Here is a 54,862-nt window from a genome sequence, read left to right as displayed (position 1 = left end):
GATGCAGTTGGTGGAGGATTTAGATAGGGTGGAGGTGAAGGCGATGCGAGATGGATATGGCGAGGTGTTGTTGGAGTTGGGTAAAGATGAGCGTATGTGGGTAGTAGTGGCGGATTTGATGGAGAGTACTAGAGTCAAGGATTTTGCCAAGCATTATCCAGACAGATTTGTGGAGATGGGAATAGCGGAGCAGAATATGATGGGGGTGGCGGCGGGAATGGCTTTGGAAGGAAAGATTCCTTTTGTAAATTCGTTTGCGTGTTTTTCACCAGGAAGAAACTATGATCAGTTACGGGTGAGTGTTTGTGTAGGAAAAGCGAATGTCAAAGTGGTGGGAGGACATGCCGGGGCGGGCAATGGTGAGGATGGAGCCAATCAACAAAGCTTTGAGGATGTGGGTATGGTCCGGTCGTTACCAAATCTGGTGGTGGTGTCACCGGCAGATTATGAACAGGTTAAAAGGGCGACAAGGGCAATAGTAGTACATGAGGGGCCGGTGTATATGCGGATGACTGCTCCAGCAAGGCCAGTGGTAACAAGCAAGATGACTCCTTTTGTGTTAGGTAAAGCTCAGGTATTAAGAAGAGGGGGAGAGGTGGGGTTGATTGTGAGCGGAGCAATGGTGTATGAGGGATTACGAGCGGCTGAGGAGTTGTCGGGCAAGGTGGATGTCGAGGTGATTAATATTCATACAATTAAACCGATAGACGAGAGTGAGATTATTCGGGTGGCACAGAAATGCAAACGAGTAGTGGTGGCGGAGGAGCATCAGATTATTGGTGGTTTGGGGAGCGCGGTGGCAGAGGTATTAGTTAAGGAAGGTGTGGGGGTGAAAATGAGAATGGTGGGGATGAGTGATGTGTTTGGAGAGAGTGGTAAGCCGGAGGAGTTATTAGTAAAGTATGGAATGAGTAAAGAGGTTATAATCAAGGCGATTAGAGAATTAGTTGGAAAATAATATGAGTGTTTTTGAAAGAGATGGAAGGGTGATGTTGTTAGCTTATGATCAAGGATTTGAGCATGGTCCGATTGATTTTAATGGGAAGAATGTGGATCCTTCTTATATCATGGAGATCGCGGAGAGCGGGTTTTTTACAGGAGTAATTTTTCAGGAAGGAGTGGCGGCAAAATATTATGATCAAAAAAAGGCAAAAGTGCCGTTGGTAGTGAAGTTGAATGGAGCGAGTTCATATAGTAAGGGAAAGGAGCCATATAGTCCACAATTATGCACAGTGAAAAAGGCGATTGAGTTGGGGGCAAAGGGAGTGGGATATACCATTTATGTTGGTAGTGAGCATGAAGGGGAGATGATGCGTGAGTTTAGTCTAATTGAGGATGAGGCGCATAAAGCTGGTTTAGCGGTGATTGCTTGGATGTATCCTAGGGGAAGTAAGGTGGTGGGTAAGGAGCATGACAAAGAGACGGTGGCATATGCGGCAAGACTGGGAATGGAGCTTAATGCTGATTATGTTAAAACATATTACACTGGTGATGAGGAAAGTTTTAAGTGGGTGGTTAAATCTGCTGGTAAGACGGGGGTGTTGGCGCAAGGAGGAGGAAAGATTGGATGGGAAAGACTTGAGAGTGAGGTAAGGGGTATTATGGCGGCGGGGGCTAAGGGATTGGCGATCGGTAGAAACGTGTGGCAAGCCGAGAGGCCGGTTGAGGTGGCAGAGAAGTTGGGTAAACTGGTGTTTACCAGTTGATGGGTTGATGTCCATTGAGGAGGAGATAGGTGTTAGTTTGGGAGAAGGGTTTACTGCCAAAAAAACCCGCATGGGCAGAGAGGGGTGATGGATGAGTTGACTCAATAACTAAATGGCGTTGGCGATCGATGTTGGCACCTTTTTTGCGGGCGTAAGCACCCCAAAGAATAAAGACGAGACCGGTTTTTTGTTGATTGAGGACCTTAATTACAGCGTCAGTAAATTGTTCCCAACCTTTGTTTTGATGGGAGCCGGCTTGGTGGGCCCTGACAGTGAGAGTGGCATTAAGTAAAAGAATGCCTTGTTTGGTCCAATGAGTGAGATCACCTGAGGTGTTGGTAATATGGCCGATGTCGCTTTTTATCTCTTTGTAGATATTCTGGAGTGAGGGTGGCGGAGGAGTAGGGGGGAGAACTGAGAAACAGAGGCCGTGGGCTTGGTTGGGGCCGTGATAGGGGTCTTGGCCTAAAATAACAACCTTGACTTGGTTAAATGGAGTGGAGTTAAAAGCATTAAAGATGAATTTTGGGGGTGGATAGACGGTGGTGGAGATATATTCTTTTTTGACAAACTCAGTAAGTTTTTTGAAGTAGGGTTGGTTAAATTCTGTTTGGAGAACCTTTTTCCAGGAGGGTTCGATGCGGACATTCATTGAGGGTATGTTAACATGGGTCTATGTATGATGTGGTTAGTTTTGGGTCAGTAGTACTTGATGTGACAATTAGATCGAGTGAGTTTAGGGTGATGAAGGGTCACCAGATAGCTGGTGGGGTGGGTTTGTGTCAGGTATATGGTGGAAAAACTGAGGTTGATGGGATCAATGTTGATGTGGGAGGAGGAGGAACCAATTCGGCGGTGAGCTTTATAAAGAAGGGGTTGAAGGCGGGTGCGGTGGTGAAGTTGGGAGATGATGAAATTGGAGGGATGATTAAACGAGCATTGGAAAAATATAACTTGGGAAGTGAGTTAATGGTCGAGGAAAAGGGGGGAGAGTCGGCTTTGTCGGTGATATTGGTGGATAAGGAGGGGGGGAGGTCAATACTGACTTATCGAGGAGTAAGTAAGGAGTTGTTATCAAGAGAGATTGATTGGGAAAAGGTGAAGGGGTCAAAATGGTTTTATGTGTCCAGTTTGGGTGGCAAGATGAGTTTGCTTGAGGATATTGTGGCGTTTGCTAATAAGCAGGAGATAAAGGTAGCGTTTAATCCAGGAAAGGCGGAGCTGAAAGATAAGAGTAGGTTGGAGAGAGTGTTGGGTAAGATAGATGTGTTGTTGTTGAATAGATTGGAACTGGCTGGATTATTGGGAGTTAGTTTTGATGATGATGTTGAGCTGATGAAAGGAGCTGGTCGGTTAGCGAGTCGAGGGTTGGTAGTCATGACAGAGGGTAAAAAGGGGTCGGTTGCGTTTGATGGAGAGATAAGGGTTCGGGCAGGAGCGTATAGAGTTAAGAGTGTAGATGATACGGGAGCAGGTGATGCATTTGGTAGTGGTTTTGTATATGGAAGGATCAAGGGTTGGAGTTTGGCGGATAGCTTGAAAGCTGGGGCGGCGAATGGAGCAAGTGAGGTGATGAAAATAGGAGTTAAGGAAGGATTATTGAGTGAGAGTGAGTTAGACAAGTGGATGAAGAAAGAATTGAGATTAGTTGAGGAAAAAGTGAGAACATAGGTTATATTAGTTAGGGATCATTATTAATGAGTATATTTAGAATTGGAATATGAAGGTTTTTGTAACACAGAAATTGGCGGGGGATTTTGTTGATAGGCTGGCTGAGAAATATGAGGTTGTTGTTTGGCCGGGAAGAGAGATTTCAAGAAAAGATTTGTTAAGAAAGGTTAGAGGAGTGGACGCGATCTTATCATTGTTAACAGAGAGAATTGATGCTGAAGTAATGGAGAAGGCGGGAGAGAATTTGAAAATAATAAGTAACTGTGCGGTTGGTTTTGATAACGTAGAGGTGAGTGAGGCAACTAGACGAGGAATAGTGGTAACAAATACACCAGCGGCGTTATCAGAGTCAGTGGCTGAGCATGCAATAGCATTAATGTTGACGGTGATGAGAAGGATTGTGGAAGGAGACAAGTATGTAAGGTCAGGTAAGTTTAAGGGTTGGGAGCCTGATTTGATGGTGGGTATGACAGTGAGACGAAAGGTGTTGGGAGTAGTGGGTATGGGGAGGATAGGTGAATGGACGGCTAGGTTGGGCTATGGGCTGGGGATGAAGGTGATATATTATTCCAGATCAAGAAGTGTTGATGTCGAGAAGGAGTGTAAGGGTGAGTACAAAGAGAAACTGGATGAGTTACTCAAGGAGGCGGATGTGATTAGTCTTAACGTGCCATTGAATAAAGAGACTGAAGGAATGATAGGTAAAAGGGAATTAATGATGATGAAAAAGACGGCGGTGTTGATTAATACAGCTCGTGGGGCGGTTGTAAAAGAGAATGAGTTGATAGAGATGTTAAAGGAGGGGAGGATCGCTGGTGCTGGTTTGGATGTGTTTGAGGATGAGAGTAGAGTTAATACTGGACTATTTAAACTTGATAATGTGGTATTAACACCACATATTGCATCAGCAACTAATGAAGCAAGAGAGTTAATGGCGGAGATGGCGGTGAACAATATACTTAGAACTCTGGCTGGTGAAGAGCCAGAAGGTTTGGTAAATGAAGAGGTTTGGTGTAGGGCAAGGGTACACAAGTGTTAGAGTGGGTTAGAATGGATATATGGCAGAGGAAAAAGAGACAACGGGTAGACAGTTAAAGATTAGGGGAATGAATGAAGAGGATGCTGGGGAAGATAGAGAGGCAAAGAAGGAGAGCAAGGAGAATGAGAGCAAAGTTTGGGTGCTGGTGATATTGGCAGTGAGTGTGTTGATCAGTTTGTTGTTTTCTTTAAAGGCAGGAGGGGCCAGTTGGTGGGGGAGGTTGGTTAGTCGAGAAGGGAGGAGTGAGACGAGTCGGTCTGTTGAGGTAGAGTCAGTGAGAGAGGGAGGGGTTGGTTGGTTTGGTCCTGCGGTGTACGAACTGGATTAAGAGTATTTAATCTGAGGAGGCGTTATCGTTTTGATCTAAAGAAGATTGGGCTAAAGGTGAGGATGTGTTCTTTTCAAGAGCTTGGTTGATTTGTTCGGTGGTACAGGAAATAGTGGGCTGGGTGCCTTGGATGAAGGTTTCTAACCTAGTTGAGGGGCAAGCAGAACAGGTAAGAGTGTTGGTGAGAGTGCAAATGGGAACCTTGACAATGTTGGATGGGGTGGGGAAGGTAGTTGGAACGGTGTTTTTAAGGATTTGTGAGGTAATTTGACTCCAGATGGGTGAGGCTCCGGTGATGCCTGAAGCAATGCGACTCATGGGTGAGTTATCGTTGTTGCCAACCCAGGTAGCAACTAGGAGTTCAGGTGTATAGCCAATGGTCCAGTTGTCACGCAGATCATTGCTAGTACCGGTTTTAACGGCGACTTGGTAATCAGGGATGTGGAGAACTGAACGAGAGCCAAATGCAGGAGTTCTGGCTTGGTTGTCAGAGAGTATGTCGGAGATTAAATAAGCGGTTTCTGGTGAGATGACTTGATGTGGTTGGCAGTTGGTATTTGTAGTGGCAGCTTGAACAGTGAAGGTGGATTGATTGGTATCGGTTTGGGGTAGGTTGCAGAGATTGAATTTAAGAGGTTGACCGGAGGAGTCTTTGATGGAGAGGATGGGATTAAGGGGTACGTGAACACCTAAATTGGCGAAGGTACCGTAGACTTCAGCCATGTCGGTCATTTTGACCTCATTACTTCCCAGGGTAAGAGAAAGGCCGTAGCGAGCAGGGTTGTCCCAGGTGGTGATACCCATTTGTGATGCTAATCTGGCCATTTGGATAACCCCGTTTCTATTTAGGAGCTTGATGGCTGGAACATTATATGATGAGGCAAGAGCGGTTCTGAGCGTAACGGCTCCGTGGAAACGTCCGTCATAGTTGTTGGGAGTGTAGGGTTTGGATCCGGGGAGATTAAAGGTTATGGGAGTGTCGTGGATAATGGTTGAGGGAGTCAGTCCGGTTTCAAAAGCAAGAGCATAGTTGATAGGCTTAATGGCTGAGCCTGGTTGGCGAAGACTGGTAGTTAGGTTTACCTGACCATCGTGAGCAATATCAAAGTAGTCTTTTGATCCAATCATAGCTAGGATTTCGCCGGAAGGAGGGTTGGTGATAAGTACGGCTCCGTTGTTGACATGGAGATTTTTAAGTTGATCAAGCTCTTGATTGAGGATGGATTGGGCAAGGTTTTGGATATCTAGGTCTAGAGTGGTGTGGACTTGGAGACCTCCGTGGGTGACAAGTTCTTCGCCGAAGTATGAGACGAGGAGGTCTTTGATATACATGACGAAATGAGGAGCAAGAATACTGGTTTGGGGTGGGGCGAAAGTAAGGGGGGTATTAAGCGCGTCTTGATATTGTTGAAGGGTAATATACTCATCTTCAAGCATGCGATCTAGTACTTGGATTTGACGTTGCTTGGCGAGTTCTGGGTGGGCACCAAAAGGTGAGTAGCGAGTGGGTGATTGCGGTAGGCCAGCAAGTAGGGCTGACTCGGCTAGATTTAGATCTGAGACATTTTTGGCAAAGTATTGTTGAGCGGCTTCCTGAATCCCATATGCTGGGCCACCGTAGCCAACTTGGTTGAAGTACATCTGGAGAATCTGGTCTTTACTGAAGATCAGTTCGGTGTGAATAGCAAGAATAACTTCTTTGATTTTGCGTTGTAGGGTTTTTTCGTTTGTAAGTAAGGTATTTTTAATGAGTTGTTGGGTGATGGTGGAACCGCCCTGGATCTCTTGAGTAGTAAGGTTTCTTTGAATGGCACGGATTATGCCTTTTAGCGAAAGGCCTTGATGAGAGTAGAAGTGCTTGTCTTCAATAGCGATGGTGGCTTGGCGAGTATGGAGGGGGATATCTTCCAGAGAGACTAGAGTGCGTTTTTCTTGGTCATATATCTTGTAAAGAAGTCGACCGTGTCGATCAAAGATTTGGGTAGTTAGTTCCGGCTGTAGATTTGAAAGTTTTCGTGGCGAGGGTAGATCTTTAAGAATCCAGTAATAAAGAAAGGTGGAGATGAAAATAAGCGTGAGGACGGAGAGATTGAGGAGAGATGGGCGTAGTTTTATGCGAGGCGAAGGGAGTTTGGGAAAGTGGGGTGGTTGTAAATGGGGTAATTGAGGAATTGAGAATTGGATGGGGTGATGAGTTTTTTGAGAAAAATGAAGCTTCAGATTAGGCAGGTGTGGAAGACCAATCTTTGGTATAGATGGTTTGGAAAGACGGGGTAAGCTTACGTGTTTAAAGAGGTTTAAAATTGCAGGAGGGAGGTTGAGGGTGGCACGACCGATTAAACCAAGTAAGTTGAGAGTTTGGGTGATTGTAAAGTTGGAGAAGAGGATGAGGAGGAGAAGAATGTTGAAAACAGGACGACCAAGATATTTGAGGAATTGAGTGACTCGATTTATAGGATTGTGATTGATTGGCAGCTTATTTTTGTGTTGCTTGTTTGATAGATGATTTAGGGTATTAAAGTATTTTGTGATTTTATGGGTGAGTTGGTATAGAGATCTGTTTATCAATGACCCCTGTCCGGTGTGGCGCATTGGGACAATTTTAGCAAGGTTAGGGGATGAAAATAAAGAGAGAAAATATTAGAGATGATGTGTTTTGATCTCTTTTGATTGGTTATTTGAGAAATTTGTGTTGAAGAAGCTGCCATAGTTGTGGCCAGTGTCCATCATATCCAAGAGCCCAGATAGCGATTCCGGCAATATTGCTTTGGTTGACCAGATCATATTTTAGAGAAAGGGAATGTTCGTCTTCGTAGTGGATTTGTTGGATATTGCCTTCAGTGTCGGTGTAGGTAATCCAAGGAGTAAGGGTGGTGTCGTTCCAGTGAGTTGAGAGGCCGAGAATAGCTGATCTGTCTTCTTGGTTTGATGATGTTAGGAGTTCCTGGATGCGTTTATAAGTGGCTGTGGCACCGGTTTTTTGATAGGTGTTGCTTAAGAACTCAGACGTGGTGGTTTGCCATTGATAGCCGTAGTAAGGAACTCCAAGAATAATTTTTTCAGCAGGGATTATTTTGGAAAAGTCGGCGATAGTTTGGGCTACGTCATATTCGAGACAAGTCGATTGGTCTGATGATGATTCTGAGCATGCCCCTCTTAATGGGGCGACGGGTCCGGCTTGGGATGAGGATGAGCGGAAGAAGTCGTAGGCCATAATAATAACGTAGTCAATGTGAGGAGTGATGCTGGCGTAATCCCAAATTCGGTTTTTAACGGCTGAGTCTGCGAAAACATCTATACTAACTTCACAGCCAGGACGCGTTTGTTTGCAGACAGAGCTTAATTGTTTTACAAGAAGAGAAAAGTTATTTTTAGTTTGAGTGTCTGGAGTGCCAACATATTCGAAATCAATATTGATCCCGTCAAAGTTTTTTTGATCAAGAATCTCCATGGTTGAGTCGATGACCTGTTGGCGGTGATCGGGATTATTGACAAGTGACTCAATTAGTTTTTGGGTCATGGCTCGCATGACAATGATAGTCTTACCTCGGGCGGATTTGGTTGAACGGAAAACCTGATTGGCTTGGCTTGAGTTGAGTTGATTCCAACCTGGTTCAAGGGTGTTGTCATCACTGATTTTGTGGATAGTTCCGTCTGGGTTGTAGTCTAGACCAAAATAGGCGACATGGGTGAGTAGGTGATAGTTGAAATTGTCGGATTCATTCATGTTCCAGAAAGGTAGAAAGCCGTAGATGATTTTTTCTGGATGTTTTGGGTTAATTCCTAATATATCGGCGACTGGATTAGCAATTTGGGCTAGTGGTGAGAGAAGGGGTGGAGGAGTGGAGCGAGTTAGATAGATGATACCGGCAAGAATGAAGGCTGTGAGAGAGAGAATGACAAGGATGATAGGGCCAATATGAACACGAGAAGGTTTTGGAGATGGTGATGGGGGAGTGATTTCCATGGTGATAATTGTACCTTGTAGAAAAAAGACACCCCTGGGCGGGTAGGCACAGGGGTGTTGTTCTTACTGTTCCGGGTTAGTCGTTCACAACGACTGCTGGAGAAGAAGGGGACTGAGCCTCGTCGGGTTCCAGGTCTCCTAGTGGTTCACCTTGATCAAGGATTCGGTTAAACAGCTCCCATGCCGCATCCGGATCATCTGGAGCAAGGTGTTCTAGCTCTTGGGATGACATGTTGGAGTAATCAATCGTTGACATGCCGTTTTCTCCTGTAAAGCAGAAAGAACGATGGGGATAGTTTAGGGGAGTGGAGGATAAATGTCAATATTATGGGTTCGTTTGTGGTTAGTTTATGGGTGGTTGAGTGGTATTGATCCAGGAGGTGGGAGTGATGTTTTTAGCTTTGAAGAGATCGTAGTTGATGATGAAGGTGGGGTAGGAGATTTTGCCCGTGGGAATTTGTTCATCGGGATTGTCAGGGTTGGGCTTGGTTTCTTGGGGATAGGCGCAGTCAAGGCAGAATTCTTGAGTGAAGGGGTCTGAGACAACGGTGTGTTCTTCAAGATTGAGGTCAATAACCTCTTCGCCTGGAAGAAGGGGTTGGTTGGTGTCCCGCCTGATCCAGATTTGCTTGCGAGTGGGTAAAGTGGTGGAGGGGAGAGGGAGGTGATCTTTAATGAAGATTTCGTTTCGGGTGTCACAAGGGGCGTCGGGAGAGGCAAGCAGACCAGTTAGGGTACAGACTTGGGCATCGGCGATACCTTGGGGGCGAGTGGGAAAGCGGTCTTTTTCGTCTTTTAGGACAAAACGCATGATATCGTTCCAGATGGGCGAGGCGCCGGTAACACCTGAGGCAACGTAGCTCATGGAGGTGTTATCGTTGTTGCCGACCCAGGTGGTGACGAGATAGTCGGGAGTAAAGCCAATGGTCCAGTTGTCACGTAGATCGTTGGTGGTTCCGGTTTTGACGGAGACAGTATGTCCAGGAATGACGAGCTCGCTGCTTGATCCAAAGGCGCCAACCCTGGCATTGTTGTCGAGGAGGATATGGGAGATGATGTAGGCTACTTCTTCAGGGAGGACGGTGGTAACCTGAGTTTCGGGAATGGTGATGTTAAGAGTTTGGTTGCCGGGTTTTTTGCCAAGTAAGCGATCAAAGAAACTGGAATAGGGTGAGGCAATTCCCAGATCAACGGAGGTGGTTTGAGTGGTTGGGTTGTTGGATGAGCGTGGTTTGCTCCAGAAATCATCCCAGTTGAGGGGCGAGGTTGAGGCGAGGTCGGCGATGGTTTCAAGATTGGTTTCTTCAAGAACTTGTCCGGTATATGTTTCAACTTTTAGAATTGGATTAAGGGGTACTTTGACGCCCGAGTTGGCGAAGACGCCGAAGGCGACTGCCATGTCAATCATGCGGACTTCTCCACCGCCTAGAGTGAGTGAGAGACCAAAGCGATCGGGATTGTCCCAGCCAGTGATGCCCATGGCTGAGGCAGTGGCGATCATAGCGTCAAGACCGTTGAGGGCAAGTTGTTTAACTGCAGGGATGTTGTAGGAGTTACCAAGAGCGAAGCGCATTTGGGTCGGCCCGTGCCAGGTGTTGTCATAGTTTTTTGGGCAATATGCTTTTTGGCCAGACTGAGTGAAACAAGTGGGTATATCAAGATACATGGTGGAGGTTGGCCAACCCTTAAGGAGTCCGACGGCGTAATTGAGGGGTTTGATTGAGGATCCTGGTTGGCGGTAACGGAGGGTGATATTGACAGCTCCGTCATGTTCTTTGTCGAAGTAGTCTCTTGAGCCGATCATAGCAAGCACTTCTCCGGTTTTTGGCTTGGTGACTAGGGCGGCTCCATTACCGACCTTGAGACGTTCTAACTTGTCAACTTCGGCTGATAGGGAGGCTTGGGCGTATTCTTGCAGATTAAGGTCTAGGGTAGTGGTAACTCTAAGTCCACCAAGGTTGACTAAATCTTCGCCGTAGCGGTCGACGAGAAGGTCTTTGATCCAAAGGACGAAGTGGGGAGCTTTGATGGTTGATTTAACGCTGGCATAATTTAGTGATTCATTCTTGGCAGTCTCGAGTTCTTCTGAGGTGATATATCCATCTTCGTGGAGACGGCGAAGGACTTGTTCTTGGCGTTGTTTGGCTAGTTCGGGGTGAGCACCAAAGGGCGAGTAACGGGTGGGGGCTTGGGGAAGTCCGGCAAGTAGGGTGGCTTCTGCAAGAGTGAGGTCTTTGGCTGATTTATTGAAGTATTGACGGGCTGCTGTTTCGATGCCGTAAGCAGTGCCACCGTAGGGTACGTTGTTGAGGTACATCTCTAGAATTTGGTCTTTGGAGTAGATAATTTCGGTGAGAATGGCAAGAGCTGCCTCTTTGATTTTACGTGAGATGGTGCGGGACGGATCATTAAGCAGAGCAGTTTTGACCAATTGTTGAGTGATGGTGGATCCGCCTTCGAGACGCTGGCCAGTGAGGGTTTTGAAAGCGGCTCGGGCAATGCCTCTTAAGTCCAGGCCATGGTGGGAGTAGAAGTTTTTGTCTTCGATGGAGATGGTAGCTTGGGTGAGATGATCGGGTAAGTCTTTGATGGAGACTGGAGTACGGTTTTGGTCGGTGTAAATCTCGTAGAGAAGTTGGCCATGGCGATCAAGAATTTGAGTTGATACGGGAGCAGGACGTTTGGATAGAGAAGTGGGATTGGGGACATCTTTAAAGAGGATAAAGCCAATTGTGAAGAGTAAGGTAGCTATCAGAATACTGATGATTATTATGTGTTTACGCTGGAGGTGGGGGAGATGGAGTTGAGGATGAGGAAGCCGGAGGCGTGATAGGGAAAGAAAATGAGACAACTTTATCTTTCGAGATTGCTTGGTTTTTGGTGTCGGAGAGGGAGGGGTAGTTTTTTTTGATCGAGATTTTGAAGCCATGGGGACATTATATAGTTTGATGGATTGATAATGGAGGGGTCATGTTATTATGGGGGGTATGTTTAAAGAGCAAGATTGGTTTGAGTACTTAGAGCCGACAATGCGTGATTTGGTTGAGGAGGCTTATTATTTGCTCGACCGTGAAGAGATGGGCGCTGAAGAGCTGGTGGATTATTCGTTTGTGGTTTTTCCGATGGCGAAAGCATATGAAGGTTTTGTGAAGAAGTTCTTGCATAATATTGGCTTAATCAGTGAGAAAACTTACCTGAGTAAGCACTTTAGAATTGGGAGAAGTTTGAACCCGAGTTTGCCGGCTAAGTATAGGAATGGTTGGTGGTTGTTTGATGATTTACAAAGGATGTGTGAAAAAACAGATGATGCTGAGTATAAGAAGTTTCCTAGATTAATGTGGAAGGCGTGGAGAGAAGGAAGAAACATGATTTTTCATTATTTTGCTGGTAGAGAGAGGCTAGTTAGTCTGGAGGAGGCGCGAAAGTTGGTGGATGGTTTTCGAGAAGTAATGGAAATGTCTGTAAAGTGCCGGGTCATGCTCAAGTCGCCTAAAGATTGACCCTGTTGGTTTAGGCGTTCTAGAATGGTTGAAGATGAGAAGTAAGAAGGATGGGAGTTTTTTGAAGGTGTTGATGTATTACGTCTATTTGTTGGCAGCTTGGGGTTTGTTTAGATTGTTGATAAGATTGCCGGAGGTAATTGAGGAGCTGTGGTTTAAGCCAGTGGTGTGGATGTTACCTTTGTGGTGGCTGTGGTCAAGGGAAAAGAGGAGAGTCAATCTGTTTAAAGGATCTGTTAAAGGAGCGTTAGTTTGGGGAATGTCTTTAGGTTTGCTATATGGTTTGGTGGCGTGGTTGGCTGGTTGGAGTAAGTATGGAGAGATAAAACTGGATGGTGAGGCGATGGGGTGGTTGGATGTAGTGGGAATAGGATTGGTGACGGCAGTTACTGAGGAGGTAGTTTTTTCGGGTTATTTGTTGCAGAAGATTAAGGGTTTTGTGGTAAGTGAATGGGTGGCTATTACTCTTACCGGATTGGGTTTTGCTTTGTTACATTTACCAATTGCGATATTCGTATATGGGTATGGTGGCGGGGAGATGTTGGGTTTTTTGGTAGTTATTATGTTGATGGCAATGGGTAATTATTGGGTGATGATGAGAACAAGAAACGTGATTGCGCCGATACTGAGTCATTGGTGGTGGGGGGTGGCGATTTATATGTTTGGTTAACCAGGAAAGCTTTACAAAACTTGAGAGTGGGTGTTAGGATGATGGCCAAGCTATGTATCAATTGACAAAAAAACTGGGTCGGGATATTGCTAAACAGGTTGAGAGTAACTTTGAAGAGCAATCTAAGTTATTAGCGGAGTTGGTAAGGGCAAAGAGTGTTAATCCTGGAGATGGGGCAATGAGAAGCGCGCAGGTTGAGGTTAAGGTAGCCAAGTTGATTAGAGGTAAGTTTCGTGATTGGGGGTTGCGGCCAAGGTATTTGAGGGCCAGAAGTGGTAGACCAAATTTGGTGACTACTTGGGGTCCGGCAAGATCAAGAAAAAGTATCTTGTTGGTTGGACATATGGATACGGGTGGGGTTGGAAGCGAGTTGATTAATACACCATTTTCTGGAATTGTTAGAGACGGAAGGTTGTATGGAGTAGGAGCTTTGGACATGAAGGCAACATTGTCGGCTTATATGTTTGCGTATAAGGCATTGGCTGATTTAGGGGTTAGATTGGATGGGAAGTTGAGAATGGCGTTTGTAGCTGATGGTATGGGGGAGGGGGCGAGTAAGATTGGTTTGGCATATTTGATTAATAAGGGGATTAAAGCTAAGGCGGCAATATTGGGTAAACCAGGAACTGATAAGATTGCTATTGGACACAGAGGTGGTTATAGGTTTTTACTCAAGACTTATGGAGAAGCGGTAAATACAGGGAGAAGGGCGTGGGAAAGAGGCAAGAAAGGAAAGAATGCCATATTACAAATGGATAGGGTGATGAGAGTTTTGTCTGGTTTTGATCTTCCTTTCAAGCCGGCTAGGGCTTTTCCAGGAAGGTTGCCGGTGTTCACTTTTCCAACAAAAATTAAAGGTGGAACAAGTGTTAATGTTGTACCTGACAAGTGTGAGGCGTGGGGGGATGTTAGATTAATGCCTGGGAATACGGATGTGCAGGTTCGTTTATGGATCGAGGACCGGTTGTCTGGATTGACTGATTTGGAGTGGGATCTGGAGGATTTATTGTTTGTGCCATCGATGGAGATTGAGAGAAGTGAGGGGTTGGTACAGGTGCTGGCTGAGCAGGCTAAGGAAGTGTTGGGTAAACAACCTAAACTTGAAGGGTGTGGGCCCTGGAACGATGCTTGGATGTTAACAAGTAGAGATGTCCCTTGTATTGCTGGTTTTGGTCCAGATGGGGGTGAGGGAGCGGAAGGTGAGTGGGTTGACTTAGAGAGTTTAAGGAAAGTGACTGAGATTTATGCAAGGACCATATTGGAGTATTTGGGAGAGAGAAAGGTAGGGGTTAAGTAGTAGAGCTTGTGTAATTGGAGTAGAATGGAGGGAGAATGAAATTGTTGAGGTTAATGGCGGTGGTGATGGCTGTGTTAATACTGGGTGTGTCCATGGTGAGAGCTCGAGAGGAGACTGTGAGCGTGAGTGAACCAGGAGTTGGCATGGGAGTCAGCGAGATGATTGAGGAGGGTGAGGTGATGTATGAGTTGCCCTATCCAGGGTTATTGCCCGGGCATTATTTGTATCCTCTTAAAATGATGAGGGATAGGGTGGTTGAGTGGTTGACTTTTGATCGTGGTAAGAAAATAGAGTTAATGGTTTTGTATGCCGACAAGAGAATGGCTGCTGCTAAGGTGCTGTTGGAGAGAGGGGAGGAGGATTTAGGAGTGGAAACTGGTTTGAAAGCAATGATGTATCAAGAAAGGGCAATATCGATGATAGAGGAAATTAAAGTTGAGGGGGAGAATGTGGGGGTTTGGGCTAATAGTTTAGAGCGAGGAACAGCTAAGTATAGGGAGACTTGGCGTGGTTTAGTAGAAAAGGTGAGCGAGAAAACGAGACCGAGAATGGATGAGTATAAGGATAGAGCCAATGAACATAACAAGAGATTGCAGAGAGTCTTGGAGAGAGAGTAGTGTTTATAGGTTTAAGAATTAGTGGTTTCAATTGGAAAAAAGAAAGGGTTGTTGTCTGGATTAAACGGTACATTTTATAGGAATGAGTAAGAGGTGGTGGTGTTGTTATTGGTTGTTTTTACGCAGTGGTGGTGGGATTTGAGCTTTGGGACTGATTAGAGTAATTTATGCGGTATTTGAGCTGGGTGATATGTTTTGGTATATATGGATAGGGTTGACAGGTTAACGGTAGTGTTTTAGGGTATTTCTTGCCACTATGGGTGGTGCTTGCGAATATGAATTTGAATTAAAGAATATGCGGTGTCCGTATTGCGGAAATGAGAATTCAACAGTGTTGGAAAGCCGGTCTACAGGTGACAGTGGAGAGGTGAGGCGGAGACGAGAGTGTTTGAAATGTAAAAAGCGGTTTACTACTTATGAGAAGGTAGGAAATATTGATTTAAAGGTGGAGAAACGTTCGGGTGAGTTAGAAGAATTTAGTCGGGATAAGTTGGAAAGAGGGATACAGAAGGCGTGTTGGAAAAGAGGAATAAGTGAGGAAGAGATCGAGAGTGTGGTTGATGAGATCGAGATGAAGCTATTGAATCGAAAATCGACCACGGTAAAGAGCACGGATATTGGTAAGTTAGTGCTAACGAGGCTTAGAAAGATTGACGGTGTGGCTTATTTAAGATTTGCTAGTGTGTATCTGGATGTGGATAATTTAAGGGATTTTAAGGCGGTGATGGAGGAGTTGGAGATTAAAAAAGCTAATTAGTATTTATTTTGTTAAAAAAATGGCAGTTTCAGCAACAATTTACGAGATTAAAAAAGAAGAAAAAGAAAAAGAGAGAGAAGGAGATGATATTGAGTATAGGAAAGTAAAACAAGAGATGAAGGATTACGGGGAGGTGATGAAACTAGTTTCTGCTAAGGCGGGAGATAGGCCAGAATTACCGGATGATTTACCAGTCGGACAGTGGTCTGAGCAAGCACTGAAGGTTTTAAGAGAAAGATACTTGGATAAAGATGCTCAAGGTGAGGTGAAAGAGACGCCGGAGGAGATGGTGTGGAGAGTGGCTTTCGCGATTGCGAGTGCTGAAGTGGTTTGGGGGGCTGATAGGAAAGCAGTAATTGAGCTAGCTAAAAGTTATTACAAACTAATGGTGTCGCTTAAGTTTTTACCTAACTCACCAACTCTAATGAATGCGGGTAAGGGTAACGGATTGCAGTATTCGGCTTGTTTTGTGTTGCCAGTGGAGGATTCTTTGGTTGGTATATTTGATGCAATTAAATGGCAGGCAATTATTCATCAGAGCGGAGGAGGCACTGGTTTTGGGTTTAGTAGGTTGAGACCGCAGGGAGCGTTTGTGAAAACCTCGAGAGGGGTTGCCAGCGGTCCTGTGTCGTTTATGAAGATATTTGACGCGGCAACACAGCAAGTCAAGCAAGGTGGAACAAGAAGAGGGGCTAATATGGGAATGCTTAGAGTGGATCACCCAGATATTAAAGAGTTTATTACTTGTAAGCTTGAGGGGGGGATAACAAACTTTAATATTTCAGTGTTGGCTACCGACGATTTTATGAAGGCTTTGGAGGAAGATGGTGAGTATGAGTTGGTGGCTCCACATACAAAAGAGGTAGTTGGTAAGGAGCGAGCAAGAGAGATTTTTGATTTAATTTGTGACTCAGCTTGGAGGTCGGGGGATCCCGGAATGGTGTTTATTGATCGGGTTAATGCGAGTAAGGCTAATCCAGTGCCGAGTTTGGGGCCAATAGAGAGCACTAATCCATGTGGAGAACAACCGCTGTATGGTTTTGACGCGTGTAATTTGGGAAGTATTTTCTTAAGATATTTTGTTAAGGACGGAAAGGAAGGTAGAGGGGTTGATTGGGATGGATTGAAAGAAGCGGTTTGGCAATCAGTTAGGTTTTTGGATGATGTGATCGAGGTTAATCCGTATCCTTTACCGCAAATTTGGGAGACGGTTAGAAAGATTAGGAGGATTGGTTTGGGGATTGGTGGTTGGGCAGACATGCTGTTTTTGTTGGGAATTCCTTATGATTCTAAAGAGGCTTTTGATTTGGCTGAGAAAATCATGAGATTTATTAGTGATGAGGGGCATAAGGCTAGTGAAGCGCTGGCGGAGGATCGGGGCCCATTTCCTTTATGGAGTGAGAGTATATACAAAGAAGGTAGGCCGCTTCGTAATTCGACGGTGACAACGATAGCGCCAACTGGGACGATTTCGATTATTGCTAATTCAAGCAGTGGAGTAGAGCCGATTTTTGCATTGGCATATCGACATACAGTTAAGGATGAGCATATTAATAGAGAGTTGGTGTTTGTAAATCCGGTTTTGAGAGAGATTGGAGAGAAAGAGGGTTGGTGGAGTAAAGAATTGGAGGAAAAAATTGCAGAAACGGGTAATGTGCACGATGTGAAAGGAGTGCCTGATAAATGGAGAAAGGTTTTGGTAACCAGTCACGAGATCAAGCCGGCTGATCATGTAATGATGCAAGCGGCATGGCAGAGGTATACCGATAACGCAGTAAGCAAGACGATTAACTTACCGAATGAGGCAAAGGTCGATGATGTAGCTCAGGCATATCTGCAAGCCTGGTCGGAGGGTTGTATGGGAATTACGGTATATCGAGATGGTTCAAAAGATTGGCAGGTCTTAAACGTGGGAAGCAAGACTGATAAAAAGACTGATGATAAGGGGATGGTTATCGAGGAGAAGAGTGAAACTCGGTCTGAGGTGGCGGAGTTACGAGTAAGGCCGAAGAAGTTAGTTGGAAGTACATATAAGATCAAGACTCCGGTGGGGACGGCGTTTGTGGTAGTTAATAGTGATGATTTGGGTAACCCTTTTGAGGTGTTTGTAAATGTGGGTAAGGCGGGGACACATGTTACAGCCGATGCTGAGGCGATTGGTAGACTGGTGTCGCTTTCCCTGAGAGTACCTTCCGTGTTACCAGCACGTTCTGTGGCTGAGGCTGTGGTTGAACAATTAGCTGGAATTGGGGGGGCAGAGAGTGTGGGTTTTGGTAATGGTAAGGTGCGAAGTTTGGCGGATGGAGTGGCAAAGGTTTTGCGAGAGCATATGCAACCAGAAGTTGAGCAGGAAGTGAAGGGTGGGAGTAACGGTTTTGCGAGTAAATCACCACTATTGGATAGTGTGAGTAGTGGAGATCTGGGTGAGGTGGTGCAGCAGGAAGCGCTGCCTTTAACCAAAGAGAGGCGGGATTTGTGTCCCGAGTGTGGGCAAGCGACTTTGGTAATAGAGGAGGGTTGTTCAAAGTGCTACTCATGTGGGGCGAGTAAGTGTTAATAATTTAGAGATGGTTAAGAGTAGCGTGGGTAAACAAGGGATGGTATATGTGTTTACTGGTGAGGGTAAAGGCAAAACCTCGGCTGCTTTGTGGACTGCGGTGAGGGCAGCAAAAACTGGAATGAGAGTGGTAGTAATTATGTGGTACAAGGAAGCTAGGTGGCCAACTGTGGACCAGGAGATTGGGGAAAACTTTGAGAATATGGAGATTTTTCTGATGGGAAGGGGTTTTTATCAGTTACCGACTGATCATGCAAGTGTCAGTGATCATAAGGAAGCGGCAAAGATGGCTTTAGAATTAGCAAGAGAAAAATTAAGAAAAGTGGATCTATTGGTGTTGGACGAGGTGGTTAATGCTATAGGAGATGGTTTGGTGAATGAGGATGAAATTGTTGGGTTGCTTGAGTCGAGGGGTAAGACACACTTGATATTAACAGGGAGGGGGGCGGGTAAGAGATTGATTGAGCTGGCTGATTTGGTAACAGAGATGAAGAAAATAAAGCATCCATTTGATCGGGGGATTAAAGCGGTACGTGGTTTGGATTACTAAGGATTTTAGGTTGGGATGAGGTGAGATCAATGATAAGATAGGATTATGACTGCCCTAGAGAGAGAAGTGCGACAGAAGACTGCTGAGGAAATAGCTGCGGAGGAAGTAGACAGTTATTTGGAGAGAGTGGAAAAACAGGTGGAGGTAGACAATGATGGAGGGGGGGTAAAGCCGGTTGTTAGTGGTCAGGTGAGTCTGCCTAAACAAATTGTTGATGATCATGGTCAGGTAGTGGCTCAGTCTGTACCTGATGAGGCGGAGATAGTATTGCCGTTGACGGAGGGTGAGATGAAAACAGGTTTGAAAAGTAAGGTGTCAAATAGTTTGCGTTGGTTGGCTGAGTGGAGCGTCATGATTATTAAAAAATACCCCGGTAGGGTGTTTTATAGACAGGTAGGCAATGAATAGTGGTATAGATTTGTTAACAAATATGACGGAGTGGGTGAGTATGGTTTTTGGGATAGTGGCAGTATTGTCGGTAGTGGTGATAGTAACGGCTGGTTTGGGAGTGGCAATGATGCAGTGGTTTAAATATAAGAATCGAGAGGAGGTAAGCTTACGATTTGTGGTGATGCAGATTTTGGTGCCAAGAGATAATGAGGTGAAAATTGAGGCGGCAGAACAGATGTTTGCAGCGCTGTATTCAATCAAGAGAGGTGGGTTTTGGCAGAGATTTAAGGCTCAGCAGCACCTGAGTTTTGAAATTGTGGCAAAGAAAGAAGCGATAGCGTTTTATGTGTCATGTCATGAGAGTTTGGTCTCATTAGTAGAGAAGCAAATCTCGGGAGCGTATCCAGGAGCCGAGGTGAAAGTGGTTGAGGAACCTAATATTTTTAGTGAAGAGGGAAAGGTTGAGTTTGCTGAGTTGGTAGTAAGGGATAAAAGCTACATGCCTTTGAAAACATATAAAGAGCTGGCGACTGATCCTTTAAGTTTGGTAACAGCAACACTGGCAAAGATGGGAGAAGGTGAAGCGGCGGCAATTCAGGTATTAATTTCCCCAGCAGATTCGAATTGGAGTAAAGCGGGTAAGGAGTATTTGAGTGGTTTGAAAAAAGCGGAGGCTGATCCTGAGAAGGCCAGTTTTAAGATGTCACCCGAAGATATGCAGGCTGTGGATACTAAGGTGGGTAAACCTGGTTTCTTAACAACAATTAGGCTGGTGAGTGTGGCTCCGACTCAAGAGCAAGCTAGGGCTAACTTAAATAACGTTAAGGGGGCTTTTTCTCAGTTTAATTCAGAGATGAATGGTTTGAGTGGGAAGTCGATTGGGTGGAAGAGTCAGTTTATGGTTGATTTTATTTATCGCTATCAATCAATGTTTGGTCAGAACTCAATTTTATCGAGCGATGAGTTAGCAACACTCTGGCACTTGCCGAATAAAACGATTGAGACGCCACATATTGTGTGGTTACCAGCGAGAATGGCTCCGGCGACTGGTGGTATTCCAACTTCAGGTTTGTATTTAGGTAAAAGTGTTTATCGCGGCCAGGAGAGGGCAATACATATTACCGAGAAAGATCGAATGAGACATATGTATGTTCTGGGAAGGACTGGAACAGGAAAGACTGAGTTGTTAAAATCGATGATTTTGCAGGATATTAAAGCTGGTCATGGAGTTTGTTTTTTAGAGCCGCATGGTGAGGGTATTGACGAGCTGTTGGAGTTGGTGCCGCCGGAGAGAGCCGAGGATGTTATTGTTTTTGATCCTGCAGATACGGAGAGACCGATGGGGTTTAATTTGCTGGAAGTAAATCATGAAGAGGAGATGCATTTTGTGGCTAGCTCGATCATTAATTTGATGTATAAGCTGTATGATCCGCATAAGACGGGGATGGTTGGTCCTCGATTCGAGCATGCGATCAGAAATGCGATGTTAACTGCGGCCGTGGTACCAGGGGCGACCTTTATTGAGGTAACTAGGATATTGCAAAACGAAAAATATGTTCAGGAGCTGTTGCCTAAAATTAAAGATCCGATTGTGAAGAGGTACTGGACTGAACAGATTGCTCAGACAAGTGAGTTTCACAAGAGTGAGACTCTTGACTATATCGTGAGTAAGTTTGGCCGATTTATTACCAATAAGATGATCAGAAACATTATTGGCCAGAGTCAGTCTACTTTGAATTTCCGCAAAGCAATGGATGAGGGTAAGATTGTGTTTCTCAAGTTATCAAAAGGATTGTTAGGTGAAGAGGATGCCAACTTTTTGGGATTGGTGTTGGTGCCAAAGATTTTGGCGGCAGCTTTATCAAGACAAGATATGCCAAGAGAAGAAAGAAAGCCTTTTTTCTTCTATGTGGACGAGTTTCAGAATTTTGCCACACCAGATTTTGCTCAGATTTTGTCAGAGGCTAGAAAGTACGCCCTTTCTTTGACGGTGGCTAACCAGTTTGTGAGCCAGATTGATGAGGAAGTAAGGAATGCAATTTTTGGTAATGTGGGAACCATGGTGGTGTTTAGGATGGGTGTTTCTGATGCCAACATTATGGCTCAGGAGTTTGCGCCGGTGTTTAATGAGTCTGATTTGACTAATATCCCGGCTCAGACTACTTATGTTAAGACGATCGTGGAGGGAACACCGGTACCACCGTTTTCGATGAATGTGTGGAGGGACCTTGAGGCGGAGAAAAGAATGGGGGATAGACGAGTGGCTGAGATGATTAAGGAGTTGTCTAGGTTGAAATACGGTAAGGATAGGGAAGAGGTTGAGAATGAGATAGAGAGACGAGGACAGTTATAGTGGTTGATAATTAAGCTGGAGAGTTGAATTGGGGGGGGTTATAATTAGTGGATGTCTTCTTCGGTGAGTAAAAAGAAAAGTAAGCAAGATCGTATTTTAGTGTTGGGAGAATCGCCTCTTAATGAGGGTTGGTGGCAGGAGGATGGTGGGGATGATTGGATTGATGAGGCGGGAAGTGAGGATGAGTCGATGGTGGTTTCAGGAGAGATGGAGGTGGGAAACAATAATCATCCGGTGACGATTAAAATTACTGACGAGGTAAGTGGTATGGAGATGGAGATGGCACATGTTAAAAGCGCTTTGCTGATAATTGAGGATGAGAGAAAGTCAACAGCTGGGTGGTTGTCTATGGTGGTCGGGGATATCAATAAGTTGGCCGGAGTGTTGAGATTTATTGCGCGGGCAACAGTTGATGAGTTAAGAAGATTGTCGGGAAGAAAGAGGGGGTAGATTAAAGCTCCTCGAGTTTTGGCTTGTCTTTGGCGGTTTTTTCTTTGATGAATTCGAGATATTTTTCGGTAGTAGAAAGACGTTTGTGGCCGACAAGTTTGCTGACATAAACAAGAGGGGTGCCTGAGGTGAGTTGGTGGGCGATAAAAGTATGTCTAAGGTCGTTTACTTTGGCGTCTTCAATGCCGGCTAGGCGGAAGTAGCGGTCAATACTACTCCTGATGTTGCGAACTAAAAAGGAATTACCCGTTTTGGTGACAAAGACATTTTTTGTATCGGTTTTAGGGCGGTCTTCGAGGTAGAGTTTGAGGGCTTCTTTGGCAGAGGAATTAAGGGGAATAGTGCGGGAAGGGTGGGACTCGTAGGCACGGATAGTGATTTTATCTTCGTTTAGATCAAGATCTTCTAATTCAAGATTGGCAAGTTCACCAATACGCATACCTGTTTGAAGAAGAAGTTCGACAATAGCGCTGATACGAACATCATCGCGACAAGCGTCTCGAAGTGCGCGATATTCGATTCTAGTAAGAATTCGAGGTGGCTTAAGTTGATATTTGGGATGAGTTACGGTCGTGGCTGGGTTTGAGTCAATCTTTTTTTGAGACTGAAGATAGCGAAAGAAAGATTTGATGGAGTTAATTTTGCGGGAAATTGATTTAGCAGTATAGTTTTTATCGGCTAAGTAGGCCTTGAAGTCATTGATGTCCTGTGTATCTACTTGTTCGGGGCTAGTTTTGCCGGTTTTTGCCACGAAATCGAGAAGTTGTTCGATATCTTTAGTGTAGGCTAAAATGGTGGCAGTGGCCCTGCCTGTAGACTCGAGGCTTTTTTGGAACTCGTTTTGAGCAGAGCGAAAGGGATTGGTTTGATCCATGAGTTATTTTTAGATGATTAGTTATATATCTTCCTAAAAAAGATTATCGGATATAATGATATCACGCTGGTTTTACAACGTCAAGAACTTAGGGGGTATTGGATTGTGCTTAAATTATAGATAAGATATGGCTAAGAGAAGGCAGATAGTAAAAGTAATCTTGTTGATGGTGTTGGTGTATTTGAGTTGGGTTTTGGGTAGGAGCCTGTGGGATTTATATCAGGCTAAGGATCGTCTTGTTGAAGCAGAGGTAAATTTGGAAGAGGTTAAGGCTGAGCAGGAGTTGTTGTCTGCACGTTTAGAAGAAGTTAGAAGTGATGAGTTTAAAGAGAAGGAAGTACGTGATAAATTGACGCGAAGGTTGCCAGGTGAAACGGTGGTGTTAGTGCCTGAGGTTGAGTTGGTAGAAAGGGGATTGAGAGAGAAAAACGAAGAAAAGAGGCCAAATTGGCAAAAATGGTGGGATCTGTTCTTTGGAGAATAGATGATTTTGGTTGCGGGCCCGGGGAGTTGAACCCCGGTTAAGAGAGATTATGCACGGTTATCTCCAATTGCTTGGAGTGTCGGACTATATCATCATCCCTTATTTATTGGGGAGCCCGGCGTGTAGTCTCTACGGGGTCAATTACGACTTCCCTCGGGGTTGCCCACTTATTTCGTGGGTTTCACCGATATAGCCAGGTTTTCGATTGCGATTACTCACAAAAGGGCCCATTTGAGCCTCTCAAGATACCGACCTTCCGCCCGCATGTTAAGCACATAAAATGAGCTTGTGTGTATTATACAAGGCTAACTTGGGATTGACAAATTCGGGTTATTTTGGGGTAATTGAGATATGGATAAGGTCTTGGTTGGATAGGTAGTCATAGTTCATGTGCGAAAGAGTAAGAATTTATTGAGAAGAATGAGGGGTTGGATGGCTGGTTTAGCCATGGAATGATAGAATATATAAGGTAGATCTGGCAGGGTAGCTCAGTTGGTTAGAGCATGGGATTCATAAACCCAAGGTCGCGAGTTCGATCCTCGCCCCTGCTACATAATTTGAGTTGGTTCACAGTTGTTGTGAAACAGGTTAGAATGTTGCCATGAAGAAGCGAGTTTTGACAGGAGACAGGCCGACGGGAAGATTGCATATTGGTCATTTTTTGGGGTCTTTGAGAAATAGAGTAGAGATGCAGGAAACCCATGATCAGTTTGTATTGATAGCCAATGTGCAGGCGTTGACAGATAACTTTGATGATCCAGGAAGAGTTAAAGATTCGATTTTAGAGTTACTGTGTGATTATTACGCAGTAGGTATAGATTTTGATAAGACAACGGTGTTTATCCAGAGTGAGGTGCCACAGATTCATGAGATTTTTGTTTACTTGGCAAATTTTGTGACAATACAGCAGGTATCACACAATCCGACTATAAAGACTGAGTTAAAACAAAAAAGGATGGAGAAAAGTACGCCGTTGGGCTTTTTTATGTACCCGGTACACCAAGCGGCGGATATATTGTGTGTGAGGGCTGATCTGGTGCCGGTGGGTAAGGATCAGGCGCCAATGGTTGAGGGTACAAGGGATTTGGCGAAAAAGTTTAATGAGATGTATGGTAAGGCGGTGTTGACTGAACCTGAGGCGGTGTACGGTGTGGAGAAGAATGTGCCTGGGGTTGATGGAAATGAGAAGATGGGTAAGTCGCTTAATAATGCGATATATTTGGGTGATTCCCGAGATGAGTTGCGAAAGAAGGTTTTCTTAGTATATACAGATCCTAATAGGATTCATGCAGATGATCCGGGTTCGGTGGAGGGAAACATTGCCTTCACTTATCACGACTTATTTAATAGTGATAAAAGCGAGGTTGAGGACTTGAAATCAAGATATCGGGCAGGGAAGGTGGGAGATGTTGTGGTGAAGGAGAGGTTGTTTGAAGTGATGGATGAGTTTTTGAGTCCGATTAGGGAGAAGAGGCGTGAGGCTGAAGAGAGAAAGCAGGAATTGTTGGAGAAAGCTTTAGAGGGAAGTAAAAAGGTGAGGGAGATTGCCGATGAGGTAGTTGGAGAGATGAAGGAGGCTATGAAAATTAAGTTTTAGAATGAAGAGTGAAATAAGTTATGACCAGTTTGGGGAGCTTGATCTACGGGTAGGTGAGGTGGTGGCGGCAAGTTTGCCTGATTGGAGTGAAAAACTGGTTAGGTATGAGGTGGATTTTGGAGAAGAAATAGGAAAGAGGGTGATGTTTTCTGGTATTCGAGAGTGGTATGGACCTGGGGAGTTAATTGGTAAAAAGTATGTGTTTGTGGTTAATATGAAGTACAAAAAAATGGGTCCGGAGGAAAGTCAGGGGATGATGATAATGGTGGAGCAAGAAGGTAGGCCAGTACTGATGCCAGTTGATGGGAGAGTTGTAAATGGTAGTGAGGTGAGGTAGATATGACCGGATTAAGATTGAGTTTGGATGAGTTTCTTTTGAGTTTGAAGCTGGCTCCGCGGATGGTGGTGGAGGTGGTTGTTGAGAACAAAGAAGGTGGATTATTGATGCTGAGAAGGCAAGGGGATCCTTTTAAGGGAAGTTGGCATTTGCCTGGCAGTTTTCTGATGAAGGGAGAAAGTATAAGTGAGTGTGTTAGGAGAGTATTGGAGGATGAGTGTGGCCAAGGAGTGGACTCAGGTGTATGGCAGTTTGTTGGGTTATTTGAGAATCCAGATGGTGATCCACGAGGTCATTTGATTCATTATGTGGTTAAAGTAGAAGATATTAAGGTGGAAACTGATTCTAGGAAACATTTTTTTACGACCTTGCCGGAGAAGGTGATTGGTTATCAGAAGCAGTTTTTGTTTGAGTTGGGATATAAGTAGGTGATGGTTTGAGGCTTTGAGAGCTGGTACAATGAGCGAGATGGAAAATAGGGATAAACGTTTGCCCGAGGAAAGAATTAGAAAGATAGAGTTGGGTTTCAAGATGAGGCCGAGAAGGTGGCTGATGTGGCTATTGATAGGTTTGCTTTTCTTGCCGTTTGCTTTGTCTTTGATGGATCCATCAATGTTATTGGATGAGGTACCGATTTCACAAGCAATTAGTGATATTAAGGAAAATAGGGTGAGAAAGGTCAGTTTGAACGGTGATGAGATTTTGATGGAGTATGTAAGTGAGGAGATTAAGATTTCAAGAAAGGAAGAAGGGTCGAGTTTTATTGATACCCTTCAACAAGAGGGTGTTAATCCTGATCAGGTTGAGATATCGGTTCAATCACAGGCAATGGGAAGATTGATGGCTTCGTTGTTGTTAAACTTACCAATTCTTCTGGTGATGGGATTCTTGTTGTATATGATGCTGAAGCAAGCTAAAGGGGCTCAGAGTAATATTTTTGGATTTGGCAAAAGTACGGCGAAGGTTTTTGCTAAGGGTAAACAAAATGTGACTTTTAAGGATGTAGCTGGAGTAGATGAGGCTAAGAGAGAGTTAGAGGAGGTGGTGGATTTCTTGAAACGTCCTAAGAAATATCGAGCATTGGGAGCGCGGACACCTAAAGGGGTGTTGTTGATTGGTCCGGCTGGGGTAGGTAAAACGCTGCTAGCTAAGGCGGTGGCGGGCGAGGCTGGAGTGCCATTTTTCTCAATGGCTGGAAGTGAGTTTATGGAGATGTTGGTGGGGGTGGGAGCTTCAAGGGTGAGAGATTTGTTTAACACGGCTAAAAAGGCTGCACCAGCAATTATTTTTATTGATGAACTGGATGCGATTGGTAGAGTGCGAGGTATGGCTGGATCGGTGGGGGGACATGATGAAAGAGAACAAACTTTGAATCAAATTTTGGTGGAGATGGATGGGTTTACGCCAAATGACAATGTAATAGTGCTGGCAGCGACAAATAGACCAGATGTGCTTGATCCAGCTTTGGTGCGTCCGGGAAGATTTGATAGAAGAGTGTCGTTAGATATGCCAGATATTGAGGGGAGAAAGGCGATATTGGCGATTCATGCCAAGGGTAAGCCGTTTGATAAAGGGCTTGATTGGAACAGGGTAGCAAAGAGGACGGTTGGTTTTTCTGGAGCTGATTTGGAAAACGTGCTTAATGAGGCAGCGATTCAGGCAGCTCGGTCGGCAAAAAAGGCAATTAGTGCTAAAGATATCGAGGAAGCGGCAACGAAGGTGAAGTTGGGTCCTGAAAAAAGGAGATTGCAAAGTGATTTAGAAAGGAAGATGACAGCTTATCATGAAGCTGGTCATGCTGTGGTTGGCCATATGCTGCCGGGAGCAGATCCAGTGCACCGGGTGAGTATAGTGAGCAGGTTGATGAGTTTGGGGCAAACCTTGGCTTTACCAGAGCGAGATAAGTATCAACAAACTAAGTCTGAGCTGATTGATATGATGGCAATGATGTTAGGTGGTAGGGCGGCTGAAAGGTTGGTATTTAAGGAACTGACAGCCGGAGCAGCTAATGATATTGAGAAAGTGACTCGAGTGGCTCGAAAAATGGTGGTGGATTTTGGCATGAGTGATTTGGGCCCAGTAGCTTTAGGGCCGATGTGGGAAACATCGGAGTGGGGAAGGAGTTTTGTGGAGCCGGATCAAGTGTCGGAAGAGATGAAGGCAAAAATTGATAAGGAGGTGAAGAGGTTGGTTGATGATGCAATGAAGACAGCTGAAGCTGTATTGCGTAAGAATATGAAGAAAGTGGATAAGCTAGTTGAGGTTTTGTTAGCTCAAGAAACAGTAGAAGGAGAGGAGTTTGAAAAGATAATGGGTGTTAAGAAGGCTAGTAATGAATAAGGTAGAATAGGCCGTATGACAGGCCAGAGAATTGAGTATAGAACTGTCGGTATCGAGGTGGCTGAAAGTGAAGCTAATTGGGTAAGGTTAGATTGGAGTGGTCATGAGATAATTGTGGCAGCTCGGAAGTTGGATGGTCCGGTGGTGGTAGTGAGAATGGACAATGATAATGGGGATGTGGTTGAGAGTGTAGATTTGGGTGAGGTAGATCAAGATATCGAGATAACATGGACGGTTAAGAGATTAGAGTTATTGTTGATGGAGGTTGAGGCGGACGAGCTGATGCTGATTGATTCTGGTAAACAATCTCGTTGTAAACCAGTTTTATTAACAAAAGAGAGAGGTGAAGTGGTGTCTTGGAAAAGAGTTAAGGATAGGAGGTTTACTCGAGGATGGCGCTGGGAGAGAGATGAGCAGTTTAATCCCGAGGATGAGGTTTTTGTATTTTTGAATGGTGAGACAGGTGATATATCAGTGAGAAATCGGAAAGGGGTATGAGTAAAAGATTAGTTTTAGTTGATGGAATGGCCATTTTGCATCGGGCGTATCATGCTTATCCATTGAGTTTAACTGCACCCGATGGTGAGTTGACTAATGCGGTTTACGGTTTTACGACAATACTGATGACGGTGATTGAGAAACTGAAGCCGAGTCACGTGGTGGTAGCTTGGGATGTGGGAAAGCCGACTTTTAGACATAAAGAGTATGAGGGATATAAGGCTAAAAGAGAAAAGCCTGATGATGAGCTGATAGGACAGATCGGCAGGACTCAGGAAGTGGTTGAGATGCTGAATATTCCACAGTTTGGAGTAGAAGGGTATGAAGCGGATGACGTGGTGGGTACTTTATCAAGGCAAGCCATTAAGGATGTAGAGAGTGAAGTAATTATCGTAACTGGGGATAGGGACGCTTTACAATTAGTTAGAGACGAGAAGGTAAGAGTTTGGATGCCGGCGGCTCCAAGTCGGCAAGGTCAGTCAAGGGGGTCGATGTTGTATGACAGAGAGGCAGTAGTGGCAAAGTACGGGATGAGACCAGAGCAGTTGGTAGATTTAAAAGCGTTAATGGGTGATATCAGTGATGATATTCCCGGGATTAAGGGGATTGGTGAGAAGACGGCTAGTAAGTTAATAATTGAGTTTGGTGGATTGGATGAGTTGTATCAAGTTTTGAGGAAAGATAGAAGCAGGGTAGTAGAGTTGGTAGGTGAAAGATTCACTCGAATGTTGGAAGAAGGCGAGAAAGATGCGTATATGTCGAGAAAATTGGGAAAGATTGTGTTGGAGGTGCCGGTTCAGTTGTCTTGGAAGAAGTGTAAGCTGTCAAACTATGATCGTAAAAGAGTGGTTGAGTTGTTTGAGAAATTGGCGTTTAGAAGTTTGATAGATAAACTGCCTAATGATGAGTGGGATGAAAATTTGGAAGGGTTGTTTAGTTAGGTTATATTATGATGATGATTGATAAAAGTTGGGTATATGTTCTTTTGGCCTTAGGTTTGGCGGTATTGGCTGGGCTGGGTATTGTAGCTGGTCAGGTGGAGGTGACCCCGCTTAGTCCATCTGGAATGGGTTTTTAATAAGCAATTGATATTAAACTATGAAGCGAGATGTGTTGGCTTCTTTGAGTGACGAAAAGTTGGTTGTTTATGTGAGAGAGAAGGATAAGGAGGCATATAGTGAGGTGGTGAGGAGGTATGGTGATAAGCTGTGGAGGTATGTTCAGTATATGATACGAGATGGAGATTTGGCGGCTGAGATAGTGCAGAGAGCTATGGTTAAGGGATATGAGAATTTAAACAGTTTTGATGTAAGGAGAAAGTTTAGCTCGTGGATATATCGGATTGCTCATAATGAAACGATTAGTGAGATGAGGGGTAGAAAGAAAATTTTATATTGGCCACTGGATGCTGATTTGTGGGGGGTGTTTGAGAGTAGGGAGCAGAGTCCTGAGGATAAACTTGATGATAAACTGATGAAGGAGTGGTTGGACAGTTGTATGGCGGAGTTGAGTGAGAAATATCGGGCTGTATTAGTATTGTATTATCTTGAGGAGAAGAGTTATGAAGAAATTAGTGAGATTTTGCGTATTAGTATGGGGACGGTGGGAACTAGATTAAGCCGGGGTAAGGCTTTGGTAAAAAAATTATGTAAGCGAAATAATGGAGAAAGATAAGGATAAACAAAAGTTTGAGGAGGAGGTGATGAAGAAAATTCATAAGGGTCAGATACGGATGCGGCCAAGAATTTATTTTGTACTCGGGTCGGTAATGGTGGGGGTGGGATTGGTGTTGTTGGTGGGATTGGGCGCTTTGGTAACGCATGCGTTCTATATCCGGTTTGTGGTGTTGGCTCGAATGGGATTTGAAAATGTGAGTTTGGGATGGTGCTTAATGTGGATGAGGTTCTTCCCATGGGAAATGTTAATTGTGGCGATGTTAATGATATTGGTGGGCGGATATTTATTGAGGGAGTATGAGTTTGTGTATAAACGAGGGTTGGGTTTAGCTCTGGTGGTAATGGTGTTGGTGATAGTAGTATTAACGATATTGATGAATTGGATCGGGTTAGGTGGTTTTTTTAGGCAGAAACCTTTGTTAAAACAGCTATATATGTATCAGGAGCACCCTAGAGGATTGGATGAGTGGAGAGAAAGATATCTTGGGCCAGGAACACCTGGTTCTGGAAAGGTGAGAGGGATAAAGCAATTTAGACATTTGTGAAATATTTCTTGAGAGTTGGGCGTAGTATAGGTAGTCACCCGTAAGAGTTTGGATATAAGTTAAGGGGTGAAGGAAGGGAGGTGAGTTTGGAATGAATAGAATGAAAAAGACAATTGTGTTGCCAGTGGCGGCATTAGCTTTAATGGCCATGTTGGCGTATGGAGTGGGCCAGGTGAAGGCTGATGAACAATTTAAAAACCATCCGTTGGTTCAGTTTATTGCCGAGAGATTTGATTTGGATGAAGAAGAGGTGTTGACGGCAATGGAGGATTTTCAAGAACAACGTTATGAGCAGGTGGGGGTTCAGTTCGAGAATCGATTGACTCAGGCGGTGCTTGATGGCAAGTTAACTGAAGATCAGAGAGAAATGATTTTGCAGAAACATGAGGAGATGAGGGCTGAGCAGGAGAGTAATTGGACGGCTTTAAGAGAGATGTCTCCTGACGAGCGTCGAGATGAGATTATGGCTCGTCATGAAGAGCTAAAGTCTTGGGCAGAGGAGAATGGTATTGATCTGTCATATTTTAGTATGGGAATTGGACGTGGTTTAAGGATGCATGGCATGAGTGGAGAGTTTGGAGCGGATTGGTAGGCCCTTTTTTGGTCGACTAGCACCCTCGAGAGAGGGTGCTTTGGTGTCTAGAGTTGCAGATTGGAGAAAACGCGATAGATAAGGATAGCCGGCCATACAATGGATTTGAGAATACCGATTAAGCCTTCAACGATGGTTGAGGACTGTTGGAGGTAGTAGACAAGAGCGCCAACTAATCCAAGGCCGTATATTGTGTTGGCTGTTGCGTGACAATTGGGGTTCGTGTCATTAGGTTTTTTATTGGTAGCCATACTGCAAAGTATATCATTAGATTTGAGGTTTAAGATCCTGATAGAATGAGGTTGATGAAAGTGGCAATAGTTCATGATTTTATTAAGGAGTTTGGTGGTGCTGAAAGGGTGCTTCGGGTATTGGCAGATATGTATCCAGAGGCACCAATTTATACTGCCTTTAGGGTTAAGGGATCGGCGTGTGATAAGGAATTTGCGGATAGAAAGATTGTAGAAAGTAGGTGGGCTTGGCTGATTCGGCGTTGGAGATTGTATTCGCCGTTGCGATTTTTGTTGCCCTGGATTTGGGGGTCGATTGACTTAAGTGATTATGATTTGGTGATTACTTCTTGTTCTGGATATATTGCTCGAGGTTTTAGGGTTGGTGATAAAACTAAAGTAGTTGCGTATTGTCATACACCGCCGAGATTTTTGTACGGTTATGAAACATCGATTGATTTACAGAAATACTGGCCGGTAAAGATCTATGCTTACGTGGTGAATCATTTTTTGAGAAAGTTTGATTTTGAGGCAGCAAGTCGAGTGGATAAGTGGGTGGTAAATAGTAGAAATGTGCAGAACAGGGTCAAGAAGTTTTATCGGAAAGATTCGGTGATAATATATCCACCAATTGAGATAGATAAGTTTGTGGGGAAGTCTGATGATTTGAGTAGAGAGGATTATTTTTTGATTGTATCAAGATTAGTTGGAGCTAAAGGTTTGGAGGAGGCGGCGAGAGCTGCCAGTGAGTTGGGTTTTGAGTTAAAGATTGCTGGTGGATCAGCTGGTTATACCAAAGTGGAGCAGAGATTAAAGGAGATGAGGGTGGAGATGTTGGGGAGGGTGAGTGATGAGGAGTTGGTGAGTTTGTATGCAAAAGCAAAGGGATTTATTGCCTTGGCTAAGGATGAGGATTTTGGAATGACAGTGGTTGAGTCAATGGCGGTCGGAACTCCGGTGATAGCATTTAATGGAGGTGGTTTTAGAGAGACAGTTAAGGAAGGCGTGACTGGAGTATTAATTAACGGTACTGATGTGAACTCAATTCGGAAAGGAATGGATAAGTTTAATAAAATAAAGTGGGATGAGGGTAGGATTAAGAAATGGGCGAAAAGATTCTCGCGAGCGAGGTTTGATAAGGAGTTTGAAGGTGTAATTAAGGAGGTGGTTAAAAATGCCTGAGTTACCTGAGGTGGAGATAACTGCTCGGCAATTGGATGAAAAAATAAAGGGAAGGGTGATTGATAGGGTTGAGGTGTTGAATAAAAAGTCATTCCAGGGTGATGCCAAAGACTTGTGTGGTAGAAAGATCGCTAGGGTTTTCAGGAGGGCAAAGATGGTTGTTTTGGAGTTTGATAGGTGGGAGATGGTGTTATTAGTACATCTGAAAATGACTGGTCAGTTGGTGTGGCGCTTGAAGTCCTGGAATGTTAATCATTTGAAGCGAGGGGTGGTAGGGGGACATCCAACTAGGGATTGGGTGGGTGAATTGCCAAACAAGCATACTCGAGTGATATTTAATTTAGTTGATGGGTCGAAATTGTTTTTTAATGATATGCGGATTTTTGGGTGGATTAGAGTGTTGTCTGGGGATGACTGGAGAAAGATGGAGAATGAGTTGCCACCTGATGTGGTAGACGAAAGCTTTAGTCTTGGGTATTTAACGCGAGTGTTATCTAAATCAGCTAGGTCGGTGAAACTGGTGATTATGGATAGCGCGAAAATCGGTGGGGTAGGAAACATCTATGCAAATGATGCTTTAAACTTAGCAAAAATTTGCCCCAGTCGAATAGCTAACAGTTTAACCAAGAAAGAGGTTGGGTTATTACACGCGGCCTTAAAAGAAGTGATGAGGCGGGGAATAAGATATGGTGGTGCGACATATTCTGATTTTCGAGACACTCAAGGATTGGGTGGGAAATATCAGGAGCATTTTTTGGTGTACAAACGGGAGGGTGAGACTTGTTTAAACTGTGGTGGAGAAATTGTTAAAACCAAAATCGGAGGAAGAGGAACATATTATTGTCCTGAGTGCCAAGTGTGATTAGCGTCGAAAAAGCTTAAGGGTGTTTTTGGGGGTTTGCCAGAGGAGGATGAGGAGAAGTTTGTTTAGTCGATTGCCCCAACGTTTCCAGAAATCGGCAAAGTAGATGATATTAAGTAGGATTAGAGAAATGGTGATGATGGCATCATAGTTGGTGCGTGAATGATAGATGTCTTCTAGTTCAAGCCACATAGCAAATTCATCATAAGCAAGACCTAGCGCGATTCCATAAAAAATAGCTAAACGGAGACGCATTTTGTTGCTGAGGTCGTGAGTGAGGGTGATGAAACCTAGGATACTAAGGAGAAATATGCCATAGGCGAAATGGTGAATGTGGTTACCTCTAACGGTAAGAAAAAGGTTGGGGAGGAAGTAAACAAGAAGGCGTGAGCTAATAAATGTGCCTAGGAATGAGAGGAAAATAAGAAAGGGGAGACCTTTGTCTGGTTTGGGTTTGAAGCGGTTGATGAGGTTCATAGTTTTATAGACTTGGTTAGTTGTTTGACTAATTGGAGGCTAATTTCTCCTTGGGGGACATGCTTGTCTAGATTCAGGGATACAAATCTAGTGTTGGGGAGAATAGCTTTGATAGCAGGAATGGTTTGTTTCATATTAACGTAGTTGTCTTTGGGTGTGTAGAGGTAAATCGTGGGGACGTTATTTGGTGGCTCTTGAGTAAGGTCTGTTTGAAGTAGATCGTGGGCTGTTTCGGCCATAACTCGGGAAGGTTGTTGGCGCCACTGGTCGATTTCATAAGCAAGAGTCTTTGGATCAATGATGTTGGGCTGAATGAGTTGATAGAGGGTGGTCATTAGTCGGTCAGATTTGATAATGCGATCTATGCCTTGATATATTTGGGGGTACTTTAGTAAGTATGGGTGAGTGAGAAACTTAATCAGGTTTTGTTTGGTGTTTAGAGTAAGATGTTTGTGACTGACTGGAGTGGCCAAGAGAATTAGTTTTTCAGGCTGGAACTTGAGTTTTTTGAGGAGTTTAATGGCAATGATACCCCCCATAGATAAGCCAATAATTGAGAAGTTGGATAGTTTTTGGTCAGAGATCCAGTGTTTTAGGATGTTTGTATAGTGGTCGGTAGTGTGAGGTTGATTGGTTGGTGAATTGCCATAGCCAGGGAGATCGGGAGCGATGACTTGGTAATCTCGACTTAGATAAGTGATGATGGATTTGAAGCGAAGAGCTCCGCCTTTTTGGCCATGGAGGAGGAGAATTTTTTTAGGCTTAGATTGAGTTTTGTAGAATCCGATATTGTGAGGTGAGCGAGGGGGTGAGTAGATGAGGGGTTGATAGTTTGAAAGTATTTTTTGGTAGAGATTTAGATGCTTTAGGGCAATTTTGTCAGCGGAGTATTGGTTGGCGAAGGTTTTACCCCAGCGCGAGAGTTGGCGTCTAAGTCTTGGATGGGTGGCAAGGTGGGTTATGATTTGAGCAAAGAGATGGTGGTTGGTGACGTCAACAATACCGTCTTTGTATGGATAATGGCGAAGGAGATACGAATAGCCATCATTGTTGCCAGCAATGACAGGGGTGCCAGCTGCTAAAGACTCGATGAGAACAATGCCGAAACTTTCTCCACCTGTTGAGGGAGCTATGAAAAGGTCTGAGTGTTGAAGATAGGCGGCTTTTTGAGAATCTGATACGTAACCTAAGAGATTGATAGTTGGTTTGTTGTTAAGTTCTTTAATTTGTTTTTTGACAAGTTGGATTTGGGGACCGGAGCCGATTATATTGAGATTAATTTGGGTTTTGAGATTTGAGGGTAGATATTTGAGAGCTTGAAGAAGATGAGGGAGACCTTTGCGTTCTTCAAAACGGCCAATGAAGAGAAGGTTTAATTTGTTGGAGTCGATATGTTTTGGTTTTGGATGTCTGGCAGTAAAGAGGCTTAGGTCTACAGCGTTGGGAATGATGTGGAGGGGAGGTTGGATAATTTGTCTATTGGTTTGGGCGGCGGTGGGTGAGACGGCAATACTGGCGGTTAGGTACGGTTTAAGGTTTTGGCCAATTTGATTGATAAGTGGTTGGAGATTTTCTTGGGGGGCGTCTTTATTCCAGCCAGTGTGAAAAGTGGCTAAGTTGGGAACCGAGGAAACCTTGATGATTTGCCAGCTGATAGAGGGGGCAATTAGTTCCTGAAAATGGAGCAGATCAAATTTGTTTTTAGTAATAATGTCGCGGATTTGGTTGGGAGTTTTGATGGTACGACTAATACTTCCCCAAGACCCATTTGGTGTGGGTACACGAATGAGTTGACCGATTTGGATATGAGGTTGGGGCGGATCGGTTTTTTGAGGAGTAGGTGAGATATAGGTAACGGAAACACCAAGTTTTTTGAGGGCTTCTCCTAGAGCTAGGGTGTGTTTTTGAACTCCTCCATGAGAAGTCCAGTCAACGTGAGATACTAATGCGATGTTGATTGTTTTATTCACGGGTATGGTTAAATGAGGTTAGACCAATATGAAAAAGTCTATCAAAAAGAAAAGTACATTGTGGAAGTGGTGGTCTTTACTTAGATTATTGGCCGTGGGATGGGTATGGATAAACCCCTTAGTTGGAATAATAGTTAATACATTGTTGGATACAGTTGATGGAGATATGTTTGAGCGAATGGGCTGGAAGAGGGATTCTTATGAGAAATGGGATAAGTGGATGGATTTAGTTTTCTTGGTATCGATAGCTACATATGTAGTATGGTACTGGCAGAGGGACACCGTGTGGTATATATTTATGCTTGTATTTGGGTGGAGAATGTTTGGTCAAGTGTTGTATGGGTTGACGAAAAAAGAGTGGTTATTGTTGATATTTCCCAATATGGTGACTGGACTGTTTTTGTTAAAAATGGTGTTGCCAAGCTTTTTGGAAATAGATTTGCTAGTATCGGCACCGTGGCCAATTTTGAGTATATTAATGATTTATGCCTTGTTTAAGGAGTGGTGGTTACACGTGGCTAAGCTTGATATTTCTGATTTATTTTTTGGTGGTGGCCGATGGCGTAGTAGGGGTTGATAAGGGTCCTTAGGTAATGCGGTAAAATCTAGGCATGAGGTTGGCAACTTTAAGTTTGGAGGGGTATAGAAGCTATGAAAAAAAACGAATTGAGTTTGGTGAGGCGGTGACGGTGGTAGTGGGGCCTAATGCTATTGGAAAGACGAATGTATTAGAGGGTTTGAGGTTGATATCTGTGGGTGAAAGTTTTCGGGCTGGCAGAATAGAAGAGATGGTTCGTTTTGGCGAGGAGATGGGGAGGGTAGAGGTAGTGGTAGAGGATGAAGGCGAGGAGACGAAGCTTTCAGTGATCTTAACTAGAGGGGAGATGGGTGGAAAGCGAGTGGCAAAGAGAAGATATTTGATTAATGATGTTGGCAAGAAAAAAGAAGATTTTGTTGGCATGTTGCCGACAGTGGTGTTTAGACCAGAGGATTTGGAGTTAATGGATGGATCACCATCGTTGAGAAGAAAGTGGTTTGATGGAGTGTTGGTTCAAGAGAGGGGTGAATATCGAAGAAGTTTGATGGCATATGAGAAGGCTTTAAGGAGGAGAAATAGAGTCTTGGAGGCGGTGAGAGAAGGAGAAGTGAGTAAGTATCAATTGACTTTTTGGGACGGATTGGTGATAAAACACGGTCAGGTTATTACAGAGATGCGAGAAAGATTAGTGGGGTATATTAATGATGTTTTTTCGAGAAGTGATTTGTTTGATGGATTAAGAATTGAGTATGACAAGAGTTTGATTAATGAGAGAAGAATAAAACAGTACGAGCGCGAGGAGATAATGGCTGGTCACACTTTAGTTGGTCCTCACAAGGATGATTTTGTGGTCATTTCGGTTGATGGTGGAGAGAGAGATTTGTCGGTGTATGGTTCGAGGGGTGAACAACGAATGGCTGTATTGGGACTGAAAATGGGGGAGTTGTTGTATTTGGAGGAAGCATTGAAGAAGAAGGTGGTATTGTTGTTGGATGATGTTTTTTCTGAGTTTGATGAGGAACATGCAGTGGAAGTACATAGGGTGATGTTGGAAAGGCAGGTAGTAGTTACGACTACCAATGAGGATGACTTGAGTGGTTTGGAGAATGTAAAGGTGATTAAATTGGAAGAATGAGAAAAAAGTTTGAGAGTGGTGATTTGATTAGTTTGTGGCGCCCAGAAGCGACAATGACTAAGTTTGATGGAGGCCAGGTGGTAATTGTTGGAGGTTCGAGTCTGTTTCATGGTGCGCCGGTGTTGGCGCTTAAGGCTGCTAGTCGGTTGGTTGATATGGTTTATTTTGCCTCTGGTGAAGAAAATCGAGATATAGCCGAGAAGATTAAGACGAGTTTGAGTGCGTTTATCTGGATACCTAGGGATGAATTGGATGAGTATATTAAGAAATCCGACGTGGTACTGATCGGGCCCGGGTTGATGAGGTATGTGAGTGAGAAAGGGGGGCATAATGGTCAGGTGTGTGACGGAGAGGGTCGTGAGACCAAAGCTTTAACTGAACGACTAGTTAGTGAGTTTCCGTTAAAAAAGTGGGCATTAGATGGTGGGAGCTTGCAGGTGATGGATGATGGGTTGATTCCATTGGGAGCAGTAGTGACACCTAATACGAAGGAGTACGAGATGCTTTTTAGAGAGAGGATAAACTGGCGAGATTTTGATGGTGTAGTAGAGAAGGTTGAGAGGCAGGCGGTTAAGCATGGGTGTGTAATTGCTCTTAAGGGAGTGGTGAGCGTGGTGAGTGATGGTAATAGTACATATTTGGTTGAAGGTGGGAGTCCGGGTTTGAGTAAAGGGGGAACGGGTGATGTGGTAGCTGGTTTGACGGCTGGATTATTGGTTAAAAACCCTCCTGTGTTGGCAGCGGCAGCGGCAAACTTCTTAGTAAAGAAAACGGCTGAGGAGTTAGATAGTGAGAGAGGGGAGATGTTTAATGCAGATGATTTGGTAGAGAGAGTTCCAGTTGTTTATAAGAGAAGCTTGATGGAGACTAGTTAGAACGTTTTTTGGTTTTTTTAGGTTGGGAGGAGGATTCGAGTTGGGTTTGGAGTTTGGTTAACTGGAGAGTAACGATGACGGCGAGCGCGGTAATAGCGATAGCGTAGATAAATAGAGAGATGAGGCCTGATCCTTTGGCGAAGTATGGTCGGATATAGAGATTAACAGTCTCTTTGATAACTTCATTCCAAGCAAGAGCTGCAACAAGACCAAAACCTGAGGTAGCAAGGGTGAGCATCTGTTTAATCGTAGCTAGAGGAAGGTCGCGGAACGAGTTGGGTGGTTCTATCTTTTTGGCCATATAAGGTATTTTAACAGGATTGTACTTGATTTTTCCTGCATAATTTGCAACAATTGTGGTGAATGTTTGAGCCTAAGTATACGATTTCTAATAACTTGTTGAGGTTTGTTGGTTTGGTTGAGGCGGCAAAAGAAGTAGTTAATAATGCTCCTCTGGTACCGGCATGGGAGGCAAAATTTAAGGAGGAAGCGGTGGTGCGAACAGTACATTTTGGGACTCATGTTGAGGGGAATGATTTAACTTTGGAGCAGGCAGAGCAGGTGGTAAGACAGGAGACTGAAAGAGGTGCGTTGGCTGCTGAGGTGGCAGAGAAAGCGGGTATTACGGCTAGAGATAGAGATGTTCAGGAAGTGATTAACTATCGAAATGTTTTGAGTTATCTTGATGATTTGGTTGAAGATTATTTAAGTAGGGGTGGAAAGTTTGAGTATTCTCAGAAACAATTATTGCAGATACACGCTTTGACGATGGAGAGAGTAATTGAGCCACACAAGGTGGGAGTATATCGACAAGATCAGGTGGTAATAAGAGGGGTGAAAGATGGAGAGGTGGTTTATCGACCACCTAATGCAGTGGAGGTTCCATATCAGATTGAGGACTTTTTCGTATGGTTGAATAGCGCAAAGGCTGGTGAGATGCATCCAGTTATTAGGGCGGGTGTAGTACATTTCGAGTTGTCGAGAATCCATCCGTTTATAGAGGGTAATGGGCGGGTGGCTAGAGCCATGGCCTTATTAGTGCTAGCAGTAGAAGGAATAGATGCGAGAAGGTTCTTTAGCATCGAAGAACATTTTGATCGGAATGTGGAGACTTACTATGATGCTTTTGTCAAAGTGTTTGAGTCAGGAGGAGATATGACTAGTTGGCTCGAGTTTTTTGCTGAGGCAATGGCGATAGAGATGGATAAAGTTAAGGAAAAGGTAAAGAAATTGTCAGTGGATAACAGGTTGCGGGGTAGAATGGGTAAGCAGGTAGCCTTGAAAGAGAGACAAATTAGGTTGATAGAGTATTTGGAGACTCATGAATGGATGACGATGACAGAGGCAAGAAAGTTGTTGCCCATGGTGAGTGATGACACGATTTTGCGAGATTTAAAAGATTTGATGAAAAAAAGTTTGGTAAAAAAGCGAGGAAAAACTAAGGGTGCAAAATATTCTCTAAAGGTTTTAAGATAGGAGGAGTTGTTATTAGAAAGTTAGTGATGATGAAGTTTGAAAGGTTGGGACAAAAGTTGAGTGAGTTGGAGCGGGTGAGTTCGAGGAATCGAATGACTGAGTTGTTGGCTGAGTTGGTGAGAGAGGTAGAGGTGAATGAGGCTGATGTGGTGGCATATTTGATATTAGGGAGATTAAGGCCATTATATGATAGTTTGGAATTTGGTTTGGCAGAGAAGCAGGTTCAGAAAGCAGTAGCGAGGGTGACCGAGAAAGATTTGGGGGAGGTTGTCAGCGTGTATAAGAAAGAAGGAGACTTGGGTGAGGTGGTTGAGGGTTTGTTAAAAAGCGGACCAAGTAGATTAACAGTGGTTGAGGTACATAAGATTTTGGAAAGAATTGCTAAAGAGAGTGGAGCGGGTTCACAAGAGAGAAAGTTGGTTGGTCTGGCTTCACTTTTGGGTGACCTGGATGGATTGTCAGCAAAATATGTAGTCAGAATAGTGTTGGGTAAGCTGCGCTTAGGTTTTTCAGATAAAACTTTGTTGGATGCGGTTAGTTGGGCATATAGGGGAGATAAGTCCGCTAAGTCAAAATTGGAAAGAGTGTACCAGATGCGTCCGGATATTGGGTGGTTGGTAAAGTCGGTTAAGGAGAAGGGAATTGATGAAGTGGCAAATAAGATTGAGATGGAGCTGGGGGTTCCGATTTCACCGATGTTGTGTCAGAGGTTGAAGTCAAGTAAGGCAATGATAAAAAAAATGGGGAGGGTTGCGGTTGAGCCAAAATTTGATGGAACAAGAGTGCAGATTCATTTCAGGAGGGGTGGTAAAGATTGGGAGGTGAGAACGTTTACAAGAAATTTGGAAGAAACTTCCAAGATGTTTCCCGAGTTAAAAGAGATGGTTCTACACGTAAAGGCAGATGAGTTGGTGTTGGATAGTGAGGCTGTCGGAATAGATCCTAAAACAGGGAAGATGATGTCGTTTCAGATGACAATTACGCGAAAGAGAAAACATGGAGTAGCAAATCAGGCAGGAAAGGTGCCGTTAAAGTTTTTTGTGTTTGACGTAATGTATTTGGATGGAAAGAGTTTAATCGATAAAACTTATGAGGAAAGAAGAGCGATCTTAAAAGATGTGATTAAGGATAAGGATTTATTAGTGGTTGACGATTATTGGGAGACAGATGATCCGAAAAAGATTCGCCAAATGCATGAGCGGTTACTTGGCGAGGGTTTAGAAGGGGTGATTGTAAAAAAGCTAGGAAGTGAGTATGTTCCAGGGAGGACCGGATGGAGGTGGGTGAAGATGAAGGAGGTTGAGGAGTCGCACGCGAAGCTGTCAGATACGGTTGATTGTGTGGTGATGGGGTACTATCGAGGTAGGGGTAAGCGGGCTCAGTTTGGGATTGGGGCTTTTTTGGTTGGGATTAAGGGTGGAAGTGGTTATGTGACCGTGACAAAGGTAGGAACAGGATTAACGGATGAGTTATTTAGGGAATTAAAGAATAGGCTTGATCGTTTGGTGGTTAGAGAGCGACCAAGTGAGTATGTTATTGATAAGGCTTTAGAGCCTGATGTGTATGTGGAACCAGAGTTGGTGGTGGAGCTGGCGGCAGATGAGGTAACAGAGAGTCCGACCCACACGGCTGGATTGGCGTTGCGATTTCCACGGCTAGTAAAACTGAGAGACGATAAAAGTGTTGATCAGATTACGAGTCTAAGAGAGCTTAAAGAAATGAGGATTTAGATGATGATCATGGCGTCTCCGAAGGAGTAGAAGCGGTAACGTTGTTCGATGGCGGCTTGGTAGGCTTGGCCGAGGTGTGATTTGGAAAAAGAGCTGAAGTGGTGGGGGGTATTGGGATGAGAGATGAAGGCGGAGGTGAGCATAAGGAGGCTGCTTTGGGGTAAATGGAAGTTGGTAATTAGGCCGTCAATAAAGCGAAAATGGTAGGACGGTTTGATAAAGAGTTGGGTTTGACCATTACTGGGTGTGAGGTGATTATTTTGATCAAGACAACTTTCAAGGACGCGGGTGGTGGTTGTACCAACGGCGATAATTCTTTTACCTGATTGTTTTGCTTGGTTAAGATTGTGAGCTGTGGCAGAGTTGAGGTTATAGCTTTCCGGGTGAAGAGTGTTGGTTGAGAGTTGTTTTGAGGTAACTGGTTTAAAGGTACCTAGACCAACATGAAGGGTAAGGTATTGGATGTTAACGCCGTGATTGGATAAGTTTTTTAGTAATCTAGAGGTGAAGTGGAGTCCTGCGGTTGGGGCTGCGACCGAGCCAGATTCTTTGGCAAATACAGTTTGATAATAGTGCCTGAGTTTATTTTCGGTCGAATGAGGGTGAATATATGGAGGAATGGGAGTGGCACCAGTTGAGTTAATGAATTGATCAAGTTTTGAGGCGGAGATTGTAAAGTTAATGATGGGTAGTTCTGGATTAGAGTTGGGAGTGGTGGTAGCGATGTGTTTGTGGTTGTGGAAGAGTGGTTGGTTAGGTTTAAGACCTGGTTTGGATATGGCTTCAAAAGAGTTTGGTGATAGGCGTTTGGTGAGCAGAATCTCGACTTTACCCCCAGTTGATTTGTGGAGGTGGAGTCGGGCAGGAAAGACTTTGGTTTGGTTGAGGACTAGCACGTCATTGGGAGTGAGAAGTTTGGTAAGATCCGAAAAGTGGTAGTGTCTTGTTTGCCCGGTAGTTTTATTGAGGAAGAGGAGTCGACTTCGATCACGAGGATTGTTTGGATGGTGAGCAATAAGAGAAGGAGGAAGATGGTAGTCAAAATTGGTTAGCTTCATGTGGTGTATATTGTAGGGTATGGGTCGAGATTGGAGAAATGGTTTAAAGACGCAGGAGGTGGAAAAAATAAGGAGTGTTTATGGGGAGAATGTAATTGCTCAGGAGAGAAAGTTGACGGCTATAAAAATATTTTGGTTACAGCTCAAGTCGCCTTTGATATATGTTTTGTTGTTAGCGTCAGTGGTGACGTTTTGGCTGGGGGATTATGTTGATACTGGGGTGATTTTGTTTGCGGTGGCGATAAATACTTTGTTAGGATTTTTTCAGGAGTATAGAGCAGAAAAAAGTTTGGAGGCCTTAAAAGGTGTGTTGGCTCCGCGGGCGAAGGTGTATCGAGATGGAGAGTGGAAGATGGTTTTGGCAAGAGAATTGGTGCCTGGTGACTTAGTTTATTTAGCAGATGAGCATAAAGTTCCGGCTGATGGAATTTTGGTAGGCGAGGAAGGGTTGTTTACAAATGAGGCAATTTTAACGGGAGAGAGTGCGCCAGTTGAAAAGTATGATTGTGAGAGTGGGCGAGTGTTGAAATGTGAGAGCGTGGAAGAGGTTAGGAGTGTTTTTGATAAGGTTGATAACAAGCATAAGGCTTTTATGGGGACTGAGGTAAAAATGGGTGTGGGTAGGATGATTGTAATTCGGATTGGAGGTGAGACAGCAGTGGGTAAGGTAGCTAAGTCACTGAAGGATGCGCCGGCAGAACAGACACCACTGCAGATTAAGGTGGAAAGATTGTCAAAACAGCTGGCTGTTTTAGTGGGAGTGGTATCACTATTGGTGTTATTAGCTGGTTTGGCGGTGGGAGACAGTTTTGAGGAGATTTTTCCAACAGCGGTGGCCTTGGCAGTCGCCTCTATTCCTGAGGGTTTGGTGGTGAGTTTAACGGTGATTTTGGCTATTGGAATGCAGCGAATTTTGAAGCAAAAGGCGGTGGTAAGAAGATTGACGGCGGCGGAGACCTTGGGAAGTGTGAATGTGATTTGTGCAGATAAGACGGGTACCTTAACGGAAGGGAAGATGAGAGTGACAGGAGCGGTGCTTGATATAGATGGTAAGCCTAGTAAAAAGAAAGAGAAAGATATGGTGATGACGGCGGTGTTATGTAACGATATGAGGGATCCGTTGGAGTACGGGATGAGTGATTGGGCTAGATCGAAAGTGGGCAAGTTGGGTGAAGGTGTAAAGAGTGGTGAGGAGTTAAAGAAGAAGTATGAGCGAGTATATAGTCTGCCATTTAACTCGAGGGATAAGTATATTGCGACTTTACATAAGGATGGCGTGAAACAAAAATTGTTGGTGTCTGGAGCGCCGGAGGTGGTGCTGTCTATGGCAAAGGGGATGAGTAAGAGAGAGGCAGATGCGTGGAAGAGTAAATTTGAGGAAATGGGAAGTAAGGGTTATCGGTTAGTAGGTTTTGGTCAGAAGACAGTCTCTGGTAAGTTGAAGATCAAGCGAGAGGACATTGGAGATATTGATTGGATAGGAATTTTGGTGTACGAGGATCCGGTACGTAAGGGGGTGAGATCTGTTTTGAATAAGGTTAAACGGGCGGGGATTGGAGTTAAGGTGATTACTGGAGATTATCGAGAAACGGCGGTAGCAATCTTGAAACAGCTAGAGTTGTTAGGTGATGAGGTGGATGGCTTGGTGATGGAGGGAGATGAGCTAGAGGAGATTTCAGATACAAGGTTAGATGAGGTTATTGATCGAGTGATATTATTTGCTAGAACGAATCCTGAGCAAAAACTTCGGATAGTTGAAGCGTTAAAACGACGTGGTAATGTAGTGGCGATGACTGGGGATGGAGTCAATGATGCGCCGGCGTTGAAGCGGGCGGATATTGGAATCGTAGTTAATGAGGCGAGTGAGGTGAGTAAAGAGACGGCGGATGTGGTGTTGCTTGATAGTAACTTTAAGACGATTGTGATGGCAATTGAGGAGGGGCGGGGAGTATATGATAACTTGAAGAAAATTATTGTGTATTTGTTGGCTGATGCGTTTGCGGAAATTGTGGTAGTAGTAGGAGGAATGTTATTGGGTTGGCCTTTGCCGATTTTGGCGACTCAGATTTTATGGATAAACTTGATTAGTGATGGTTTTCCGAGTATGGCTTTGACGGTGGAACCCAGAGAGGGTGATGTCTTGAAAGACCCCCCTAGGGGTAGGTCAGGTAGTTTAATTGATGGTGAGGTGGTAACACTGATTGTGATGATATCTTCTGTTGCTGCGGCGATGACCTTGATGGCTTTTGGTTATGTTTACAATATTTTGGAATATAGTTTGGAACATGCTCGGACGGTGGCATTTGTAATGTTGGGGGTAAATAGCTTGTTTTATGTATTTTCTTCGCGGTCCTTGTCGGAACCGATTTGGAGGGTGGGATGGAAGCGGAACCCGTGGTTATTGTTAGGTGTTGGTATGGGATTCGTTCTTCAAGTGATAGTAGTTTATGTGCCTTTTTTACAGGAAATTTTCCAAACTGTGGAGCTTGATATCTTGGATTGGTTGATTGTAGTGATGGCTTCGATGGTATTGGTGGCGATGGTTGAGGGAGTTAAGTTTGCTTATTCAAGGAGCTCATGATTGAATGGGAGCATGTTGGCATCTAGCATGGCATGGCAGGTGGTGGTGATGTTGTTGGCGGTTGGAGTGTTAGTCAAGGCAACTGATGCTGTGGTAAGGGGATTGGATGAATTGATCAGAGTGACTAAGTGGGGCAGGTTTGGAGTAGCAGTTGGTTTAATGGCGGTAACGACGAGTTTGCCCGAGTTATTTGTAGGTATAAGCTCTGCATTGGAAGGAGCTTCATCTTTGTCTTTGGGAAATGTGATAGGGAGCAATATTGCTAACTTGTCGCTGGTGATTGGTGGCGCGGTGTTAGTGGGGGGGTCAGTGGCTGTTGTAGGTAATTATGCACGAGAGGACTTGGTTTATACTTTTTTGGTTGGTTCTCTACCTTTATTGCTATTAATGGACAAGAGTTTGGGTCGAGTTGAGGGTTTGTTGTTGCTGGTGGTCTATGGGGTTTATTTGTGGTTGGTAAGTAAGGGTAAGCCAAGAAAGGTGCTTGAGTGGGATGTAAGAGAAATGACTAGATCGGCTTTGCGTAGGATAGGGAGTCGGGAAACGACAAGGCCACTGGCTTGGGTGCTGGTGGGGATGGTGGTGGTGGTAGCAGCTTCTGAGGTGGTGGTAGATATGGGTTTGGTTTTGGCTCAAGGCTTTGGGATACCGATCTTACTGGTAGGTATTTTTGGTTTAGCAGTAGGTTCAAGTTTGCCCGAGTTGGTATTATGGTTGAAAGCAGCTATGAAGGGGGATGCAGTGTTGATTTTTGGAAGTTTATTGGGTAGCGTGGTGACGAACTCAACTTTGGTAATAGGGGTGACTGCCTTGGTTTCACCTATCAAAGTCCAAGCAATAGATTCGTATTTAGTGGCCACGTTGGCATATATTATTGTTTTCTGGTTGTTCTGGTTGTTGACAAAAACTAAGAGGAGGTTGGATCGGTGGGAAGGGGTGGCATTGATCTTAGTTTATCTAATTTTGCTGGTGGTGGAGTTGACAAAGAGTGGTTACGGGATTGAGGTTTGGAGAGGACTGATGAGTTGGATTATTGGTTAGGATCTTCGAGTTCTTGGAAGGTGATAAGATCCTTGAGGGTTTGTTTGAGTTTTGGTTTCCTGGCGAACTGGCGAATGACATTGTCTAGGCGGATGAAGGCGGTTTTGCCTGCGGAGTTATCCCTAAATACGTGCCCCCCCATAGCGTAGTCTCGAGGTTTTAGGATTTGGTGCGACTTGGAGGTAATAATTGAGAGTCTTTTAGTGGCGATTTGTTGAAGTGTTGTAAGGCTGCCTTCGTGGCGGAAGCGGCGTAGATCCATGATTAGTCTGGGATGACGGTAGATAGCGAAGGAGAGGTTGAGTTTATGTCCGGTTCTGATGAAGTCTTCATCTTCGGCAAATTTGACATCTTCTCGGAAGCCGCCAATTTTTTTAAAAGCTTTGGGAGAGGCTCCGATAATAGTGCCAAGGGCAAAGGGTGCGTCGAGAGAGTTGGAGATATCAAGGCTTAGATTAATTGAGGTGACAATGGCTTTATCAGCGGTTCGATCACTGTCGGCTTTAAGCCAAGTGGTAAAGAGGTCAACTGGTTGGCGGTGGATTTGGTAGGAAATGCCTTCGAGGAAATAGGGAGGGATTTGACTATCGGCGTCAAGGAAAAGAAGGTAAGTGCCAGTGGCGACTTTGGCTCCTAAGTTTCTTTGATGGCTGACGTGGCGAATAGGGGAGATGATCTGTTTGAATGAGGGTAATTTTGAGGCAAATTTTTGGGCAAGTTTGCATGTATTGTCTTCTGATTGTCCATCGACGTGAATAACTTCAAACTTTTGATTAGTTTGTTGGGTTAAATCTTCGAGAAGACGAGGGAGGGCTGTTTCTTCGTTGAGCGAAGGAATAATGATTGAGAAGATTGGTTGTTGATTGGATTTTGGTTTGATCATTGAGAGTTTGGAGTAGTGAGTGGGTAAAGCTATAATCAGAGTATTACTAGTCAGTATTATAGCAATGAGATTGGTGGTTGGGTTGGGTAATCCGGGAGAAAAGTATCTTATGACACGACATAACGTTGGTTATATGGTGGTGGATAAAATGGTGGGTGGTGAGTTTAAGCGAGAAGAGAAGATGAAGGCTATGGTTTGTCGGGAGAACGAGGTGATATGGATTAAGCCGGAAACATATATGAATAGATCGGGTGAGTCGGTGCAAAGGGTTGCAAGTTTTTATAAAGTTGAGAGTGAAGATATTTATGTGATTCATGATGATTTAGACATTCGATTGGGAGAGTACAAGATTCAAAAAGGACGAGGACCTAAAGATCACAACGGCTTGAATAACATAACTTTGATGTTGGGTAGTGATGAGTATTGGCGAGTTAGAGTTGGAGTTGATAATCGGGAGGATAGGAGGATTATTGGCGAGGAGTATGTTCTAAACAGGTTTATGAAGAATGAGATAGTTATAATTGAGGAGGTGATTGGTAAAGTAACTAATGAGTTGGTTGAGAGGCTAGAGATAACAAGGTAAAGTGGATGGATATGATCAGAAGATGGTGGTGGAGGAGAAAGAATAGGAGTGAATCTAATTTACAGGCAAGTTATTGGAACACTTTTTTTAGAGCAATGGCGATTGGCTTGTTGGGGATTTTTGTGCCAATTTATGTGTATTTGATTGGAGTGGAGTGGGGGAGTGGTTGGAAGACGGGGGTGGTGTTTTTGATGTTTTTTTTGGCATTAACAAGGTTGACAGTGATAGTGGCTGTTTGGGTGACGGCGAGACTTATCGAGGTGAAAGGGTTTCGTTGGAGCATAACAGTAGCTGGTTTTTTAGGTGTTGTTTATTATGGGTTGCTAGTAATGGCTGAGAGGTCAGTTTGGTGGTTAGTACCTGCTTCCGTGGTTTTGGGGTTTGAGATAGTGTTGTATTGGATTCCTAGGTTATCAATGAATGTTGATTTTGGTCACAAGGAGAGGATGGGGAAGGAGATAGGGGTGCGGAACATGATAAACCGAGGCAGCTCGGTTTTAGGTCCGTTTGCGGGAGGAGTAATTGCTGGTATGTGGGGATTTGATATTTTGTTTGGAGTAGGTGTGAGTGTGTTGGTAATGTCGTTGATACCAATCTATTTTATGGAAAAGCATAAACACGAGGATGGGGTGGGTTTTGGTGATCTGGTTTCGTTTTGGAAAGATGAGAAACAAAGTTTGGTGTCGTTTTGGGGTCAGGGGATCATGGATGGTGTGTCTGCCTGGATATGGCCATTGTTTGTTTTTATTGTGATTGGGAGCTTGGAAGAGTTGGGAGCAGTGACAAGTGCGGCGTTGGGTGTATCAATGTTGGGAGTGTTTTTAGCAAGCAAGAGCTTTGATTGGTTGAGGTCTTTTGGCGGAGATGAAGATGAGAGGTTGTTTGTGACGGGTAATGTGATAACAGCGGTAATGATGGTGGTGAGAGGTTTGGCTAGAGGCGTCTGGTCAGTGTTTGGGCTGGACTTATTGTACCAAGCAGCACTGCCTTGGATGTCGGTGCCTTTGTATGGCTATATATACACTTTAGCGGAACGTAAAGGGGTGGTTCGGGTAATAAGTTATCGAGAAATTTTTTACTCGTTAGGAGTAGTTTTGGTAGCTGTTGTGGGAGTGGTGGTGTTAATGTGGCCGGGGGGGTGGCAGATTGTATTTGGAATAGGAGCTCTGGGGGGGTTGATGACCTTACCGATGAGAAAAGAGAGTAATCAATAATTTTTTTGAGTATGCAAAGTTTAAAGAGAATACTAAAGAGTTATCAGATTGATGAGGATAAGCAGAGGAGAATAAGTCGGGAGTGGCAGGATTATGCTTATCGATTGGCTTTAGAGCTTGAGGATTTGGAGCATAAAGCAATCTATATGAGATTGGCAAAGAATGAAGATAGGTCTTTACTTGAAGAGGTAAGAATATTTGTGAGAGGTGCTAATGCAAAAAATAAGGGAGGTTTGTTTATGTGGAAATTGAAACAGCTGAGGGAGAAGAAGAAGGATGGTGGAGTTAAGAAGTGGTAAACTAGGTGAACATGGCGCAAAAAGTGCGTAAAGCAGTGATACCAGCGGCCGGTTTTGGGACTAGGTTTTTGCCACAAACAAAGGCAATGCCTAAGGAAATGTTGCCGATTGTAGATAAGCCGGTGATTCAGATTGTGGTTGAGAGTTTGGTTGAGGCAGGAATTAAGGACATTATTATTGTGACTGGTTTTCATAAGCGAAGTATTGAGGACCATTTCGACGCTCCGAGTAGTGATTTGGTTAAGAACCTGAAGATGGGTGGGGAGAGTAAGAAGCACTTGTTAGATGAGGTGAGAGCGATTGGGAATTTAGCAAACTTTGCATACGTTAGGCAAAAGGGGCCATATGGAAACGGAACGCCCTTGCTTAATGTTCGGCATTTGGTTGGAGATGAGCCATTTATATATACATGGAGCGATGATTTCATTGAGGCGACTCCAAGTGATTTTCGGCAGTTGATTGCGGCTTATGAAAAGTATGGAGTGAGTTGTTTGGCGGCGGTTCGGGCGACTAAAGATGAGGAGTATAAACGGTGGGGTTTTGCGGGAGGAAGAGAGATTGAGGATGGGGTAATTGATGCTGAGGTGATTATTGAGAAGCCGGGAAAAGACAAGTCTCCTTCTGATTTGGGTAATGTAAGTAGTTTTTTGTTTACACCTGACATATTTAATTACTTGGACGAGGCGTTGGCGCAGATGGATGAGGGTGGAGAGTTGTATTACAACGATGCATTACGCTTAATGTTGGAGGATGGAAAAAGAGTGTTGGCGGTAGAGATAAAAGGAGGGAGGTTTCATGATACTGGGAATAAGCTGCAGTATTTAAAGACAGTAGTGGAGTTTGGACTGAAGCATCCAGATATTAATGGTGAGTTTCGGGAGTTCTTGCGGAAGCTGGAGTTGTAGAATTCAAGTCTGGCGGTTAATTTAACAGAGATGTGATAGATTGGTATTAATGGATAGGTTAAGGCAAGGCAAGTTGTTATTGCATCAAGTAGTGTTATTTGGAGTACTGCTAATACTGACTGGGGCAAGATTATTGATGGGTAGGTGGGAGATAGATTTGTATTTGTTGTGGTGGTGGCTAGGGGCATTATTGGGTTTTTCCTTTATTTTTTTGGATCGGCTATATTATGCCTTCTGGCAACATCCAGAGGAGACTCTGTCGATTAAGATGAAGGATTTGATTGCTAGGGGTGAGTTGGTTAAAGGGTTGGTGAGTGTTTTAGAAGAAAGGACTGATCAGACTAAATTGGCGATGAGAAGCGTGTTATTTTTAGGCGCTTGGGTGGTGTTGGGGATATTTGCCTTAACCAGTGTGGGAGCACCATTTGGTAGGGGATTTATGTTGGGAATGGGGCTTCACTTAGTTTTTGATTTGTTGGCAGATTATTTTGATCGGGGTCGAGATGTGAGGTTGTGGTTTTGGCAGATTAGGAGAGAGCTTAGCGAGCCTGAGGTGAGAACGGTGGTTTGGGGTTTTGTAATTTTGTTTGTGTTGATTGGTTGGGGTTTGTAGAGGTGCTTATTGTTTAAGAGCGACCAAAGCGTCGGTTACGCGTTGAATATTCTCGTATAGCTTTGTCAATATCTCTAGGGGTTAGATCAGGAAAAAGCTTTTTTTCGAAATATAGTTCTGCATATGCTGATTGCCAGGTCATAAATCCTGAAAGTCTGAGTTCTCCCGAGGTCCTATAAATTAAGTCGGGGTTTGGGTGTTTTAAAACTGAGGTGTCGAGATGGGCCTCAATGTTTTCGGGATTCATATCTTGTTTTTTTGTTTGAACGAGCTTGCTTGCTCGAGATATTTCATCTTTGCCACCATAATCTAGCGCAATACACGTGACTCTATCCTTAAATTTTTCTGTATTTTTTTCTGCTTTGTTAATGCAATTAATTATTTTTTGTGAGAGTCTATCCTTTCTTCCTAAGTGGATGATTTTAGTTTTGTGTTTTAGGGAGTTTTTTAGATGGTTTTCTATAACACTTGGGTATAAGTCCATTAAATATGTCACCTCTTCCTGTGATCGGTTCCAGTTTTCTGTTGAAAATAACCAAAATGTTACTGTGTGGATGCCTCTAGAATGTATATGATTCGCTATCTTTATAGTATTGGAGAAGCCTTTTTTGTGTCCTTTGAAGGTGGGCAAGTTACGACTTTTAGCCCACCTTCTATTTCCGTCTACGATGATAGCGATGTGATTAAGTTGTTGGGTGTTTAGGTTTTTCATACCGTTCTATTTATAAACCACTTAGCTGATTCAGCGAAGAAATCTACTGCTTCTTTATTCCAGTGAGACCAACTTTTAGCTTCACTGTATGCTAATTGCGCATATTTTTGTGCGGTTTTCTTTAATAAAATGTCGACATGGTATTTCTTGATAATTTCTTTTACCATATTTGCTTGTTTGTGGTTGATTGTTGGGTTGCCTAGTACTTGGCTAATAATCTTTTTTTCTTGGTTGTTGCATGTTTCTAATGTTTTTGTAATTAAGAGAGTCCTTTTTCCCTCTTTAAGGTCAGAGATATTTGATTTTCCGGTTTTTTCGGGGTCACCGAACATGCCAAGATAATCGTCTTGTAGTTGTCCTGCTATTCCAACGCTTGTGGCGTATTTTCTGATTATATTTATGTTGTTAGTTGTGTCTTGGCTTGAAAGCGAGATTCCAATTAGCATAGGGGCTAGTGTGGACGATCTTGACGCTTTGAAGTCAGCAAGCTCGATTATGCTATCCTCGTTAAAGAGCGTGTTGGGCATATCTCGTTCCAAATCGAATATTTGGCCAAGAAAGGTATCGATTCCGGCAGTTGTTTGTATGTTGACGATTTTGGAAAGTAATTTTGGAGGTAGGTTGCAGCTATGAAGTACATCGAGAGCAAGATATGCCGCAATATCTCCAGCCATGATAGCCATACCTAACGGGATGTTATTATCTAACTTTGTCTTTTTGATTAGATGTTGTAAGGTTGTTGGACTACCTCTTCTGATGGGAGAGTTGTCGATGATGTCATCATGAATAAGTAAATGGGTTTGCAACAGCTCGATACTTATGGCGCATGCAGTTAGATGTTTTTCAGTTGATGAGGTAATCTTTGTGCCTTGACCCAGACTAAAGGCTTCATATAAATAGGCTACCCTTTGTCTTTTTCCTCCAACTAACGAAAGATCTTTAATTAAATCAACGCAGATTTTGGGATAGATAGATTTATTAGGGAAGGATAACCGATTATTTAGATTTTCAAAATACTCCTTGAAGCGGGGATTGAAGGTGTCCCTGTGATGTAAAATTTTTTGTGAGATGTTCATACTTTATGTCCACCTCCAAACCTTCTTTTTCTTTTGTTGAAGGTTTTTATGGCTGATTCAAGTTTTTGTGAGTTAAAGTCTGGGAAGAAACATTTCTCGAAGTGTAGTTCTGAGTAGACAGATTGCCATGGAAAGAAACCACTTAGTCTCATTTCCCCCGAGGTTCTGATTATGAAGTCTGGGAATGGATAAGGTTGGTCCCCCGTATCTAGATAGTTTGAAAAGATAGTTCGTTTAATTTTCCCCCCCCCGTCAATATTATTGGATAGATTTTCTGATTTTAACTTTCCGCTTTGGATGTCGTTGATAATTTTGGTGATTGTGCGTAGGATTTCATCGTGTCCGCCGTAATCGAGGGCAATGTTGAGGATGTGGGTTTGGTTTGATCTCGTTTTGTCCTCGGCTTTTTTGATTTTATCTAACAATTTTTTTGGGAGCCTGTCTTTTCTGCCAAGGTGGATTATCTTGACATCTTCTTGTTCTGCGTCTTTTATATAATCGTCGATTGTCTTCATGAACAACTTGGTGAGGAACTCAAGCTCGGCTTTTGGTCGGTATTGCCAGTTTTCGGTTGACAGCCCCCACATAGTTAAGGTGTGAATGCCGAGTTTCCGTGAATGCCTGCTGATTTCTACTACGCGACTCATACCTTTTCTGTAACCTTCAAAAACAGGAAGTTTGTTGCTTTTTGCCCATCGAGTATTCCCGTCTGGGATTATTGCAAGATGTTTAAGTTTGTTTTTTTCCATAATACTTTGACCCATATGTTCTGAAAAAGCAGAGACATGAAGAATTATATCAGTTGAGGGGTTATTTGGTCACTTTTTTAAGTTAGAATGGAGAGATGGAAGGCTGTAATGCATTGGGGTGCTATCTTGAAAGTCAGGGTGGTTTGGTAAGTTTACCTTTAGTAACAGTGGCTGGTTTAGTGGATGGAATCAATCCGTGTGCGATTGGAATGATGGTGACGTTACTTGGTTACCTGATTGTGTTTAGTGGCAAGAAAACTAAGCAATTGGGTAAAGGTATCGAGCTTGGGCAATGGAATAAGAATCGGTGGATGATTAGGGTTGGATTAAGTTATATCGCCAGCGTGTTTGTGACTTATTTGGTGATTGGTTTGATGTTTTATAATCTTGCCTATCAGTTGCAACAGAGTATTTGGGCTGATTTATTTACCTGGTTGGTCGGTGGCGTATTGTTTTTGGCAGGTTTGATCCAGATTAAGGAGGTGGTATGGCCGGAGTTGCCGATACATTTACGAATACCGTCGGCAAGCAAGGAAAGATTAAACAAGTTGGTTGAGAAGGCGAGTATACCAACGACGGTGCTATTGGGAGTATTGGTGACGATATTGGAGACGCCCTGCAGTCTACCCTTGTATGTAGGAACGGCAATGGTACTGGCGGCTTCTGGGTTGGGGTTAGTTAAGGTAGTGTTGTATTTTTTGTACTACAACTTTTTGTTTGTGCTGCCGTTGATTGTGGTGCTTGTAGTGATGATTAAGGGAAGAGAAGTGGTGATGATGAGAGAGTGGGAGCATAGATATAAAAGCACGATGCATTTGGTTTTGGGGGTGGCTTTGATGTTATTGGGTGGTTGGTTGTTTGTGTCTTGAGTGGAGTTGACAAGAGTTGATATATACGATACCCTAGGGGGTATGAAAGAAGATGAGGTCAAATCCATGCAACAGATGTTAAGGAGAATTCAAGGTCAGGTGGGGGGTATAGAGAGAATGCTGGATGAGGGTAGAGGTAACGAGGATGTGTTAACTCAGCTTTCGGCGGCGATGAGTAGTTTAAAAACGGTAGCTCGAAAGATTCTGGCAGCTGAGGCAACTAGGTGTAGTGAGTCATCCAAAGCAAGTGAGAGATATGCTACGCTGTTGAAGCGCTTCTTTTAATTAGGTGTTATTAAGAATAGGTGTTATTAAGAAAATTATAAATAAGTTATTTAGAAAATATTATGAGTGCAATATTCTATTCGGATGGTGATTTTGAGGAGAAAGTGTTAAAAGCTGATAAGCCCGTGTTGGTTGATTTTTACGCAGACTGGTGTGGTCCCTGCAAGATGGCGGCACCGATTATTGAGGAGTTGGCAGGTGAATATGACGGAAAGGTTGAGGTTGGTAAATTGGACGTTGATGCAAACCAGCAAACAGCAATGAGGTTTGGAGTGATGAGTATCCCGACGGTGATAATGTTTAAGGATGGTAAGGAAGTGGATCGACAAGTTGGATTTGGAGGTAGGGTAATGTATGAGAATATGATTAAGAAGGTGATATGAGAGAGGTAATTGTAATTGGATCGGGTCCAGCTGGTTATGCGGCAGCCATATATTTGGCTAGGGCTAGGCTTAACCCGTTGGTTCTGGCAGGAGAGAAGGCTGGGGGTCAGTTGATGTTGACGACTGAAGTGGAAAACTATCCAGGTTTCGCAAAGGGTATTCAGGGTCCTGAGTTGATGGTGGAGATGAGAACTCAGGCGGAAAAGTTTGGAGCGGAGATACGAAATGAGAATGTAACAAAGGTTGAGCTTGGAGGGGAGTTTAAAAAAGTTTGGGTAGGTGACCAGCTAGAGGAGGCTAAAGTAGTGATAGTGGCCACGGGGGCGAGGGCGAAAATGCTT

General features: G+C 43.9%; 59 protein-coding genes and 1 tRNA gene (2 of these 60 only partly in view). 45 read left to right on the top strand and 15 right to left on the bottom strand.

The window, feature by feature from the left end; genetic code table 11:
- Together MICH65_RS00515 and MICH65_RS00510 are read left to right on the top strand one after the other, a co-directional pair.
- Window positions 1-958 carry the 3' portion of a transketolase family protein gene (locus MICH65_RS00515; RefSeq protein ID WP_236870858.1) on the top strand. It extends 14 nt beyond the left edge of the window, so only the last 958 of its 972 coding nucleotides appear in the window; its start codon lies off the left edge, out of view; its stop codon occupies window positions 956-958.
- 1 nt (window position 959) lies between these two features.
- Window positions 960-1,706, top strand: coding sequence for a class I fructose-bisphosphate aldolase (locus MICH65_RS00510; RefSeq protein WP_161931487.1), 747 nt, complete (start codon window positions 960-962; stop codon window positions 1,704-1,706).
- Here MICH65_RS00510 and ung read toward each other — a convergent pair.
- A complete protein-coding gene (gene ung, locus MICH65_RS00505) occupies window positions 1,696-2,358 on the bottom strand; it encodes a uracil-DNA glycosylase (RefSeq protein ID WP_161931486.1) in 663 nt (220 codons plus the stop codon). The two genes, MICH65_RS00510 and ung, sit on opposite strands and share 11 nt — an antisense overlap.
- A 23-nt stretch (window positions 2,359-2,381) precedes the next feature.
- Between ung and MICH65_RS00500 the strand changes: the two genes are divergently transcribed.
- Genes MICH65_RS00500 through MICH65_RS00490 form a run of 3 tightly spaced genes read left to right on the top strand, consistent with a single transcriptional unit; the run spans window position 2,382 to window position 4,744 of the window.
- Window positions 2,382-3,377 (top strand): carbohydrate kinase family protein, encoded by a 996-nt coding sequence (locus MICH65_RS00500; RefSeq protein WP_161931485.1) that lies wholly within the window; start codon window positions 2,382-2,384, stop codon window positions 3,375-3,377.
- A gap of 49 nt (window positions 3,378-3,426) precedes the next feature.
- A complete protein-coding gene (locus MICH65_RS00495) occupies window positions 3,427-4,416 on the top strand; it encodes a 2-hydroxyacid dehydrogenase (RefSeq protein ID WP_161931484.1) in 990 nt (329 codons plus the stop codon).
- A 19-nt stretch (window positions 4,417-4,435) separates the two neighbouring features.
- On the top strand, window positions 4,436-4,744 hold the full coding sequence (locus MICH65_RS00490; protein ID WP_161931483.1) for a hypothetical protein: 309 nt from the start codon (window positions 4,436-4,438) through the stop codon (window positions 4,742-4,744).
- A gap of 6 nt (window positions 4,745-4,750) precedes the next feature.
- Here MICH65_RS00490 and MICH65_RS00485 read toward each other — a convergent pair whose 3' ends face one another.
- The 4 genes from MICH65_RS00485 to MICH65_RS00470 form a co-directional block, all read right to left on the bottom strand.
- On the bottom strand, window positions 4,751-7,336 hold the full coding sequence (locus MICH65_RS00485) for a transglycosylase domain-containing protein (protein WP_161931482.1): 2,586 nt from the start codon (window positions 7,334-7,336) through the stop codon (window positions 4,751-4,753).
- Window positions 7,337-7,418: 82 nt separating this feature from the next.
- Complete coding sequence (locus MICH65_RS00480) at window positions 7,419-8,711, bottom strand: glycosyl hydrolase family 18 protein (protein ID WP_161931481.1); 1,293 nt, start codon at window positions 8,709-8,711, stop codon at window positions 7,419-7,421.
- A 76-nt stretch (window positions 8,712-8,787) separates the two neighbouring features.
- Entirely contained in the window at window positions 8,788-8,943 is a 156-nt protein-coding gene (locus tag MICH65_RS00475) for a hypothetical protein (RefSeq protein WP_236870857.1), read from the bottom strand.
- A 111-nt stretch (window positions 8,944-9,054) separates the two neighbouring features.
- On the bottom strand, window positions 9,055-11,640 hold the full coding sequence (locus MICH65_RS00470; protein WP_161931479.1) for a transglycosylase domain-containing protein: 2,586 nt from the start codon (window positions 11,638-11,640) through the stop codon (window positions 9,055-9,057).
- A gap of 58 nt (window positions 11,641-11,698) precedes the next feature.
- Between MICH65_RS00470 and MICH65_RS00465 the strand changes: the two genes are divergently transcribed.
- The 10 genes from MICH65_RS00465 to MICH65_RS00420 all read left to right on the top strand — a co-directional run bounded on the left by MICH65_RS00465 (window position 11,699) and on the right by MICH65_RS00420 (window position 21,852).
- A complete protein-coding gene (locus MICH65_RS00465) occupies window positions 11,699-12,211 on the top strand; it encodes a hypothetical protein (RefSeq protein ID WP_161931478.1) in 513 nt (170 codons plus the stop codon).
- A gap of 34 nt (window positions 12,212-12,245) precedes the next feature.
- Entirely contained in the window at window positions 12,246-12,881 is a 636-nt protein-coding gene (locus MICH65_RS00460; protein ID WP_161931477.1) for a CPBP family intramembrane glutamic endopeptidase, read from the top strand.
- Between the two features lie 52 nt (window positions 12,882-12,933).
- Entirely contained in the window at window positions 12,934-14,178 is a 1,245-nt protein-coding gene (locus tag MICH65_RS00455) for a M20 family metallopeptidase (RefSeq protein ID WP_161931476.1), read from the top strand.
- Window positions 14,179-14,213: 35 nt separating this feature from the next.
- Entirely contained in the window at window positions 14,214-14,795 is a 582-nt protein-coding gene (locus tag MICH65_RS00450) for a DUF5667 domain-containing protein (protein WP_161931475.1), read from the top strand.
- Between the two features lie 256 nt (window positions 14,796-15,051).
- On the top strand, window positions 15,052-15,552 hold the full coding sequence (gene nrdR, locus MICH65_RS00445; protein ID WP_236870856.1) for a transcriptional regulator NrdR: 501 nt from the start codon (window positions 15,052-15,054) through the stop codon (window positions 15,550-15,552).
- A gap of 19 nt (window positions 15,553-15,571) precedes the next feature.
- On the top strand, window positions 15,572-18,109 hold the full coding sequence (locus MICH65_RS00440) for a vitamin B12-dependent ribonucleotide reductase (protein ID WP_236870855.1): 2,538 nt from the start codon (window positions 15,572-15,574) through the stop codon (window positions 18,107-18,109).
- A 10-nt stretch (window positions 18,110-18,119) separates the two neighbouring features.
- Complete coding sequence (locus MICH65_RS00435) at window positions 18,120-18,659, top strand: cob(I)yrinic acid a,c-diamide adenosyltransferase (protein ID WP_161931474.1); 540 nt, start codon at window positions 18,120-18,122, stop codon at window positions 18,657-18,659.
- A gap of 45 nt (window positions 18,660-18,704) precedes the next feature.
- Complete coding sequence (locus MICH65_RS00430; protein ID WP_161931473.1) at window positions 18,705-19,067, top strand: hypothetical protein; 363 nt, start codon at window positions 18,705-18,707, stop codon at window positions 19,065-19,067.
- Window positions 19,060-21,402, top strand: a complete 2,343-nt coding sequence (locus MICH65_RS00425) for a type IV secretory system conjugative DNA transfer family protein (RefSeq protein WP_161931472.1) — start codon at window positions 19,060-19,062, stop codon at window positions 21,400-21,402. Before MICH65_RS00430 ends, MICH65_RS00425 begins: the two co-directional genes overlap by 8 nt.
- Window positions 21,403-21,453: 51 nt before the next feature.
- Entirely contained in the window at window positions 21,454-21,852 is a 399-nt protein-coding gene (locus MICH65_RS00420) for a hypothetical protein (RefSeq protein ID WP_161931471.1), read from the top strand.
- 1 nt (window position 21,853) lies between these two features.
- On the opposite strand, the gene MICH65_RS00415 is transcribed toward MICH65_RS00420, so the two are convergent.
- Entirely contained in the window at window positions 21,854-22,726 is an 873-nt protein-coding gene (locus tag MICH65_RS00415) for a tyrosine-type recombinase/integrase (RefSeq protein ID WP_161931470.1), read from the bottom strand.
- Window positions 22,727-22,853: 127 nt separating this feature from the next.
- On the opposite strand from MICH65_RS00415, the gene MICH65_RS00410 reads away from it, so the two are divergent.
- The 12 genes from MICH65_RS00410 to MICH65_RS00360 all read left to right on the top strand — a co-directional run bounded on the left by MICH65_RS00410 (window position 22,854) and on the right by MICH65_RS00360 (window position 30,795).
- On the top strand, window positions 22,854-23,210 hold the full coding sequence (locus tag MICH65_RS00410; protein ID WP_161931469.1) for an FtsB family cell division protein: 357 nt from the start codon (window positions 22,854-22,856) through the stop codon (window positions 23,208-23,210).
- 477 nt (window positions 23,211-23,687) lie between these two features.
- Window positions 23,688-23,761 (top strand) — tRNA-Met (locus tag MICH65_RS00405).
- 50 nt (window positions 23,762-23,811) lie between these two features.
- The gene (trpS, locus tag MICH65_RS00400) at window positions 23,812-24,807 is read left to right on the top strand and encodes a tryptophan--tRNA ligase (protein ID WP_161931468.1); all 996 of its coding nucleotides are present in this window, start codon (window positions 23,812-23,814) and stop codon (window positions 24,805-24,807) included.
- Window position 24,808: 1 nt separating this feature from the next.
- Window positions 24,809-25,144, top strand: coding sequence for a methionine--tRNA ligase (locus MICH65_RS00395; RefSeq protein ID WP_161931467.1), 336 nt, complete (start codon window positions 24,809-24,811; stop codon window positions 25,142-25,144).
- A gap of 2 nt (window positions 25,145-25,146) precedes the next feature.
- Window positions 25,147-25,572: an NUDIX domain-containing protein gene (locus MICH65_RS00390; RefSeq protein ID WP_161931466.1), complete on the top strand. Its 426-nt coding sequence runs from the start codon at window positions 25,147-25,149 to the stop codon at window positions 25,570-25,572.
- 40 nt (window positions 25,573-25,612) lie between these two features.
- Complete coding sequence (ftsH, locus tag MICH65_RS00385) at window positions 25,613-27,484, top strand: ATP-dependent zinc metalloprotease FtsH (protein ID WP_161931465.1); 1,872 nt, start codon at window positions 25,613-25,615, stop codon at window positions 27,482-27,484.
- Between the two features lie 15 nt (window positions 27,485-27,499).
- Window positions 27,500-27,982 carry a hypothetical protein gene (locus MICH65_RS00380; protein WP_161931464.1) on the top strand — a complete coding sequence of 161 codons (483 nt, stop codon included), beginning with the start codon at window positions 27,500-27,502 and terminating at the stop codon, window positions 27,980-27,982.
- Window positions 27,979-28,923: a 5'-3' exonuclease gene (locus MICH65_RS00375; protein WP_161931463.1), complete on the top strand. Its 945-nt coding sequence runs from the start codon at window positions 27,979-27,981 to the stop codon at window positions 28,921-28,923. Before MICH65_RS00380 ends, MICH65_RS00375 begins: the two co-directional genes overlap by 4 nt.
- 8 nt (window positions 28,924-28,931) lie before the next feature.
- A complete protein-coding gene (locus MICH65_RS04400; protein ID WP_256375679.1) occupies window positions 28,932-29,060 on the top strand; it encodes a hypothetical protein in 129 nt (42 codons plus the stop codon).
- A 20-nt stretch (window positions 29,061-29,080) separates the two neighbouring features.
- On the top strand, window positions 29,081-29,656 hold the full coding sequence (locus tag MICH65_RS00370; protein ID WP_161931462.1) for an RNA polymerase sigma factor: 576 nt from the start codon (window positions 29,081-29,083) through the stop codon (window positions 29,654-29,656).
- On the top strand, window positions 29,643-30,203 hold the full coding sequence (locus MICH65_RS00365; protein ID WP_161931461.1) for a hypothetical protein: 561 nt from the start codon (window positions 29,643-29,645) through the stop codon (window positions 30,201-30,203). The genes MICH65_RS00370 and MICH65_RS00365 overlap by 14 nt, the downstream gene beginning before the upstream one ends.
- 100 nt (window positions 30,204-30,303) lie before the next feature.
- Window positions 30,304-30,795 (top strand): hypothetical protein, encoded by a 492-nt coding sequence (locus MICH65_RS00360; RefSeq protein ID WP_161931460.1) that lies wholly within the window; start codon window positions 30,304-30,306, stop codon window positions 30,793-30,795.
- A gap of 47 nt (window positions 30,796-30,842) precedes the next feature.
- Here MICH65_RS00360 and MICH65_RS00355 read toward each other — a convergent pair whose 3' ends face one another.
- Window positions 30,843-31,046 carry a hypothetical protein gene (locus MICH65_RS00355; protein WP_161931459.1) on the bottom strand — a complete coding sequence of 68 codons (204 nt, stop codon included), beginning with the start codon at window positions 31,044-31,046 and terminating at the stop codon, window positions 30,843-30,845.
- A 54-nt stretch (window positions 31,047-31,100) separates the two neighbouring features.
- Between MICH65_RS00355 and MICH65_RS00350 the strand changes: the two genes are divergently transcribed.
- Together MICH65_RS00350 and mutM are read left to right on the top strand one after the other, a co-directional pair.
- Complete coding sequence (locus MICH65_RS00350; RefSeq protein ID WP_161931458.1) at window positions 31,101-32,207, top strand: glycosyltransferase; 1,107 nt, start codon at window positions 31,101-31,103, stop codon at window positions 32,205-32,207.
- Window positions 32,200-33,069 carry a DNA-formamidopyrimidine glycosylase gene (gene mutM / locus MICH65_RS00345; RefSeq protein ID WP_161931457.1) on the top strand — a complete coding sequence of 290 codons (870 nt, stop codon included), beginning with the start codon at window positions 32,200-32,202 and terminating at the stop codon, window positions 33,067-33,069. The genes MICH65_RS00350 and mutM overlap by 8 nt, the downstream gene beginning before the upstream one ends.
- On the opposite strand, the gene MICH65_RS00340 is transcribed toward mutM, so the two are convergent.
- Entirely contained in the window at window positions 33,070-33,546 is a 477-nt protein-coding gene (locus MICH65_RS00340) for a hypothetical protein (RefSeq protein WP_161931456.1), read from the bottom strand.
- Entirely contained in the window at window positions 33,543-35,516 is a 1,974-nt protein-coding gene (locus MICH65_RS00335) for an alpha/beta fold hydrolase (protein WP_161931455.1), read from the bottom strand. The genes MICH65_RS00340 and MICH65_RS00335 overlap by 4 nt, the downstream gene beginning before the upstream one ends.
- A gap of 28 nt (window positions 35,517-35,544) precedes the next feature.
- Between MICH65_RS00335 and MICH65_RS00330 the strand changes: the two genes are divergently transcribed.
- Genes MICH65_RS00330 through MICH65_RS00320 form a run of 3 tightly spaced genes read left to right on the top strand, consistent with a single transcriptional unit; the run spans window position 35,545 to window position 38,064 of the window.
- The gene (locus MICH65_RS00330) at window positions 35,545-36,093 is read left to right on the top strand and encodes a hypothetical protein (protein ID WP_161931454.1); all 549 of its coding nucleotides are present in this window, start codon (window positions 35,545-35,547) and stop codon (window positions 36,091-36,093) included.
- Window positions 36,094-36,127: 34 nt separating this feature from the next.
- Complete coding sequence (recF, locus tag MICH65_RS00325; RefSeq protein ID WP_161931453.1) at window positions 36,128-37,189, top strand: DNA replication/repair protein RecF; 1,062 nt, start codon at window positions 36,128-36,130, stop codon at window positions 37,187-37,189.
- Entirely contained in the window at window positions 37,186-38,064 is an 879-nt protein-coding gene (locus MICH65_RS00320) for an ADP-dependent NAD(P)H-hydrate dehydratase (protein WP_161931452.1), read from the top strand. Before recF ends, MICH65_RS00320 begins: the two co-directional genes overlap by 4 nt.
- Here the strand turns inward: MICH65_RS00320 and MICH65_RS00315 are convergent.
- Window positions 38,057-38,365 carry a DUF5654 family protein gene (locus MICH65_RS00315; protein ID WP_161931451.1) on the bottom strand — a complete coding sequence of 103 codons (309 nt, stop codon included), beginning with the start codon at window positions 38,363-38,365 and terminating at the stop codon, window positions 38,057-38,059. The genes MICH65_RS00320 and MICH65_RS00315 overlap by 8 nt on opposite strands.
- A gap of 62 nt (window positions 38,366-38,427) precedes the next feature.
- On the opposite strand from MICH65_RS00315, the gene MICH65_RS00310 reads away from it, so the two are divergent.
- Together MICH65_RS00310 and MICH65_RS00305 are read left to right on the top strand one after the other, a co-directional pair.
- Window positions 38,428-39,540 carry a Fic family protein gene (locus tag MICH65_RS00310; RefSeq protein ID WP_161931450.1) on the top strand — a complete coding sequence of 371 codons (1,113 nt, stop codon included), beginning with the start codon at window positions 38,428-38,430 and terminating at the stop codon, window positions 39,538-39,540.
- 26 nt (window positions 39,541-39,566) lie between these two features.
- Window positions 39,567-41,270, top strand: coding sequence for an ATP-dependent DNA ligase (locus tag MICH65_RS00305; RefSeq protein WP_161931449.1), 1,704 nt, complete (start codon window positions 39,567-39,569; stop codon window positions 41,268-41,270).
- On the opposite strand, the gene queA is transcribed toward MICH65_RS00305, so the two are convergent.
- A complete protein-coding gene (gene queA, locus MICH65_RS00300) occupies window positions 41,267-42,328 on the bottom strand; it encodes a tRNA preQ1(34) S-adenosylmethionine ribosyltransferase-isomerase QueA (RefSeq protein WP_161931448.1) in 1,062 nt (353 codons plus the stop codon). The two genes, MICH65_RS00305 and queA, sit on opposite strands and share 4 nt — an antisense overlap.
- A 19-nt stretch (window positions 42,329-42,347) precedes the next feature.
- Here queA and MICH65_RS00295 point away from each other — a divergent pair, with 19 nt between their 5' ends.
- Window positions 42,348-44,909, top strand: a complete 2,562-nt coding sequence (locus MICH65_RS00295) for a cation-translocating P-type ATPase (protein ID WP_161931447.1) — start codon at window positions 42,348-42,350, stop codon at window positions 44,907-44,909.
- 27 nt (window positions 44,910-44,936) lie between these two features.
- Complete coding sequence (locus tag MICH65_RS00290) at window positions 44,937-45,950, top strand: sodium:calcium antiporter (protein ID WP_161931446.1); 1,014 nt, start codon at window positions 44,937-44,939, stop codon at window positions 45,948-45,950.
- Here the strand turns inward: MICH65_RS00290 and MICH65_RS00285 are convergent.
- The gene (locus MICH65_RS00285; protein WP_161931445.1) at window positions 45,940-46,833 is read right to left on the bottom strand and encodes a glycosyltransferase family 2 protein; all 894 of its coding nucleotides are present in this window, start codon (window positions 46,831-46,833) and stop codon (window positions 45,940-45,942) included. The genes MICH65_RS00290 and MICH65_RS00285 overlap by 11 nt on opposite strands.
- Before the next feature lie 64 nt (window positions 46,834-46,897).
- On the opposite strand from MICH65_RS00285, the gene pth reads away from it, so the two are divergent.
- From pth to MICH65_RS00260, 5 genes are read left to right on the top strand one after another with little or no spacing between them, the layout of a single operon-like run.
- Window positions 46,898-47,416 (top strand): aminoacyl-tRNA hydrolase, encoded by a 519-nt coding sequence (pth, locus tag MICH65_RS00280; protein ID WP_256375682.1) that lies wholly within the window; start codon window positions 46,898-46,900, stop codon window positions 47,414-47,416.
- Between the two features lie 11 nt (window positions 47,417-47,427).
- Window positions 47,428-48,630 carry an MFS transporter gene (locus MICH65_RS00275; protein WP_161931443.1) on the top strand — a complete coding sequence of 401 codons (1,203 nt, stop codon included), beginning with the start codon at window positions 47,428-47,430 and terminating at the stop codon, window positions 48,628-48,630.
- Between the two features lie 11 nt (window positions 48,631-48,641).
- Complete coding sequence (locus MICH65_RS00270) at window positions 48,642-48,929, top strand: hypothetical protein (RefSeq protein WP_161931442.1); 288 nt, start codon at window positions 48,642-48,644, stop codon at window positions 48,927-48,929.
- Between the two features lie 11 nt (window positions 48,930-48,940).
- Window positions 48,941-49,834 carry a UTP--glucose-1-phosphate uridylyltransferase gene (locus tag MICH65_RS00265; RefSeq protein ID WP_161931441.1) on the top strand — a complete coding sequence of 298 codons (894 nt, stop codon included), beginning with the start codon at window positions 48,941-48,943 and terminating at the stop codon, window positions 49,832-49,834.
- Between the two features lie 49 nt (window positions 49,835-49,883).
- Entirely contained in the window at window positions 49,884-50,447 is a 564-nt protein-coding gene (locus MICH65_RS00260) for a hypothetical protein (RefSeq protein WP_161931440.1), read from the top strand.
- Between the two features lie 13 nt (window positions 50,448-50,460).
- On the opposite strand, the gene uppS (MICH65_RS00255) is transcribed toward MICH65_RS00260, so the two are convergent.
- Genes uppS (MICH65_RS00255) through uppS (MICH65_RS00245) form a run of 3 tightly spaced genes read right to left on the bottom strand, consistent with a single transcriptional unit; the run spans window position 50,461 to window position 52,984 of the window.
- Window positions 50,461-51,159: a polyprenyl diphosphate synthase gene (gene uppS / locus MICH65_RS00255; RefSeq protein WP_161931439.1), complete on the bottom strand. Its 699-nt coding sequence runs from the start codon at window positions 51,157-51,159 to the stop codon at window positions 50,461-50,463.
- The gene (locus tag MICH65_RS00250; protein ID WP_161931438.1) at window positions 51,156-52,235 is read right to left on the bottom strand and encodes a polyprenyl synthetase family protein; all 1,080 of its coding nucleotides are present in this window, start codon (window positions 52,233-52,235) and stop codon (window positions 51,156-51,158) included. Before MICH65_RS00250 ends, uppS (MICH65_RS00255) begins: the two co-directional genes overlap by 4 nt.
- The gene (gene uppS / locus MICH65_RS00245; protein WP_236870853.1) at window positions 52,232-52,984 is read right to left on the bottom strand and encodes a polyprenyl diphosphate synthase; all 753 of its coding nucleotides are present in this window, start codon (window positions 52,982-52,984) and stop codon (window positions 52,232-52,234) included. The genes MICH65_RS00250 and uppS (MICH65_RS00245) overlap by 4 nt, the downstream gene beginning before the upstream one ends.
- 95 nt (window positions 52,985-53,079) lie before the next feature.
- Between uppS (MICH65_RS00245) and MICH65_RS00240 the strand changes: the two genes are divergently transcribed.
- The 4 genes from MICH65_RS00240 to trxB form a co-directional block, all read left to right on the top strand.
- Window positions 53,080-53,853: a cytochrome c biogenesis CcdA family protein gene (locus MICH65_RS00240; RefSeq protein ID WP_161931436.1), complete on the top strand. Its 774-nt coding sequence runs from the start codon at window positions 53,080-53,082 to the stop codon at window positions 53,851-53,853.
- A gap of 42 nt (window positions 53,854-53,895) precedes the next feature.
- Window positions 53,896-54,138: a metal-sensitive transcriptional regulator gene (locus MICH65_RS00235; protein WP_161931435.1), complete on the top strand. Its 243-nt coding sequence runs from the start codon at window positions 53,896-53,898 to the stop codon at window positions 54,136-54,138.
- Window positions 54,139-54,200: 62 nt separating this feature from the next.
- Window positions 54,201-54,521 carry a thioredoxin gene (gene trxA, locus MICH65_RS00230; protein ID WP_161931434.1) on the top strand — a complete coding sequence of 107 codons (321 nt, stop codon included), beginning with the start codon at window positions 54,201-54,203 and terminating at the stop codon, window positions 54,519-54,521.
- A protein-coding gene (gene trxB, locus MICH65_RS00225) for a thioredoxin-disulfide reductase (protein ID WP_161931433.1) crosses the window boundary here: on the top strand, window positions 54,518-54,862 show its 5' end (the start). It continues 621 nt past the right edge of the window; 345 of the gene's 966 nt are visible here — the first part of the coding sequence; it begins with the start codon at window positions 54,518-54,520; its stop codon lies beyond the right edge, outside the window. The genes trxA and trxB overlap by 4 nt, the downstream gene beginning before the upstream one ends.

Origin of the sequence: Candidatus Chazhemtobacterium aquaticus (assembly GCF_009936135.1) — a bacterium.
GTDB classification, from domain to species: domain Bacteria; phylum Patescibacteriota; class Microgenomatia; order UBA1400; family Chazhemtobacteraceae; genus Chazhemtobacterium; species Chazhemtobacterium aquaticus.
Note: the sequence above shows the minus strand (reverse complement) of the source record. Positions and strands in the feature narration are given on the sequence as shown.

Bases quoted from the DNA above. Each gene is read 5' to 3' on its own strand.
- MICH65_RS00285 (WP_161931445.1), bottom strand. From the start codon at position 46,833: ATGATCAAACCAAAATCCAATCAACAACCAATCTTCTCAATCATTATT.
- MICH65_RS00295 (WP_161931447.1), top strand. From the start codon at position 42,348: ATGGGTCGAGATTGGAGAAATGGTTTAAAGACGCAGGAGGTGGAAAAA.
- MICH65_RS00415 (WP_161931470.1), bottom strand. From the start codon at position 22,726: ATGGATCAAACCAATCCCTTTCGCTCTGCTCAAAACGAGTTCCAAAAA.
- MICH65_RS00420 (WP_161931471.1), top strand. From the start codon at position 21,454: ATGTCTTCTTCGGTGAGTAAAAAGAAAAGTAAGCAAGATCGTATTTTA.
- MICH65_RS00510 (WP_161931487.1), top strand. From the start codon at position 960: ATGAGTGTTTTTGAAAGAGATGGAAGGGTGATGTTGTTAGCTTATGAT.
- MICH65_RS00390 (WP_161931466.1), top strand. From the start codon at position 25,147: ATGACCGGATTAAGATTGAGTTTGGATGAGTTTCTTTTGAGTTTGAAG.
- mutM (WP_161931457.1), top strand. From the start codon at position 32,200: ATGCCTGAGTTACCTGAGGTGGAGATAACTGCTCGGCAATTGGATGAA.
- MICH65_RS00380 (WP_161931464.1), top strand. From the start codon at position 27,500: ATGACAGGCCAGAGAATTGAGTATAGAACTGTCGGTATCGAGGTGGCT.
- MICH65_RS00435 (WP_161931474.1), top strand. From the start codon at position 18,120: ATGGTTAAGAGTAGCGTGGGTAAACAAGGGATGGTATATGTGTTTACT.
- MICH65_RS00365 (WP_161931461.1), top strand. From the start codon at position 29,643: ATGGAGAAAGATAAGGATAAACAAAAGTTTGAGGAGGAGGTGATGAAG.
- trpS (WP_161931468.1), top strand. From the start codon at position 23,812: ATGAAGAAGCGAGTTTTGACAGGAGACAGGCCGACGGGAAGATTGCAT.
- uppS (WP_236870853.1), bottom strand. From the start codon at position 52,984: ATGGAAAAAAACAAACTTAAACATCTTGCAATAATCCCAGACGGGAAT.
- queA (WP_161931448.1), bottom strand. From the start codon at position 42,328: ATGAAGCTAACCAATTTTGACTACCATCTTCCTCCTTCTCTTATTGCT.
- MICH65_RS00290 (WP_161931446.1), top strand. From the start codon at position 44,937: ATGGCATGGCAGGTGGTGGTGATGTTGTTGGCGGTTGGAGTGTTAGTC.
- MICH65_RS00315 (WP_161931451.1), bottom strand. From the start codon at position 38,365: ATGGCCAAAAAGATAGAACCACCCAACTCGTTCCGCGACCTTCCTCTA.
- MICH65_RS00240 (WP_161931436.1), top strand. From the start codon at position 53,080: ATGGAAGGCTGTAATGCATTGGGGTGCTATCTTGAAAGTCAGGGTGGT.
- MICH65_RS00395 (WP_161931467.1), top strand. From the start codon at position 24,809: ATGAAGAGTGAAATAAGTTATGACCAGTTTGGGGAGCTTGATCTACGG.
- MICH65_RS00320 (WP_161931452.1), top strand. From the start codon at position 37,186: ATGAGAAAAAAGTTTGAGAGTGGTGATTTGATTAGTTTGTGGCGCCCA.
- pth (WP_256375682.1), top strand. From the start codon at position 46,898: ATGAGATTGGTGGTTGGGTTGGGTAATCCGGGAGAAAAGTATCTTATG.
- MICH65_RS00465 (WP_161931478.1), top strand. From the start codon at position 11,699: ATGTTTAAAGAGCAAGATTGGTTTGAGTACTTAGAGCCGACAATGCGT.
- MICH65_RS00450 (WP_161931475.1), top strand. From the start codon at position 14,214: ATGAAATTGTTGAGGTTAATGGCGGTGGTGATGGCTGTGTTAATACTG.
- MICH65_RS00235 (WP_161931435.1), top strand. From the start codon at position 53,896: ATGAAAGAAGATGAGGTCAAATCCATGCAACAGATGTTAAGGAGAATT.
- MICH65_RS00360 (WP_161931460.1), top strand. From the start codon at position 30,304: ATGAAAAAGACAATTGTGTTGCCAGTGGCGGCATTAGCTTTAATGGCC.
- MICH65_RS00340 (WP_161931456.1), bottom strand. From the start codon at position 33,546: ATGAACCTCATCAACCGCTTCAAACCCAAACCAGACAAAGGTCTCCCC.
- MICH65_RS00270 (WP_161931442.1), top strand. From the start codon at position 48,642: ATGCAAAGTTTAAAGAGAATACTAAAGAGTTATCAGATTGATGAGGAT.
- ftsH (WP_161931465.1), top strand. From the start codon at position 25,613: ATGGAAAATAGGGATAAACGTTTGCCCGAGGAAAGAATTAGAAAGATA.
- MICH65_RS00330 (WP_161931454.1), top strand. From the start codon at position 35,545: ATGAAAAAGTCTATCAAAAAGAAAAGTACATTGTGGAAGTGGTGGTCT.
- MICH65_RS04400 (WP_256375679.1), top strand. From the start codon at position 28,932: ATGATGATGATTGATAAAAGTTGGGTATATGTTCTTTTGGCCTTAGGT.
- recF (WP_161931453.1), top strand. From the start codon at position 36,128: ATGAGGTTGGCAACTTTAAGTTTGGAGGGGTATAGAAGCTATGAAAAA.
- MICH65_RS00355 (WP_161931459.1), bottom strand. From the start codon at position 31,046: ATGGCTACCAATAAAAAACCTAATGACACGAACCCCAATTGTCACGCA.
- MICH65_RS00265 (WP_161931441.1), top strand. From the start codon at position 48,941: ATGGCGCAAAAAGTGCGTAAAGCAGTGATACCAGCGGCCGGTTTTGGG.
- MICH65_RS00250 (WP_161931438.1), bottom strand. From the start codon at position 52,235: ATGAACATCTCACAAAAAATTTTACATCACAGGGACACCTTCAATCCC.
- MICH65_RS00480 (WP_161931481.1), bottom strand. From the start codon at position 8,711: ATGGAAATCACTCCCCCATCACCATCTCCAAAACCTTCTCGTGTTCAT.
- MICH65_RS00495 (WP_161931484.1), top strand. From the start codon at position 3,427: ATGAAGGTTTTTGTAACACAGAAATTGGCGGGGGATTTTGTTGATAGG.
- MICH65_RS00430 (WP_161931473.1), top strand. From the start codon at position 18,705: ATGACTGCCCTAGAGAGAGAAGTGCGACAGAAGACTGCTGAGGAAATA.
- MICH65_RS00455 (WP_161931476.1), top strand. From the start codon at position 12,934: ATGTATCAATTGACAAAAAAACTGGGTCGGGATATTGCTAAACAGGTT.
- MICH65_RS00475 (WP_236870857.1), bottom strand. From the start codon at position 8,943: ATGTCATCCCAAGAGCTAGAACACCTTGCTCCAGATGATCCGGATGCG.
- MICH65_RS00490 (WP_161931483.1), top strand. From the start codon at position 4,436: ATGGCAGAGGAAAAAGAGACAACGGGTAGACAGTTAAAGATTAGGGGA.
- MICH65_RS00305 (WP_161931449.1), top strand. From the start codon at position 39,567: ATGATGAAGTTTGAAAGGTTGGGACAAAAGTTGAGTGAGTTGGAGCGG.
- MICH65_RS00425 (WP_161931472.1), top strand. From the start codon at position 19,060: ATGAATAGTGGTATAGATTTGTTAACAAATATGACGGAGTGGGTGAGT.
- MICH65_RS00440 (WP_236870855.1), top strand. From the start codon at position 15,572: ATGGCAGTTTCAGCAACAATTTACGAGATTAAAAAAGAAGAAAAAGAA.
- MICH65_RS00260 (WP_161931440.1), top strand. From the start codon at position 49,884: ATGGATAGGTTAAGGCAAGGCAAGTTGTTATTGCATCAAGTAGTGTTA.
- MICH65_RS00460 (WP_161931477.1), top strand. From the start codon at position 12,246: ATGAGAAGTAAGAAGGATGGGAGTTTTTTGAAGGTGTTGATGTATTAC.
- MICH65_RS00275 (WP_161931443.1), top strand. From the start codon at position 47,428: ATGATCAGAAGATGGTGGTGGAGGAGAAAGAATAGGAGTGAATCTAAT.
- MICH65_RS00375 (WP_161931463.1), top strand. From the start codon at position 27,979: ATGAGTAAAAGATTAGTTTTAGTTGATGGAATGGCCATTTTGCATCGG.
- MICH65_RS00350 (WP_161931458.1), top strand. From the start codon at position 31,101: ATGAAAGTGGCAATAGTTCATGATTTTATTAAGGAGTTTGGTGGTGCT.
- uppS (WP_161931439.1), bottom strand. From the start codon at position 51,159: ATGAAAAACCTAAACACCCAACAACTTAATCACATCGCTATCATCGTA.
- ung (WP_161931486.1), bottom strand. From the start codon at position 2,358: ATGAATGTCCGCATCGAACCCTCCTGGAAAAAGGTTCTCCAAACAGAA.
- trxA (WP_161931434.1), top strand. From the start codon at position 54,201: ATGAGTGCAATATTCTATTCGGATGGTGATTTTGAGGAGAAAGTGTTA.
- MICH65_RS00500 (WP_161931485.1), top strand. From the start codon at position 2,382: ATGTATGATGTGGTTAGTTTTGGGTCAGTAGTACTTGATGTGACAATT.
- nrdR (WP_236870856.1), top strand. From the start codon at position 15,052: ATGGGTGGTGCTTGCGAATATGAATTTGAATTAAAGAATATGCGGTGT.
- MICH65_RS00370 (WP_161931462.1), top strand. From the start codon at position 29,081: ATGAAGCGAGATGTGTTGGCTTCTTTGAGTGACGAAAAGTTGGTTGTT.
- MICH65_RS00485 (WP_161931482.1), bottom strand. From the start codon at position 7,336: ATGCGCCACACCGGACAGGGGTCATTGATAAACAGATCTCTATACCAA.
- MICH65_RS00470 (WP_161931479.1), bottom strand. From the start codon at position 11,640: ATGGCTTCAAAATCTCGATCAAAAAAAACTACCCCTCCCTCTCCGACA.
- MICH65_RS00310 (WP_161931450.1), top strand. From the start codon at position 38,428: ATGTTTGAGCCTAAGTATACGATTTCTAATAACTTGTTGAGGTTTGTT.
- MICH65_RS00410 (WP_161931469.1), top strand. From the start codon at position 22,854: ATGGCTAAGAGAAGGCAGATAGTAAAAGTAATCTTGTTGATGGTGTTG.